General features: G+C 66.5%; 55 protein-coding genes and 2 tRNA genes (1 of these 57 cut by a window edge). 31 read left to right on the top strand and 26 right to left on the bottom strand.

The window, feature by feature from the left end:
• The 4 genes from MF607_RS15810 to MF607_RS15795 all read right to left on the bottom strand — a co-directional run.
• Positions 1 to 2,226: the 5' portion of a TonB-dependent receptor domain-containing protein gene (locus MF607_RS15810; protein ID WP_242120520.1), read on the bottom strand. 192 nt of this gene lie to the left of the window's left edge; only the first 2,226 of its 2,418 coding nucleotides appear in the window; its start codon is at positions 2,224 to 2,226; its stop codon lies beyond the left edge, outside the window.
• 790 nt (positions 2,227 to 3,016) lie between these two features.
• Complete coding sequence (locus MF607_RS15805; RefSeq protein ID WP_242120518.1) at positions 3,017 to 5,074, bottom strand: phosphocholine-specific phospholipase C; 2,058 nt, start codon at positions 5,072 to 5,074, stop codon at positions 3,017 to 3,019.
• A gap of 128 nt (positions 5,075 to 5,202) precedes the next feature.
• On the bottom strand, positions 5,203 to 7,581 hold the full coding sequence (locus tag MF607_RS15800) for a TonB-dependent receptor domain-containing protein (protein WP_242120515.1): 2,379 nt from the start codon (positions 7,579 to 7,581) through the stop codon (positions 5,203 to 5,205).
• Between the two features lie 136 nt (positions 7,582 to 7,717).
• Entirely contained in the window at positions 7,718 to 8,974 is a 1,257-nt protein-coding gene (locus MF607_RS15795) for a DUF5690 family protein (RefSeq protein WP_242120514.1), read from the bottom strand.
• A gap of 98 nt (positions 8,975 to 9,072) precedes the next feature.
• Here MF607_RS15795 and MF607_RS15790 point away from each other — a divergent pair, with 98 nt between their 5' ends.
• Positions 9,073 to 10,068, top strand: a complete 996-nt coding sequence (locus MF607_RS15790; protein ID WP_242120512.1) for a ligase-associated DNA damage response exonuclease — start codon at positions 9,073 to 9,075, stop codon at positions 10,066 to 10,068.
• Between the two features lie 89 nt (positions 10,069 to 10,157).
• On the opposite strand, the gene MF607_RS15785 is transcribed toward MF607_RS15790, so the two are convergent.
• The 3 genes from MF607_RS15785 to MF607_RS15775 all read right to left on the bottom strand — a co-directional run bounded on the left by MF607_RS15785 (position 10,158) and on the right by MF607_RS15775 (position 12,677).
• Entirely contained in the window at positions 10,158 to 11,483 is a 1,326-nt protein-coding gene (locus MF607_RS15785; RefSeq protein WP_242120509.1) for a Gfo/Idh/MocA family protein, read from the bottom strand.
• A gap of 88 nt (positions 11,484 to 11,571) precedes the next feature.
• Positions 11,572 to 12,108, bottom strand: a complete 537-nt coding sequence (locus MF607_RS15780) for a GAF domain-containing protein (RefSeq protein WP_242120506.1) — start codon at positions 12,106 to 12,108, stop codon at positions 11,572 to 11,574.
• Between the two features lie 296 nt (positions 12,109 to 12,404).
• Positions 12,405 to 12,677 (bottom strand): DUF1488 family protein, encoded by a 273-nt coding sequence (locus MF607_RS15775; protein WP_242120504.1) that lies wholly within the window; start codon positions 12,675 to 12,677, stop codon positions 12,405 to 12,407.
• 440 nt (positions 12,678 to 13,117) lie between these two features.
• Here MF607_RS15775 and MF607_RS15770 point away from each other — a divergent pair, with 440 nt between their 5' ends.
• The 3 genes from MF607_RS15770 to MF607_RS15765 all read left to right on the top strand — a co-directional run bounded on the left by MF607_RS15770 (position 13,118) and on the right by MF607_RS15765 (position 17,145).
• A complete protein-coding gene (locus MF607_RS15770; protein ID WP_347340892.1) occupies positions 13,118 to 14,251 on the top strand; it encodes a methyl-accepting chemotaxis protein in 1,134 nt (377 codons plus the stop codon).
• Positions 14,252 to 14,281: 30 nt separating this feature from the next.
• Entirely contained in the window at positions 14,282 to 14,470 is a 189-nt protein-coding gene (locus tag MF607_RS22945; RefSeq protein WP_347340891.1) for a hypothetical protein, read from the top strand.
• A gap of 638 nt (positions 14,471 to 15,108) precedes the next feature.
• Positions 15,109 to 17,145, top strand: a complete 2,037-nt coding sequence (locus tag MF607_RS15765) for a M10 family metallopeptidase C-terminal domain-containing protein (RefSeq protein WP_242120502.1) — start codon at positions 15,109 to 15,111, stop codon at positions 17,143 to 17,145.
• A 684-nt stretch (positions 17,146 to 17,829) separates the two neighbouring features.
• On the opposite strand, the gene MF607_RS15760 is transcribed toward MF607_RS15765, so the two are convergent.
• The 3 genes from MF607_RS15760 to MF607_RS15750 all read right to left on the bottom strand — a co-directional run bounded on the left by MF607_RS15760 (position 17,830) and on the right by MF607_RS15750 (position 21,192).
• A complete protein-coding gene (locus tag MF607_RS15760) occupies positions 17,830 to 19,581 on the bottom strand; it encodes a tannase/feruloyl esterase family alpha/beta hydrolase (RefSeq protein WP_242120500.1) in 1,752 nt (583 codons plus the stop codon).
• Entirely contained in the window at positions 19,578 to 20,117 is a 540-nt protein-coding gene (locus MF607_RS15755) for a DUF3237 family protein (protein WP_242120498.1), read from the bottom strand. The genes MF607_RS15760 and MF607_RS15755 overlap by 4 nt, the downstream gene beginning before the upstream one ends.
• A gap of 76 nt (positions 20,118 to 20,193) precedes the next feature.
• On the bottom strand, positions 20,194 to 21,192 hold the full coding sequence (locus MF607_RS15750) for an alpha/beta hydrolase (RefSeq protein ID WP_242120496.1): 999 nt from the start codon (positions 21,190 to 21,192) through the stop codon (positions 20,194 to 20,196).
• A gap of 196 nt (positions 21,193 to 21,388) precedes the next feature.
• Here MF607_RS15750 and MF607_RS15745 point away from each other — a divergent pair, with 196 nt between their 5' ends.
• From MF607_RS15745 to MF607_RS15735, 3 genes are read left to right on the top strand one after another with little or no spacing between them, the layout of a single operon-like run.
• Positions 21,389 to 22,447: an aromatic ring-hydroxylating oxygenase subunit alpha gene (locus tag MF607_RS15745; RefSeq protein ID WP_242120494.1), complete on the top strand. Its 1,059-nt coding sequence runs from the start codon at positions 21,389 to 21,391 to the stop codon at positions 22,445 to 22,447.
• A gap of 2 nt (positions 22,448 to 22,449) precedes the next feature.
• Positions 22,450 to 23,673 carry an NAD(P)/FAD-dependent oxidoreductase gene (locus MF607_RS15740; protein WP_242120735.1) on the top strand — a complete coding sequence of 408 codons (1,224 nt, stop codon included), beginning with the start codon at positions 22,450 to 22,452 and terminating at the stop codon, positions 23,671 to 23,673.
• Positions 23,673 to 23,981: a 2Fe-2S iron-sulfur cluster-binding protein gene (locus MF607_RS15735; RefSeq protein ID WP_242120733.1), complete on the top strand. Its 309-nt coding sequence runs from the start codon at positions 23,673 to 23,675 to the stop codon at positions 23,979 to 23,981. Before MF607_RS15740 ends, MF607_RS15735 begins: the two co-directional genes overlap by 1 nt.
• 274 nt (positions 23,982 to 24,255) lie before the next feature.
• Here MF607_RS15735 and MF607_RS15730 read toward each other — a convergent pair whose 3' ends face one another.
• Positions 24,256 to 24,708 carry a MarR family winged helix-turn-helix transcriptional regulator gene (locus tag MF607_RS15730; protein ID WP_242120492.1) on the bottom strand — a complete coding sequence of 151 codons (453 nt, stop codon included), beginning with the start codon at positions 24,706 to 24,708 and terminating at the stop codon, positions 24,256 to 24,258.
• Between the two features lie 81 nt (positions 24,709 to 24,789).
• Positions 24,790 to 25,671, bottom strand: a complete 882-nt coding sequence (locus MF607_RS15725; RefSeq protein WP_242120490.1) for a helix-turn-helix domain-containing protein — start codon at positions 25,669 to 25,671, stop codon at positions 24,790 to 24,792.
• Between the two features lie 124 nt (positions 25,672 to 25,795).
• Here MF607_RS15725 and pobA point away from each other — a divergent pair, with 124 nt between their 5' ends.
• The 8 genes from pobA to pcaF are packed head-to-tail and all read left to right on the top strand — an operon-like array spanning position 25,796 to position 33,199.
• On the top strand, positions 25,796 to 26,983 hold the full coding sequence (pobA, locus tag MF607_RS15720) for a 4-hydroxybenzoate 3-monooxygenase (RefSeq protein WP_242120489.1): 1,188 nt from the start codon (positions 25,796 to 25,798) through the stop codon (positions 26,981 to 26,983).
• The gene (locus MF607_RS15715) at positions 26,980 to 27,690 is read left to right on the top strand and encodes a CoA transferase subunit A (RefSeq protein ID WP_242120487.1); all 711 of its coding nucleotides are present in this window, start codon (positions 26,980 to 26,982) and stop codon (positions 27,688 to 27,690) included. The genes pobA and MF607_RS15715 overlap by 4 nt, the downstream gene beginning before the upstream one ends.
• The gene (locus MF607_RS15710) at positions 27,690 to 28,319 is read left to right on the top strand and encodes a 3-oxoacid CoA-transferase subunit B (RefSeq protein WP_242120731.1); all 630 of its coding nucleotides are present in this window, start codon (positions 27,690 to 27,692) and stop codon (positions 28,317 to 28,319) included. The genes MF607_RS15715 and MF607_RS15710 overlap by 1 nt, the downstream gene beginning before the upstream one ends.
• Positions 28,316 to 29,017, top strand: coding sequence for a protocatechuate 3,4-dioxygenase subunit beta (gene pcaH, locus MF607_RS15705; RefSeq protein ID WP_242120485.1), 702 nt, complete (start codon positions 28,316 to 28,318; stop codon positions 29,015 to 29,017). The genes MF607_RS15710 and pcaH overlap by 4 nt, the downstream gene beginning before the upstream one ends.
• Positions 29,007 to 29,672 (top strand): protocatechuate 3,4-dioxygenase subunit alpha, encoded by a 666-nt coding sequence (pcaG, locus tag MF607_RS15700; RefSeq protein WP_242120483.1) that lies wholly within the window; start codon positions 29,007 to 29,009, stop codon positions 29,670 to 29,672. The genes pcaH and pcaG overlap by 11 nt, the downstream gene beginning before the upstream one ends.
• Complete coding sequence (locus tag MF607_RS15695) at positions 29,669 to 30,811, top strand: lyase family protein (protein WP_242120481.1); 1,143 nt, start codon at positions 29,669 to 29,671, stop codon at positions 30,809 to 30,811. The genes pcaG and MF607_RS15695 overlap by 4 nt, the downstream gene beginning before the upstream one ends.
• A gap of 4 nt (positions 30,812 to 30,815) precedes the next feature.
• Entirely contained in the window at positions 30,816 to 31,994 is a 1,179-nt protein-coding gene (gene pcaDC / locus MF607_RS15690; protein WP_242120479.1) for a bifunctional 3-oxoadipate enol-lactonase/4-carboxymuconolactone decarboxylase PcaDC, read from the top strand.
• Positions 31,994 to 33,199, top strand: a complete 1,206-nt coding sequence (gene pcaF / locus MF607_RS15685) for a 3-oxoadipyl-CoA thiolase (protein ID WP_242120477.1) — start codon at positions 31,994 to 31,996, stop codon at positions 33,197 to 33,199. Before pcaDC ends, pcaF begins: the two co-directional genes overlap by 1 nt.
• Before the next feature lie 148 nt (positions 33,200 to 33,347).
• Here pcaF and MF607_RS15680 read toward each other — a convergent pair.
• From MF607_RS15680 to MF607_RS15670, 3 genes are all read right to left on the bottom strand, one after another.
• Positions 33,348 to 33,421, bottom strand: a tRNA-Gly gene (locus tag MF607_RS15680).
• 36 nt (positions 33,422 to 33,457) lie between these two features.
• A complete protein-coding gene (gene queA / locus MF607_RS15675) occupies positions 33,458 to 34,489 on the bottom strand; it encodes a tRNA preQ1(34) S-adenosylmethionine ribosyltransferase-isomerase QueA (RefSeq protein ID WP_242120475.1) in 1,032 nt (343 codons plus the stop codon).
• A gap of 23 nt (positions 34,490 to 34,512) precedes the next feature.
• Positions 34,513 to 35,208, bottom strand: a complete 696-nt coding sequence (locus MF607_RS15670; RefSeq protein WP_242120473.1) for a peptidylprolyl isomerase — start codon at positions 35,206 to 35,208, stop codon at positions 34,513 to 34,515.
• Between the two features lie 247 nt (positions 35,209 to 35,455).
• On the opposite strand from MF607_RS15670, the gene petA reads away from it, so the two are divergent.
• The 4 genes from petA to MF607_RS15650 are packed head-to-tail and all read left to right on the top strand — an operon-like array spanning position 35,456 to position 38,801.
• Positions 35,456 to 36,040, top strand: a complete 585-nt coding sequence (petA, locus tag MF607_RS15665) for a ubiquinol-cytochrome c reductase iron-sulfur subunit (RefSeq protein WP_242120471.1) — start codon at positions 35,456 to 35,458, stop codon at positions 36,038 to 36,040.
• 10 nt (positions 36,041 to 36,050) lie between these two features.
• Positions 36,051 to 37,376, top strand: a complete 1,326-nt coding sequence (locus MF607_RS15660; RefSeq protein ID WP_242120469.1) for a cytochrome b — start codon at positions 36,051 to 36,053, stop codon at positions 37,374 to 37,376.
• A 10-nt stretch (positions 37,377 to 37,386) separates the two neighbouring features.
• Positions 37,387 to 38,253 (top strand): cytochrome c1, encoded by an 867-nt coding sequence (locus MF607_RS15655; RefSeq protein ID WP_242120466.1) that lies wholly within the window; start codon positions 37,387 to 37,389, stop codon positions 38,251 to 38,253.
• Positions 38,253 to 38,801: an adenine phosphoribosyltransferase gene (locus MF607_RS15650; RefSeq protein ID WP_242120729.1), complete on the top strand. Its 549-nt coding sequence runs from the start codon at positions 38,253 to 38,255 to the stop codon at positions 38,799 to 38,801. The genes MF607_RS15655 and MF607_RS15650 overlap by 1 nt, the downstream gene beginning before the upstream one ends.
• A 44-nt stretch (positions 38,802 to 38,845) precedes the next feature.
• On the opposite strand, the gene hisF is transcribed toward MF607_RS15650, so the two are convergent.
• The 5 genes from hisF to hisB are packed head-to-tail and all read right to left on the bottom strand — an operon-like array spanning position 38,846 to position 41,819.
• On the bottom strand, positions 38,846 to 39,616 hold the full coding sequence (hisF, locus tag MF607_RS15645) for an imidazole glycerol phosphate synthase subunit HisF (RefSeq protein ID WP_242120464.1): 771 nt from the start codon (positions 39,614 to 39,616) through the stop codon (positions 38,846 to 38,848).
• Positions 39,613 to 40,341 (bottom strand): 1-(5-phosphoribosyl)-5-[(5-phosphoribosylamino)methylideneamino]imidazole-4-carboxamide isomerase, encoded by a 729-nt coding sequence (hisA, locus tag MF607_RS15640; RefSeq protein WP_242120462.1) that lies wholly within the window; start codon positions 40,339 to 40,341, stop codon positions 39,613 to 39,615. The genes hisF and hisA overlap by 4 nt, the downstream gene beginning before the upstream one ends.
• Positions 40,329 to 40,928, bottom strand: a complete 600-nt coding sequence (hisH, locus tag MF607_RS15635; protein WP_242120460.1) for an imidazole glycerol phosphate synthase subunit HisH — start codon at positions 40,926 to 40,928, stop codon at positions 40,329 to 40,331. The genes hisA and hisH overlap by 13 nt, the downstream gene beginning before the upstream one ends.
• Positions 40,925 to 41,230, bottom strand: coding sequence for a YciI family protein (locus MF607_RS15630; RefSeq protein WP_242120458.1), 306 nt, complete (start codon positions 41,228 to 41,230; stop codon positions 40,925 to 40,927). Before MF607_RS15630 ends, hisH begins: the two co-directional genes overlap by 4 nt.
• Before the next feature lies 1 nt (position 41,231).
• A complete protein-coding gene (hisB, locus tag MF607_RS15625) occupies positions 41,232 to 41,819 on the bottom strand; it encodes an imidazoleglycerol-phosphate dehydratase HisB (protein WP_242120455.1) in 588 nt (195 codons plus the stop codon).
• An 81-nt stretch (positions 41,820 to 41,900) separates the two neighbouring features.
• On the opposite strand from hisB, the gene MF607_RS15620 reads away from it, so the two are divergent.
• The 6 genes from MF607_RS15620 (at position 41,901) to gmk (ending at position 45,654) form a co-directional block, all read left to right on the top strand.
• Positions 41,901 to 42,383 (top strand): SspB family protein, encoded by a 483-nt coding sequence (locus MF607_RS15620; protein ID WP_242120453.1) that lies wholly within the window; start codon positions 41,901 to 41,903, stop codon positions 42,381 to 42,383.
• Positions 42,380 to 42,796, top strand: coding sequence for a GNAT family N-acetyltransferase (locus MF607_RS15615; protein WP_242120451.1), 417 nt, complete (start codon positions 42,380 to 42,382; stop codon positions 42,794 to 42,796). Before MF607_RS15620 ends, MF607_RS15615 begins: the two co-directional genes overlap by 4 nt.
• Positions 42,797 to 42,819: 23 nt before the next feature.
• Positions 42,820 to 44,205: a class II fumarate hydratase gene (fumC, locus tag MF607_RS15610; RefSeq protein WP_242120449.1), complete on the top strand. Its 1,386-nt coding sequence runs from the start codon at positions 42,820 to 42,822 to the stop codon at positions 44,203 to 44,205.
• A gap of 214 nt (positions 44,206 to 44,419) precedes the next feature.
• Positions 44,420 to 44,638, top strand: a complete 219-nt coding sequence (locus MF607_RS15605) for a hypothetical protein (RefSeq protein ID WP_242120447.1) — start codon at positions 44,420 to 44,422, stop codon at positions 44,636 to 44,638.
• The gene (locus tag MF607_RS15600) at positions 44,635 to 44,841 is read left to right on the top strand and encodes a hypothetical protein (RefSeq protein WP_110152741.1); all 207 of its coding nucleotides are present in this window, start codon (positions 44,635 to 44,637) and stop codon (positions 44,839 to 44,841) included. Before MF607_RS15605 ends, MF607_RS15600 begins: the two co-directional genes overlap by 4 nt.
• A 150-nt stretch (positions 44,842 to 44,991) precedes the next feature.
• Positions 44,992 to 45,654, top strand: a complete 663-nt coding sequence (gene gmk / locus MF607_RS15595; RefSeq protein ID WP_242120445.1) for a guanylate kinase — start codon at positions 44,992 to 44,994, stop codon at positions 45,652 to 45,654.
• A 63-nt stretch (positions 45,655 to 45,717) separates the two neighbouring features.
• Here gmk and MF607_RS15590 read toward each other — a convergent pair whose 3' ends face one another.
• The 4 genes from MF607_RS15590 to MF607_RS15575 form a co-directional block, all read right to left on the bottom strand.
• A complete protein-coding gene (locus MF607_RS15590; protein ID WP_242120444.1) occupies positions 45,718 to 46,932 on the bottom strand; it encodes an SDR family oxidoreductase in 1,215 nt (404 codons plus the stop codon).
• A 65-nt stretch (positions 46,933 to 46,997) separates the two neighbouring features.
• Positions 46,998 to 47,201 carry a DUF1289 domain-containing protein gene (locus tag MF607_RS15585; protein WP_242120441.1) on the bottom strand — a complete coding sequence of 68 codons (204 nt, stop codon included), beginning with the start codon at positions 47,199 to 47,201 and terminating at the stop codon, positions 46,998 to 47,000.
• 4 nt (positions 47,202 to 47,205) lie between these two features.
• Positions 47,206 to 48,591 carry a DEAD/DEAH box helicase gene (locus MF607_RS15580; RefSeq protein WP_242120440.1) on the bottom strand — a complete coding sequence of 462 codons (1,386 nt, stop codon included), beginning with the start codon at positions 48,589 to 48,591 and terminating at the stop codon, positions 47,206 to 47,208.
• A gap of 108 nt (positions 48,592 to 48,699) precedes the next feature.
• Positions 48,700 to 49,149 carry a hypothetical protein gene (locus MF607_RS15575; protein ID WP_242120437.1) on the bottom strand — a complete coding sequence of 150 codons (450 nt, stop codon included), beginning with the start codon at positions 49,147 to 49,149 and terminating at the stop codon, positions 48,700 to 48,702.
• A gap of 106 nt (positions 49,150 to 49,255) precedes the next feature.
• Between MF607_RS15575 and MF607_RS15570 the strand changes: the two genes are divergently transcribed.
• The 3 genes from MF607_RS15570 to MF607_RS15560 all read left to right on the top strand — a co-directional run bounded on the left by MF607_RS15570 (position 49,256) and on the right by MF607_RS15560 (position 52,096).
• Positions 49,256 to 50,698: an FAD-binding oxidoreductase gene (locus MF607_RS15570; protein ID WP_242120435.1), complete on the top strand. Its 1,443-nt coding sequence runs from the start codon at positions 49,256 to 49,258 to the stop codon at positions 50,696 to 50,698.
• Between the two features lie 79 nt (positions 50,699 to 50,777).
• The gene (locus MF607_RS15565; RefSeq protein ID WP_242120433.1) at positions 50,778 to 51,563 is read left to right on the top strand and encodes a SapC family protein; all 786 of its coding nucleotides are present in this window, start codon (positions 50,778 to 50,780) and stop codon (positions 51,561 to 51,563) included.
• Positions 51,563 to 52,096: a cytochrome b gene (locus MF607_RS15560; RefSeq protein WP_242120431.1), complete on the top strand. Its 534-nt coding sequence runs from the start codon at positions 51,563 to 51,565 to the stop codon at positions 52,094 to 52,096. The genes MF607_RS15565 and MF607_RS15560 overlap by 1 nt, the downstream gene beginning before the upstream one ends.
• Positions 52,097 to 52,280: 184 nt before the next feature.
• On the opposite strand, the gene MF607_RS15555 is transcribed toward MF607_RS15560, so the two are convergent.
• Positions 52,281 to 53,144, bottom strand: coding sequence for an N-formylglutamate amidohydrolase (locus MF607_RS15555; RefSeq protein WP_242120428.1), 864 nt, complete (start codon positions 53,142 to 53,144; stop codon positions 52,281 to 52,283).
• 101 nt (positions 53,145 to 53,245) lie between these two features.
• Here MF607_RS15555 and cpdR point away from each other — a divergent pair, with 101 nt between their 5' ends.
• The 3 genes from cpdR to MF607_RS15540 all read left to right on the top strand — a co-directional run bounded on the left by cpdR (position 53,246) and on the right by MF607_RS15540 (position 54,921).
• Entirely contained in the window at positions 53,246 to 53,623 is a 378-nt protein-coding gene (gene cpdR / locus MF607_RS15550; RefSeq protein ID WP_056455298.1) for a cell cycle two-component system response regulator CpdR, read from the top strand.
• Positions 53,624 to 53,698: 75 nt separating this feature from the next.
• A tRNA-Val gene (locus MF607_RS15545) sits at positions 53,699 to 53,773 on the top strand.
• 122 nt (positions 53,774 to 53,895) lie between these two features.
• Complete coding sequence (locus MF607_RS15540) at positions 53,896 to 54,921, top strand: tyrosine-type recombinase/integrase (RefSeq protein WP_242120425.1); 1,026 nt, start codon at positions 53,896 to 53,898, stop codon at positions 54,919 to 54,921.
• Positions 54,922 to 55,188: 267 nt separating this feature from the next.
• Here the strand turns inward: MF607_RS15540 and MF607_RS15535 are convergent, their stop codons facing one another.
• Entirely contained in the window at positions 55,189 to 55,824 is a 636-nt protein-coding gene (locus MF607_RS15535; RefSeq protein WP_242120727.1) for a DUF3987 domain-containing protein, read from the bottom strand.
• Between the last annotated feature and the right edge of the window lie 43 nt (positions 55,825 to 55,867).

The raw sequence follows: 55,867 nt of genomic DNA, 5'->3' as shown, positions 1-55,867 counted from the left end.
ACCCGGCATCTTGAGCTGGTTGACGTTCTGCGCATAGCTGCCCGTGGTGCCGATGAACACCGCGCCGACATTGACGCGACCGACGGTTACCTGCGGCGTCGCCTGGAAGATGAAGTTCGCCTGGCGACGCGGCCGGTTGCCGACGATCTCCGGTGTGGCGACATTGCCCGAGATGTTGGCATCGGTGTAGGTGGCGCCGGCGTTCAGCGAGAACGGCCCGTGCGCGAAACCGCCTTCGAACTCGATTCCCTTGGCGGTATATTCGCTGATGACGGTCCTGATCGCCTGGATCTCGAAATTGCTGTCGGTCACCTTGGCCCAGAACGCGGTCGCGTTCAGCGTCAGCGGACCCTGCCGGTACTTCACGCCGCCTTCGGCCTGCTTCACCGCATCGACCGCCGCGTCGGGCACGTTCAGTGCGCCGCTGACCGAATTGATGATCGGCGTGTACAACAGGCGATCGGCATTGGCGCGATTGCCGCGGCTGTAGCGGGCGAACACCGCCAGCGGCTCCGCGATGCGGAAGTTGATCCCGGCCGAATAGGACAGCGCGTCGAACTTGTAGTTGACGAAACCGGGTGCCGTCGTCGGCACCACCGACACCCGCGTTTCGGCCGCCGAGATGACGCCGTCGCCGTTCATGTCGCGCGAGACGTTGCCGACACGCCCGCCGCCCAGGTCGGCGCTGAAGAGCTGCCCCTGCGCCTTGCCGTAATCGTAGCGGATGCTGGCGCCGATCGAGACCCTGCCGATATGATAGTTGGCCGACGCGAACGGCGCGTTGGTATTGTAGGTCATGTCCGTAAAGCGACGCACCGCCCCCCCGAACAGCGCCAGATTATATGAATAATAGCCGTTCTGGGTGATCCGCTGTCCGGCCGGGCCGATCAGGTCGATCAGCGCGGCGCTGCCGTCACCGCGCACCTCGGAAATGGCCGTCGTGATGGCGAGATCGGTTTGGATCGACTGGCGCGAGACATAGAAGCCGACCGTCGTCGTCAACTCGGCGTCGCCGACCGGCCAAACGCGGCTGGCGCGAATGTCGTTGGTGACGTTGTCCAGCTGCGACACGAGGTTGAGCGGCGTCGCGATCGTCAGCAGGCCATTGCCGTTGAGCGCGGACGGATTGGCGATGACCTGGCCACTTTGCGGGCCGGTCGCATAGGCCGCCTGCGTGCCGGGACCGGCACCCAAGATGCTTATGACTGCCGGAGCAGGCAGATATTTGGTCAGGAGCGGCGCGGCCTGGCTACCCGACAGGTCCGCGTAGCGGAACTTCTCGGTCACGGTCCATCCCGCCACGTCCGCGCGCAATTCGACCCCGAACGTCTTCGCCATAGAATGGCGGCCGTCGGTCAACCGGCCGACCGTCGTGTTGTTGTTGCGGTCGACATAGACGTTGGTCGGGTTGAAGCGCGTCGAGATGGTGCCGTTGTTCGCATCGAACGAGGGCACTTCCGAATAGGACGGCGCATCGTTCGTCCCGGTGACGCGCATCGGGACGACGTCATATTCGGGCGTCCGATCGTCCAGATACTTGCCGTAGAAGCGGATATAGCCGCCGGAAAATTCCTTGGTCACGTTCAGCTTGACCTGCCCGCCCCTGAAGGCGTCATAGCTGGTCCGGCGCGGTCCTTCACCTTGGCGGAAGAAGCCGCCGACATGGAAGCGCAGCGTATCGCTGACATGCGCGCCATAATCGAAATCGGCGCGGTACAGGTTGTTGTCGAGGCCCGACGACAGCGCAATGGCACCGCCGTCGACCTCACCGGTCTTGGAAATGAAGTTGATGATGCCGCCCGGCGAATTGGACGCGAAGGTCGAAGCCGATCCGCCACGGATCACCTCCACCTGCGCGAGGTTCAGGTCCGCGCGGACGAAGGAATCGGCACCCCAGCCCAAGATGTCGCCGAACTCCAGGATCGGCAGGCCGTCTTCCTGCAACTGGATGAACTTGGCGCCAGTGGTCGCGATCGGCAGGCCGCGGATCGAGATGTTGGCAGCGCCATCGCCGCCGTCCGCCTCGGAGCGGATGCCGGGTACGTCGCGCAGCAGGTCGCCGATCGACGCGGCGCCGATCTTTGCGATATCGGCTTCGCGCAGGACGCTGGTCGACGTCGCGCTGTCCAACCGGTCGCGACCTTTCGCGACGCCCGTCGTGATGACATCGGCGGGACCGGCTTGGGCGGGATTGCGCGCGTCGTCTGGCTCTGCGGTTGCCGCCATCGCTGTTCCCGAAGCGGACGCCGCCAATACTGCCATCGTGTAAACAAAAATCGATCGCTTCATCCTGACACCACTTCCATTTGTCGATTTAAATCATCGAACTATCAGGTAGCGGCAAAAGTGTTGATGAACTGTGTAAAATTGATTGGTATAAATTTGTAGTTTTCTTTAATTTGTATTTGAATAACTTTCTCTTTTCACGTGAGATTTTCCGTCGGTCAGGGTTTTTGCCATGCTGGCGGGATAGCAGAGAACTGTGAGCGTAAGCCACTGAAGGCTTGAGCAGCCTGCCAGTGCCGGTGAAGACCGGTGGGTCGCAGGGGTTGTAGCCGTCGAATACCTTCGCATCGCGCGCCGATCTCGGGCGCTAACTTATCGATCGGGGGGGGCAGGGGTGTCGCGAGCAGCGTTGCGGCAACGCAGATCGTGGTCATTATGCTCATGGTCGCGTCAGTTCATCTGGCCGCGCAGGAAGGTAATCAGCTTCGGATCGCTTACCGTACGTTCGAGGACGGGCAGGATGACCCGCCACCGCTCAAGACGACGATGCCGTCACCGCTCGCACGATCGATCTCGGCGAAGGTGACGCGACACGGCTCGACAGGATGAACGAACGACGGGTTGAAGGATCCAAGGCGTTTCGGCCGAACGACCAGTTGTAGGGCGCATAGCTATCGTTGGGCCGCTCTCGAAACGACGATTTCTCAGCACTCTGGGTGCCCGTCTTCACCATATCGGGTGCGCCATTACTTGAGAATGTGGTCACGAAAGCGGCGGATGTCCGCCCGTGTCAGCCGTGTACGAAACCCTTAACGAACGGATCGCTGCTGCTCGCGCGTCCCGCGCGGTCGTGGCGTCCGGCGATGCGGCGGCACCAGCCGGGTGCCGCGCTGCTCGACAGCGTCACGTCATACCAGCCAAGCGCGCCATCGAGCGACCAGCGATGCCGTCCCGTCGGCAGAACCTCTTCCGACGCGCCGCCGCCCGGGGTCAGGCGGCGCACGCGCAGCCCCGGTGCTGTGCCGACGCGTAGCGCCAGCCCGGCATCGGACAGGCTCCACGCGATCGCCATCGCCGGATCGTCGCGCCGCCCGACGAAATGGCGGTGGAAGCCGTTCGGTCCCAGCACCCACAGGTCATAGCCACCATCGGCGGCATAGGGCCAATGGCCGTCAATCCGGTCGCCGGCGGCTACGCTGTAGCGGCGCGGTGGCTGGTCGAGCGCGTGGCGATCATAGACATGGAATACCGCGCCCGCGCCATCGGCGGTGAAGTGCAGGTGCAGGCCCGTGTCGTCGCCACGCTCGATCACCTCCAGCCGATAGGGCAGGGGGCGCGACCGGCGGATCCCGCTTTCCTGCCATGGCACGGTCGCGGGCGGTGCTTGCGGATCGACCTGCCCCTGGATCGCCGCCGCCCGCCGCGCATCGGCGGCGGGGTCGGGAAGGGTCGGGGTGGCGACATCGGTCGCGGCAAAGTCAAAAGCGGAAGTCAGGTCGCCACAGATCGCCCGCCGCCAGGGCGAGATATTCGGTTCGCGAATGCCGAAACGTGCCTCCAGAAACCGGATCACCGATGTATGGTCGAAGGTCTGCGAATTGACCCAGCCGCCCCGGCTCCATGGCGACACGACATAGAGCGGCACGCGCGGGCCGAGGCCATAGGGGCGACTGCGATATTCGGGCAGGTCGATCGCCGCATCGCCGCTGCTCGGCACGTCGTGATATTCGCCGGTCAGGTCGACGGTCGAGCCGCCGAACACCGTGCCGTCCGCTGCGCGTGATGGCGGGGCAGGCGGCGGCACGTGATCGAAGAATCCGTCATTCTCGTCGAACATCACCAGCAATACGGTGCGCGCCCAGACCTTCGGATCGGCGGTCAGCGCGTCGAGCACGCGGGCGGTATAGTCCGCGCCCTGCGCCGGGCTGGAGGGACCGGGATGTTCGGAACCGGCGGCGGTGGCGATGATGTAGGACACTTGCGGCAGGCGCCCGGCGAGGACGTCAGCCTTCAGCATGTCCGGTCCGCGCGTGGAGAGCGCGCGATCCTTCAATGCCGCATCACCGCGCCCGGCATGGGCGTCGCGGAACGCGGCAAAGCCGGCCAGCGGGTTGTCGGTGAAATTGTCGGCCATGTCCTGATAGATGCGCCAGTCGACGCCCGCCGCCTGCAACCGCTCGACCGTCGTCGTCCAGCGATAGGGATCGGCCGCGCCGCCATTTTCGACGAAATCGTCGTGCGAATTGCCGATCGCCGGGCCGCCATGCGTGCCTGCCGGATCGTTGGTGCCGCTCCACAGGAACAGGCGGTTGGTGTTGGTCCCGGTCTGCACCGCGCAGTGATAGGCGTCGCAGAGTGTGAACGCCTCCGCCAGCGCGAACTGGAAGGGGATGTCGTCGCGGCGGTAATGGCCCATGGCGCGCGGGTGCTTTGCCTCGGGCCAATGCGCCATACGGCCCTCGTCCCATGCGCGCTGGGCATCGGGCCAGCTGTGCGGCGTGCCCTCCATCCGCATCAGGTCGAACTGCCGCGCGGTGTCGAGGTGGAAGGGGGATAGGGTGCGGCGATCGCCGGTGCCGGTCCGGTCGGTCTGTCGCCAGACATTGCCGGCGGGGGTGGGGATGGGGAAGCGGTCGCCAAATCCGCGCACCCCCCGCAACGTCCCGAAATAATGGTCGAAGCCGCGATTTTCCTGACACAAGATGACGACGTGCTGCACGTCGGCGATGGTGCCGCTGCGCCGGTCGGGCGCGATCGCCGCCGCACGCGCGATCGATACGGGCAGCGCCGCCGCACCGGCCAGCGTGGCGCCGGTGGACAGGAGGATGCGGCGCGACAGGTCGACCATGGAATGTCCTTCTCGCTATCATTGTCATCCCAGCGCAGGCTGAAATCTCCCTCCCCAGGGGCGGCGCTCCCGGGGAGGGATGCCCCAGCCTGCGCTGGGGCGACGATCCTCAATGTACGGTCGTCAGGTCAGAAATCGAACGTCAGTGCAGCCGTGACCGTACGCGGCGTGCCGAGGAACGCCGAGCCACCATCGGCCCCGGCAAGGTAGCGGCGATCGGCGAGGTTGGTCGCCTGTACCGTCAGGGCCATGCCCTTCATCACTTCGTTCAACTGGCCCAGATCGATACCGGCATAGGCGTCGACGGAGGTGAAGCTGGGTGCGGTCGCATCGCCATCGCTGCCGATGAAGCGGTCGCCGACGAACTTCGCCGCGCCCCCGATCTTGAACACGCCGCGCGCATAGTCGGCCGCCGCGACCCACATGTTACGCGGGCTATTGATGACCTGCCGCCCCGGCGTCACGCCGATATCGGCGTCCTGCGCGGCATTGCCGGTGCCGATATAGGTCGCGTGGTTATAGGTATAGTTGCCCGACAGCGTCAGGCCCTGCGTCACGCGATAGGCGAGCGCCGCCTCGATCCCCCGGCTCTTGATGCCGCCGACGTTCAGATAGACGCTGTCCTGCTCCTCCAAATAATCGATGCCGGTGACAAGGTTGGCTGAGATCGACTGGATACGGTTGTTGAACTTGATGTCATATGCGGTCAGCGATGCCTTGACCCGCGGTGTCGAATAGCGTGCGCCGATTTCGATATTGTTGGCCGTTTCGGGGCGGATTCGGTCGATCACCTCGCGCGGTTCGCCAAGCGGCCCGTTGCCGATCGCGGCGAAATTCTGCGAATAGCCGGCGAACGCCTCCAGCCCGTCGATCGGCGCGTGATAGACGATGCCGGTCGAGATCAGCGGGCGGCTGTTCGAATGCAGTTCGGTCACGGCGCGGTCGTTCAACAATTCGGCGCGACGCTGGTCGAGGAAGAACTGCTTCACCCCGAAGCGCGCCGTCAGCGGGCCGAAGGTCACCGCGTCCTCGACATAATACATGATCTCGTCGAGGTCGTAATCGGTGCTGAACTGCTGGTAATAGGGCTTGCCGTCGAACGCCGGGCCGACCAGCGCATTGGTGATCTTGTGCCAGTCGCGCAGCTGGTTGGCGCGGCCGCGTTCCCACCACAGCCCGCCGCGCAGCGTGTTCTGGACGCCACCGAAATCATGCGCCCACGCCGCGTCGGCGGTCAGGCCGCCCCGGTCGTTCTCATAATGGGTGTGGCGATACGACATGACCGGTGTCGAATTCGCGGCATAGCAGGCCGGCGCATAGAGTGCCGGGATCGCCGCCGTACCGGTGCAGCCGGTGATGAACGTCGCCTTCGCTCCCGTCGGAGTCACGAAATAATAGCGGCCGAGATTGCCGCCGCCGATCTTCGTCGGCTGGCTGCCGGTGAACTCGCTCTCGGGATTGCCGGTGCCGTCGTCGCGGACATCGACCAGATAGGGCGGCGCGAAATCGCCGCGCCCGCGCATGCGGTGGTAATATCCGGTAACCGACAGCTTCACTTCGCCGAGATCGGTTTGCCCACGCAGATGGGTGAAGAAATTGCGGCGCAGCGCACGCGAGGTCGAGCGATAGCCCTGGTCGATATAGGGAATGCCGGTCCAGTCGTCGGTATAGGCATCGTGGTTCGGATCGTTGGCGAACATTTCAGGGCTGACCGACCCGAATTCGGCTTCGTCGGCATCGTCATAGCTGACCCAGCCGGTCAGCTTCACCCGGTCGATATTGCTGACCAGCTTGGCATCGACATGATCGCGGCGGGTTTCGCCCGATCCGCCGATCCAGTCCTTCACGCGGCTGGTCGAGGCGCTGACGAAAGCACGGGTGTCACCGGCGAACTGGCCGGTATCGACGCGGCCATAGAGTTTGCGCGCGCCGAAATCGCCGCCCGCCAGCGTGAAGCGATAGCGGGTGTCGCGCGCCGGATCGGTCGAGACATAGTCGAGCGTCGCGCCCAGCGCCTCGTTCGAGCGCGACGAAATGTCGGCGGTGCCCTGCGACACGATCACCGTCTTCAGGTTCAGCACGTCGAGATAGCGGTTGGCGCGCGATCCGCCGCCATAGCCCGAACCGCCATTGGGCAGCCCGTCGATCGTTGATCCGATCTGCTGGCCACCGCCACCGCCCGAACTGAAGCCGCGAATGCTGATCGAGGTCGCCCAGTCGGACGAGCCGAAGGCGTCGCCCTCCGCCACGAACACGCCGGGCAGTTCCTTGATGACGTCGTTGACGCTGGTCAGCGCCGATTGCCGGTCGAGCATCGGCTCGGTCACCTGCGTGTTGGCGAAGGTCGTGGCGCGGCCGGTCACGACGATCTCGCCGCCGCTGCGCGCGTCGTCCTGCGTGCCCCCCGACACTTCGGTCGTGATCGCATCGACCGGGGCCGTCTGCGCATAAGCGTGCGTCGTCCCCGCCGCGACCGCGAGGATCGCCGCACCCGTGATGAACTTCATGATGTCTCCCCGCGGTCCTGCCGCTTATGTCCCGGCCGTTCGTCCGGCCCCCGCCGCGCCTTTGGCCGATATTGATGACGCGTGTGTGACGGATGATGAAAATGACCGATGAGTCGTGGATATCAACGCGATATCATCATGATTCAGCCGTAAACCGCCGCAGGAACCACAGCCCCGACAACAACGCGCCCCCGCCCAGCACCAGCGCCGTCGCCAGCGTCGCCCCGGTGAAGAACCCCAGCCACGGCGCGCGATCGTCGGCCAGCTCGCGCAGGAGCAACAGGCCGACGCTGCCGGCATAGCCGAACGAATCGCCCAGATAGATCAGGAAGCCGGCATTGCCCGGCGTCTTGCCCAGCGCCATCATCCGGTCGAATAGCACCGCGCTGAACGGGGCATAGGCGCTGTAGATGCCGATCCCGATCCACACCGTCCACGCGACCGGTCCGATCATGCCGATCCGGAACAGCAACGTCGCCCCGCCCAGCGCCAGCGCGCCGAACAGGATCGCGCCATGGATCGCCAGCAGCGCGCGCAGATTGCTGCGGATCATCGCCAGCAACGCCATGCCGATCAGCACCACGATCGTCACCGGCACCTCGGTGATCGAAAACATCGCGGCGGGCGTGCCATTGCCCAGATCGCCCCAGATTTCGGCGGCGAAATTGTCGCGAAAGTCGCGCAGGCCCGTCAGCAGCGTGTAGCCGAGGATCAGGACGCCCAGTGGTACCGCATGGGCACGGACGTAGTCTCGTCGCGCGCGGCCATCCATCGCTACCCGCACGCCCCTGGCCGCGCGGTCGGCGGCATCGGGCGGCGGGGTCCGCGCCAGCACGACCAGCGCCGCGACCAGCACCGGCGCGACCAGCAACCCCGTCGCCGCCGGCATCCAGAAGGGCGACAGCCCGCGCTGCACCAGCAGCGCGCCCGCGGTCTTGGTCGCGCCCGACGACAGGATGAAGCTGGCGGTCAGCATCGCCGCCAGCATTTCCGACACCCGCCGCCCCTCCAGATAGCTGAACACCAGTCCCCAGATCATGCCGAGCGGCAATCCGTTGAGGAACAGGCACACCGGCCCGAAGCGCGGCGGCAGCACCGCGAAGCCCAGCAGCGCCGCCCATGCCGCACCGACCAGCGCAAGGATCAGTCGCGCCCGCTGGCCCGTCGCATGTTCGGCAACGACCTTCACCCCCAGCATCTTCGACAGGGCATAGCCGATCGCCTGCGCGACGATCAGCGTCGCCTTGTAATCCAGCCCCGGCCACCACGCGCTCTGATCGGCGAAACCGACCGCCATGATCGGCTTGCGAAAGGCGTACATCGCGAAATAGACGCAGAATGCGGCCATGCCCGCCGCGAACAGGCTGAAACGGGGTGGGGCGGGCGTCGGCAAGGGCTGGCAATCGTTACGAACGGCTTGTGCGCCTATCACCTTGATATGTCGGTTCGATGACCTTGGCAGGGTCGACCATGCGCCCCATCTGTCGAACTATGGCCCTTGCTCGCTGGATCACGCCGCACCCGACCGGCATCCATATTCCGGCGATCGACATGTGGATCGACCCGTCCGAACCGGTCGAACGCGCACTGGTGACGCACGGCCATGCCGATCACGCGCGCGGCGGGCACCACACGGTATGGGCCACGCCCGAGACGCTGGCGATCATGGACACGCGCTACGGCCCGCAGAACGGCGTGGCGGTCGCCTATGGCGAAAGCATCCGCATGGGCGAGGTCGACATCTCCTTCGTCCCCGCTGGCCATGTGCTGGGATCGGCGCAGATCGTGCTCGACCATGCCGGCGAGCGGGTGGTGGTATCGGGCGATTACAAGCGCCGTGCCGACCCGACCTGCGTTCCGTTCCAGCCGGTGCCGTGCGACGTGTTCGTGACCGAGGCGACGTTCGGCCTGCCCGTCTTCCGCCACCCTGAGACGCGCGACGAGATCGACAAGCTGCTCGCGGCGCTGCGCACCGAACCCGAACGCTGCGTGCTGGTCGGCGCCTATGCGTTGGGCAAGGCGCAGCGGGTGATCGCCGAGGCGCGGGCGATGGGCTTCGACGATCCGATCTACCTGCACGGCGCGATGCAGCGTTTGTGCGACCTCTATGTCGATCTGGGCGTCGACCTGGGCGAGTTACGACCCGTGGCGGGCGCGACCAAGGCGGAGTTGCAGGGCCGGATCATCGTCGCGCCGCCCTCGGCGCTCGGCGACCGCTGGTCGCGGCGGCTGCCCGATCCGATCACCGCGATGGCCAGCGGCTGGATGCGCGTCCGCCAGCGCGCCCGCCAGCGCGGCGTCGAACTGCCGCTGATCCTGTCCGACCATGCCGACTGGGACGAACTGACCCAAACCCTGACCGAGATCGCGCCGAAGGAAGTCTGGGTCACGCACGGCCGCGAGGACGCTCTGGTCCATTGGTGCATGACCCGCCAGATCAAGGCGCGCGCGCTCGATCTGGTCGGGTTCGAGGACGAGGACGATTAGCGTCTGATCCGGCAAAGCCGGATCAGGGCCGGTCCCGCTTCCACGCAACTCGATCAGAGTCTGACTTGCGGCCGACGCCCGCGCCGCCGTCAGGCGGGCAGGCGATAGGGCGCGCGATACCGCGGAGTGATGAGCGCATTGGCATCGGCATCGCCGGCGAATTGTCCCGCCGCCGCATCCCAATGCACCTTCCGTCCGGTCTTCCAGCCGATATTGCCCATCTGGCACACGATCGCGGTATTGGCGGCGGACTCGATCGGGCAGGCGGGGGTGCGCGTGCGATCCTTGACGCAGGCGACGAAGTCGGCGGTATGGCGCTCGATCCCGTTGTCGCTTGACTTGGTCACCGGCACCTCGCGCGTCAGCGGCTTGCCGTCGCTGATCTCCGGAAACACCTGCCATTGGCCGCGATCGACGACCAGCGTTCCCGTTTCGCCGACGAACGCCACGCCATGGTCGCGTCCGCCATAGGGGCCATGGCTGATGCCGACGGCATGTTCCCATTCGACCGAATAGTCGCCGAAATCGAAGATCGCGGTCTGGGTATCGGGCGTCTCCATCGCCGAATCCGGATAGCCATAGGCACCGCCGAGTGACGAAACCGATTTCGGCACCGACGCCTTCATCCCCAGCAGCGCGATGTCCATCAGATGGACGCCCCAGTCGGTCATCAGCCCGCCGGCATAGTCCCAATACCAGCGCCAGCTGAAGTGAAAGCGGTTGGGGTTGAAGGCGCGCGCCGGCGCCGGCCCCAGCCAGCGGTCGTAATCGACGCCCGCCGGTACCGCCTGATCGGGTTGCGGCGCGACCCGCTTCATCCATCCCATATAGGCCCATGCCTTGACCTTGCGCACCCGGCCGATGCCGCCGCCATGGACGAGGGCGATGGCGTCGGCCCAATGCTGGTTGCTGCGCTGCCACTGGCCGACCTGTACCACGCGGTTGTGGCGTTGCTTGGCGGCGACCATCGCCCGGCATTCGGCGATCGAATTGCCCAGCGGCTTTTCGCAATAGGCGTCCTTGCCCGCCGACATCGCATCGGTCAGTTGCAGCGCGTGCCAATGATCGGGGGTGGCGATGATGACCGCGTCGACCGACCGGTCGTCGAGCATCCGGCGATAATCGTCGTACAGCCGCGGCGCACGCCCCGTCGCCTTCTTCAGCTCCGCCCCGCGCTCGGCCAGCACCCGTGCATCGACGTCGCACAGCGCGACCGGGACCACGTCCGATCCCTTCAGCATCGCGCTCAGATTGGACCAGCCCATGCCCTTGCAGCCGATCAGGCCGACCTGAAGCTTGTCATTGGCCGCGGTCCGGCGCCGCTGGGCGAAGGCATCGCCCATTGGCAGGACGCCGGCGGTGGAGGCGGCGATGCCGCCGGCCAACAGGGTACGGCGGTCGAAGCGCGCGGTCATTGCCATCTCTCCCAACATGTTATCGTCGGGATCGTACCGGGAAACGACCGCGTCGCAACCCGGTAAGGCATCGTCGGGTCCTCTGGTTCTACGAACGGAGCAGTCGTTCGATCTCGCGCGCCCGGATCAGCAACATGGTCGGGTCGAACGCCTCGTGGCGCGGCGTCCGGTCGGCGATGCACAGCGCGCCCAATGCGAAGCCGTTGCGATCGAGCACCGGAACCCCGGCATAAAAGCGCACGAATGGCTGGCCGGTCACCGTGCGGAAGGTGGCGAAGCGCGGGTCGCGCGTGGCGTCGGGCACGATCAGCGGTTCGTCGGGGCGCTGGACTGCGACGGAGCAGAACGAGTCTTCCAGCGACGTTTCATAGACATCGGTCCCGATCGCGCCGAGCAGGATCTGCCGCCGACCGGTGACGATCGACAGGCCGGCCATCGCCGTCTTGTACTCCGCTGCGGTGAAGCCGACGATCGTCGCCAGTTCGGGGTCGCGCACCCGCCCCAATACGCCGCTGCGATCGATGGCCAGATCGCGCACGGCGCGGTCGCCGTCGCGATACAGCTTGTTGATGCCGGCATGCGGCCAATCCCGGAAGCTACCGAGCGCCGAAGGATGATATCCCATTCGCTTTCTGCCTCTGCCTGATACAAAATACACGGTACGTCGACCGGACAGGAACCGGTGCTGTCGACCAATGCTTAAGATGTGTGAAGACTGGTTAACAAACAGTAAAGCGACCGGCAATGGCATCGATTGTAGAAGCAGAAAGCAAAGTAAAATCGATATTTACAAGTAGAGGCAACGATCACATCATTAATGCGTGGTTCATATTGGGAACCGTCGACTGAAGCAGGAAAACGACAAGCCGATGGTGCGGCGCAATGGGTATTAAACGCGGCCGCTTCGCCCCGATCCGCGGGTTACAGCAGGTCCGCTTCGCCGATCGTCACCAGCGGCGCAGCCTGTCCGCGTGTCAGCGCCTTGCCGGCGGCATCGGCCAGCCGGTCGCGTTGCGCCTGCGCGACGGCCAGCGCCTCGTCGGCCACCGGCCGGCCGGCCATCGCTTCGAGCGCGCTGTACCGGACCGCGAACTCCTGCCGTTCGCCATCGACCGTCCCGGCGAACTCGACCTGATACGCCGACGGATTGTCGCTGAACGTCGTCGCGTCGATCATCAATCCGGTATCGGCCATGGTCGTGCTCCCGCTGTCGGCACGATCTGCCGGCCGCGATAAGCGCGGCAACGCCCTGTCCGGTTCCATTCGACGGCAGCATTCCGTGGCGACCGATCGCGAAACATCGTCCGCAGCGTACGCTCATACCAAAGTCTGATATTCCGGAAACAGGCCGAACCAGCGCCTTTCCGGGTGATTGCGGGACCTCTGCGACAGTCCGCTTCATCATATCCCCGCGAAGGCGGGGACCCAGGCCCACACCCGCAAAGCTTTGTTTTGCTTGGCTCCGTACTCCCCGACTGCACGAGGTACGGAAGGGTTCCGGGACAGGCGGAGGACGTTCCCAAAGGTCTCGTTAATCACCGGGATCGGCGGTTTCGCAGGCATATCGCATTAATGCTTCCTTCGCGAATGGCGCACACGGTGCCGGCCACTACGTCGTTCAGGAGAAGTATCCCGTGGTTCGCTGGTTCAAGGCCGACGCGCCCATCCGGGTCAAGTTCGTGGCGCTTGCGATCCTGAACGGATCGCTGGCGTCGCTTCCGCTCGCGGTGGCGTTGCTGTCGCCGTCCGCCGCCGGTTCGGCGATGCCCTATGTCGCGGCGGCGGTGGCGAGCGTGGTGTCGATCGTGCTGGTCTCGCTGGTCGCGCGCAAACTGATCTGCGACCCCTATGTCACGACGGTCGTGCGCATGGAGGCGCTGGCGGCGGGCGAGTTCGATGCGCCGATCGCGTTTTCCGACTATCGCGACTGTGTCGGCCGGATGGCGCGGGCGATGGCGACGTTCCGCGACAATGGCGTCCGCCTCGCCTCGGCGTCGGGTATGCAGCAGCAGGTGGTCGCGTCGCTTGGCGCGGGACTGACCCGTCTCGCCCGCAATGATCTGAGCCACCGCATCGACACCGCGTTTCCCGATGAGACCGAGCAGCTGCGGCACGACTATAACCGGGCGATGGGCGCCGTCGCCGACGCGTTGCAGGCGGTCGCGTCCGCCAGCGACAGCATCAACGAGGGCGCGCTCGACATCAGCCGCGCTTCCGACGCGCTGTCGCAACGGACCGAGCAGCAGGCGGCGAGCCTTGAGGAGACGGCGGCGGCGATGGACCAGATCACCAGCACCGTCCGCCAGACCGCCAGTGGCGCGGCGCAGGCCAAGCTGGTCGTCGACCAGGCACGCGAGGAGGCGAACCAGTCCGGCGCCGTGGTCGACCGCGCCGTCGATGCGATGGGGTCGATCGAACGCGCCTCGAACGAGATCAGCGACATTATCAGCGTGATCGACGGCATCGCCTTCCAGACCAACCTGCTGGCACTCAATGCCGGCGTGGAGGCGGCGCGGGCCGGCGATGCGGGCAAGGGGTTCGCGGTCGTCGCCAGCGAAGTCCGCGCGCTGGCGCAGCGTTCCGCCGATGCGGCGCACGACGTAAAGCTCCGCATCACCGCGTCGAGCGAGCAGGTCGGCACCGGCGTCGCGCTGGTCAACGAGACCGGCAACGCGCTGCGGCGGATCGTCGATCGCATCGGCGAGGTCAGCGCGCTGGTCCACCGCATCGCCGAATCGTCCGAACATCAGTCGATCGGGCTGCAATAGGTCAACACCGCCGTATGCGAGATGGACGCCGTGACCCAGCGCAACGCGGCGATGGTCGAACAGGCGACCGCCGCCGCGCGGACGCTCGCCGATCATGCCGATCAGCTTGCCGGACAGGTCGGCCGCTTCATCCTGCCGCGGGACGCCGGTCGCGCCGGGCCCGGCCGGACCGCCGGGGTCGTGGTCCATGGCGACTTCCGCAGCGACCGCGCCGCCTGATCCGAATTGCCGGGATTAAGCGCCGTACCGACCGGTCAACCGGCAACCGGAAAAGGATAAATCTGCGGTCGTCCTCACAAAAGGCCGAGTAATCGTCACGGCGCCCTCTCGGCTGTCGATGGCGAGGAGCGGGGCCGCTGGCATAGCCGGCCAATCGAGCGGCATGATGCGTCGGGCATCGGCACGACGCCGCCAACTATCTGGATAAGAAAGTCTCCTGTCACGATGACGGGCAGCGATCTTCCAGCAGCTTTCGCGATTGTCGCCGACCGTTCATCGTATCGCGAAAACGCTACGTCGCGTTGGCGGCACCATTACCGAACAATATAATAGTAATAAAACCGCGAATAAGTCCGCGTAAATGGCCTGTTCGCCAGCTTAGTCACTGATATTCATGGCAAAGGCTGACCCGCCCGAACACCGGCGGCACCGTACGGTTCCGTTCTTTGCATTACCGCAAATTTCGCCTTAACCATTCCCCATCGGCCACGAACCTCGCGGCCGGAACGACCAAAGCCTTGCTTTCGAGCATTCATCTTGGGAGTGCCCTGACCCCGCATCGCCCATTCGTCGCCCGATCTTGCGAAGACGCGATGCCGGCCCGTCATGCCCTCCCGTAGTCGATGGGGATTTGACGCATGCATCATCGTGAATATCTTGCCGACGGCGCCACGACGTTGACGTCGGCACTGCTGGTGCTCGAACCCGATATCGCCGACGATACCTCGACCACCGCGACGTTGACCGTGGGGGCACCTGCGACCGTATCGACGCTCGGCACGATCGGCGACCAGGACTTCTTCAAGGTGCAGCTGGTCGCCGGAAAGACCTACGAAATCGGCATGTTCGCCAAGGCCGGTGGCCCGACCGGCGTGCCGCTCGCCGACAGCTATCTCGAACTCTATGATGCGTCGGGCAACATTATTACCGCTGCCGATGGCGGGGCCAGCACGACGATCAACACCGTCAACAGCGGGTTCGACGCGATCCTGACCTATACCCCGACCAAAAGCGGGACCTATTTCGTCAACGCCCGCGCCTATGACAACACGCCTGCCGACGGCACCACCGGCGACCTGATCGGCGACTATTCGGTGTCGGTGAGCGACGTGACCGGACAGCCGCGCTACGTCCCTTATTACAGCACCGACAACCCGCTCTATGCGATCGACTGGGGCACGCAGGTCGACGGCACCGTCCGCAACCCCGATGGCAAGGAAACCGGCCATATCACCGGCAATCCGCAGGAGACCGCGGATGCCAAGGGTACCGGCATCACCGGTAAGAACGTCGTCACTATCTATTTCGCCAAGGCCGGCGACCTCTATGTCACCGAAGACCCGACCTCGCCCAGCCTGCCGCCCGCGACGGTCGCGGTCGGCGCCAAGGATTTCGAGCTCAAGGCGATTTGGACCGCGCTGAAGGAGTTCGAGAAGGTCGCCGACGTCGTCTATGTCGAGACGCAGAACCGCGAAGAGGCCGATTTCGAATATTTCACCTATCAGGGCACGCCCGGACCGGGTGTCTCGCTGCTGGGATCGATGAGCCCGCCGCAGGAGAAGGACGAGGGCACCGCGCTGTTCAACTCCGGCGACAATCGCTGGAATGCGAAGAATCTGGCGCAGGGCGGCTTCTCCTTCGTCACGCTGATCCACGAATTCGGCCATGGCCATGGTCTTGCCCATCCGCACGACAATGGCGGCCATTCGGGCGTGATGCGCGGCGTCCAGTCCGAAGGGGCGGGGGTCGCCGACTATACGACCGGCGATTTCTCGCTGAACCAAGGCGTCTTCACGATGATGTCGTACGAGGATGGCTGGCAGGATTCGCCCTATGGCAACGCGCCGACCGACGCGGGCTATGGCTATCTGGGCGGGTTGATGGCGTTCGACATCGCCGCGATCCAGGACAAATACGGCGTCAACGAAGATACCGCGACCGGCAACGACACCTATACGCTCAAGGACGTCAACGCCGCGGGCACCTATTATTCGTCGATCTGGGATGCCGGGGGCACCGACCAGATCGTCTATGACGGCGCGCGCGACGCGCTGATCGATCTGCGCGCGGCGACGCTGCGCTACGAAACCGGTGGCGGCGGGCGTGTGTCCTATGCCGAGGGCATCTATGGCGGCTTCACCATCGCCAATGGCGTCGTCATCGAAAATGCGCGCGGCGGATCGGGCAACGACAAGCTGTACGGCAACGCGGTCGCCAACACCCTGATCGGCAATGCCGGCAAGGATCTGTTGCAGGGCGGCGCGGGTAACGACCGGCTGGAGGGCGGCGCGGGCGACGACTGGCTCGACGGCGGTGCCGGCGCGGACACGCTGATCGGCGGCAAGGGCGGCTCCGACGTCTTCTTCTTCGGCAGCGATATCGGCGCGTCGCGCGACTCGATCCTCGACTTCGGCAGCGGCGACCTGCTGGTCACCACCCGCAAGATCACCGACGGCGACAATGACAATGTCATCCTCTTCGGCCGCAACAAGGTCCTCGACCTTGGCAACGGCGCCTCGGTCGCGATGAAGAACGAAGCCGGCAAGACGATCACCACGCTCTACTATAACGGTTCGTATAGCGAGGACGGCGTCGACTATTATCTCTACAGCTTGTCGAAGACGGCCGGCACGGCGGGCTTCGCCACCAAGCTCGCCGATTACGACCTCGCCTGACCTGTGCTCCGGGCCGCCACGCGCGGGCCGGAGTTACGCTGTCACTAGAGCGGTTTCCGACCGATCTGCGCCATCACGATTGCGTCAGGAAGGTTGCCGGCGAGGAGCGGCGCGAAGCAGGGGCTGGTCTGCCCCTGCAAGCGTCGCAAGGACGTCCGGCGGCCTTCCTGACGCAACCCCTTCGGGGCGGGCCGATTTTCGTCTGTGGCGGCGTCCCTCGTCAGTCACTGCGGCCATGCCCCGCTCCTTCCTCGCTCCTAGCCACAAACAAAAAATCGGCTCCGTCGTGACGGTGCAGATCGGTCGGAAACCGCTCTAGAACATAATGACATGAGGCCAATCCGTTCGTCCTGAGTAGCCATTGAGCCTGTCGAAATGGCGTAGCGAAGGACCCGTGCCACAGGTGCTTCGATACGGGTCTTCGACTTCGCTCAGCCCCTACTCGGCATGAACGGTTCTACTTATTGTCATCAGACTCTGGTGTGATCCATCGCAATCGAACCAGACGTCCTCCCGGCACAGGCTGGGATCTCCTGGTGATGGCACGAGACAAAAGCCGCACGAGGCCCTAGCCTCCGCGGGGGCGACGGTTCCGGTCAACTGGATCAGCCGCTGAAGGGTGATACCGACGCGACAGACTCAATGCCGGTTCAGGACGAACGGGTTTGGCTCGGTCATCGCGTTCTACGCCCTGCATTCGAACGCTGCCGCCCGCTCGGTATCGCCCGCCCCGGCGATCGGCCGGGCGACCAGCGGATAGGGGCAGAGCGGGCGGGTCCGGCCGGGCCATGGCGTCGTCGCTCCCGCCGTCGCCTCGATCCGGTCCGGGGCGCTGCCCGCTTCGACCCAGCGGACCAGCGCGGCGAAGCCGTCGAATTGGTCGGTCGCCGGCCCGCCCGCGCAATGCGCCATGCCGGGCACCGGAAACACGCGCACGAACGATGCCGCGCCCCCGTTGACGCGCCGGTCGACATCGTTCCACCACGCGATGGTGTCGTTGATCGAGAAGACCGGGTCCGACACGCCATGCGGCACGATCATCCGCCCGCCGCGCGCCCGGAACCGCGCCAGGTCGCTCGACCGCGCGGCGATATCGTCCCATGCCGAGCGCGGAAAGCCGGGCGCGGTCGCGTGGATCGCCGCCGGATCGCGATCGAAATCATAGCCGAGCTGATAGTCCATCCCCGCCTGCGGCGTCGGCCCCAAGGCACGCGGCGGCGTCGAGAAGATCGTCGCCAGCGCCGGTGCGCCCATTGCCGCATTGATCGCCGGAATGGCGGGGGTCGCCAGACCCAGTTTCCAGATCCGCCAGCCATTGTCGTTGAGCCCCGCATCCCATGGGAAGCTGGCATAAAGGGCGTTGCCCCGGCTGTCGCGCGGTCCGCCGAACCCCTTGACCAGCGCATCGATCTGACCGGGGGCAAGGCAGCTTTGCTGCTTCTGCCCGCTGCATTGCCGCGCGCGCAGTTCGCGCACCACCTCGGCCGTTCCGCACTGCGCGAAATTGCCGACCAGCCCGTCGGCCAGCCCGTCCTTCGCATCGCACGCCGCCAGCACCGCGCCGCGCGCCAGCGACAGGTCGCCGTCCGAAAACGCCTGCACCAGCCGCGCGATCGGCACGCTGCTCTCGCCCGGCGCGCGCACCAGCGCGGCATAGGTCTGCGTATCCCATGCCTCGGCGATCGCCGCCTTGGGCAGCGCGAAGCCGGGCGCGGCGGCGAGGATGCCGTCGAATGCTTCGGGATAGCGCTGGGCGAACGCCATGCCTTCCTGCCCGCCCTTCGAACAGCCGGCGAAATAGCTGTGCGCCGGATCGCCATGATAATAGCGGCGCAGGATCGCGCGCGCCGTGTCGTAGCTGGCCTTCAGCGACGCATGGCCATAATCCGCCCGCGCCTGCGCATCGAACCCGAACGATACCGCGCCGCCGCGCGCCGGATCGGCATTGGTCGCGTTCGAATGCCCCGAATCCTGGCTGATGACGGCATAGCCCTGCGCCAGCGCGACCGCGCCGCCGGTCGCGGGGCCGATCGCGTTGCCGATATCGCCATTGGTCCCGCCGCCGCCCTGGAACACGAACCGCCGGTTCCACGCATCGGGCAACCGCATCCGGAACCGGATCGCATAACGCTGTCCGTCCTGCCCGGTGCGTTCGTGCAGCACCCCGGTCACCTCGCAATGGGCTGGCAGGGGCGGAGTCTTCGCGCCCGGTCCGACGTCGATCGTCAGCCCGGCGGCGCGTTCCTCGGCGGTCAGGATGCGCAGCGTCGGGTCGCTCCATCCGCCCGCGTTCAGCAGCGCGGCACAGCCCTGCGCCTTGGCCAGCGTCGTCGTTGCAGCGGGCGTCGTCGGCGTGGCGCAACCGGCCAGCGCCGATCCGGCCAGTATCGCGCCCAGCGTGATCGTCCGTCGCATCGCCTTCGCCTCCATCGTCATGCCACCTGATAGACGGTGATGCGCACCGCCGCCCCGTCCGCCGGGTCGGCCGCCCCGACCGTGCCGAGGAAGATCGCCTCGTTCAGCCATTGATGCTTGCCCAGCGGCGCTTCGAATTCCGGCGTCGTACGGATATAGTTGCCGCGTATCAGCCCGCGATTGCGGATATGGATCAGCGTCCCGTCGCGCTCGCGCATCAGATAGCTCGCCTCCAGCACCGTCGTCCCGTCGGCGCGAACCAGCTGCCAGTCCATCCCCTCGGGAAGGATCGTGCCGGAAATGCGCGGGCCGCTGAACCGGCCGCCGGTGATCGGGATGCGAATGCGTTTGCCCAGCGGCGTCGCGCCGACCTCCTCGGTCTTGCCCAGCGTCACGATCGCTTCATAGGCAAAGGTCAGGCCGATGCTGGTCAGCCGCTCAGGTGCCGCCTGTGCCGATCCCGGCAGCGACGCCGCCCCGGCCAGTACCGCCGACGCGCCGAGCAAACCGCGCCGGGTCCACCGGTCGGCTTCCGAAACCCGCATCGTGTCGGCCATGCTGCATCCCTCCAACCGGTCATCGCCGGATTGCTATGATGCATGTCTAAATGGCTGATGATTGCAAGCCGGCAAATCACTCCGCCGGTGGTGTTGCCTTGGCGAAGGTGCGTTGCAGCCACCGGTCGAACATCTCGACCCAATGGCCGGCGGGCATCGTGGGCGTGCCGACACCGAAGCCGTGGCCGCCTTCGGTCAGGAAATGCGCCTCGACCGGGCGTCCGGCCGTGCGCAGCGCCGCCAGCATCAACAGGCTGTTGTCGGGCACCACCGCGCCATCGTCCATCGCGTGCAGCAGGAAGGTCGGCGGCGTCGCTCCGGTGACGTGCTGCGCCGGGGATCGCCGCGCGACCGCCGCCGCATCGGGGTTCGGACCCAGCAGCTTTTCGGCCGATTGCGCATGGGTAAAGGGCGGCGCGGCGGCGATCACCGGATAGATCAGCGCGGCGGCATCGGGTCGCGCGTCGATCCGGTCGGTCGCATCGCGCGGAGGGTAGACGGCCTGGGCGAAATCGGTCTCCAGCGTCGCCGCCAGATGCCCGCCCGCCGAAAAACCGACCACCGCGACCTTGTGCGGGTCCAGCCCGTCGCGGGTCGCGGCGGCGCGGACCATGCGCACCGCGCGCTGCGCATCCTGCAACGGCACATCGGCGCGATTGGCCCAGCCCTCGCCCGGCAGGCGATAGGTCAGGACATGGACGGTATAGCCGAGCGCGGTCAGCCGCCCGGCGATGTCGACGCCCTCATTGCCGATCGACAGAAAGGTATAGGCGCCGCCCGGAATCACCAGCACCGACGCCCCGTTCGCCCGCACGGGCTTGAACATCCGCAACCCCGGCCGATCCACATTGCGCAGGAACGTCGCGGGATCGTTCGCCGGCACCGCGCCCGCCTTGAACCCGCCGCCCGGCGGCGTGCCGGTCCATAACGGCACGAACGGCGCCGACGTCCATGCCGCGGGCGGGGCGGGGCGTTCAGCCACGGGTGCCGGTGGCGTCTGCGCCGATGCGCTCGGCGACAGCACCGCCAGCGCGACCAGCGACGCGGCGCGACGGGAAAAGGAACGGACGGTCATCGGGCAATTCCTGTCGAAAATTCATGCGTCTGCGCCGAACGCACGGCGAAGCGCGGCGATCTTGGCGGCGGTGAAGCGCTTCGCCAAGCCGGTTTCGGCGCATGAAATCCTCCCGGACGAACAAGGTGGTCGATCCCCCGACCTGCCTATGGCGTCCGGCTCGGCATGAATCTACGCTGATCGGCAGGAGAGTGTGATGACGACAGCAACGCAGGCCAGCTGGCCGCTCGATGCATGGTATGTCGCGGCAAGCGCGGACGAGATCGGCGACACACCGCTCGCCCGCCAGATCACCGGAGCGCGCATGGTGTTCTTCCGCCCGGCAAGCGGCGGCGTCGTCGCGCTGGAGGATTTCTGCCCGCATCGCGGCGCGCCGCTCTCGCTCGGCTTCGTGCGCGGCGAGACGCTGGTATGCGGCTATCACGGCCTTGCCGTCGATTGCCGCGGCCGCGCAGACAACATGCCGGGGCAGCAGGTCGGCAGGTTTCCCCCGGCCCGCGCCTTTCCGGTCATCGAACGTTATGGCTTCGTCTGGGTCTGGCCCGGCGATCCCGAACGCGCGTCGGCGGACAGGCTGCACCCGCTGCCCTGGGCCGAAAGCCCCGACTGGGCCTATGGCGGCGGGCTGTTCCATATCGGCTGCGATTACCGGCTGATGATCGACAATCTGATGGACCTGACCCACGAAACCTATGTCCATGCCGGCAGCATCGGCCAGAAGGAGATCGACGAAGCCCCGGTGAAGACCGAGGCGACCGGCGTTGAGGTCGTTACCAGCCGCCACATGGAAAACATCTCCGCGCCGCCCTTCTGGCGGATGGCGCTGCGCGGTGCCGGCCTGCCCGAGGATGCGCCGGTCGATCGCTGGCAGGTCTGCCGGTTCTCGCTGCCCAGCCATGTGATGATCGAGGTCGGCGTCGCGCTGGCCGGGCAGGGCGGCTATCATGCCGATCCGTTCAAGAAGGCATCGAGCATCGTCGTCGATTTCATCACGCCCGAGACCGAGACCTCGCACTGGTATTTCTGGGGCATGGCGCGGCAATTCGCGGTCGACGATGCCGCGCTGACCGACACGATCCGCGAAGGGCAGCGCACGATCTTTTCGGAGGATCTGGAGATGCTGGAGCGGCAACAGGACAATCTTTCGCGCTATCCCGACCGCAAGCTGCTGGAACTCAACATCGATGCTGGCGGGGTCCGCTCGCGCCTGATGATCGACCGTGCCATCGCCCGTGAACGGGCCGCGACCGCGTGACGCTGCCGCACTATGACGTGCTGATCGTCGGCGGCGGGCATGGCGGCGCACAGGCGGCGATCGCGCTGCGCCAGCGCAACTTCGCCGGGACCATCGCCATCGTCGGCGACGAACCCGACCCGCCCTATGAACGCCCGCCGCTGTCGAAGGAGTATCTCGCCCGCGACAAGCCGTTCGAGCGCATCCTGATCCGCCCGCTTGCCTTCTGGACCGAACGGCAGGTCGATCTGCTGCTCAGACGGCGCGTGGTCCGCGTCGAAGCCGACGCGCACCGGGTCGAAACGGCCGATGGCGCGACGATCGGCTATGGCGTGCTGATCTGGGCGACCGGCGGCGCGCCGCGCCGGCTGACCTGCAGCGGCCACGACCTGCCCGGCGTCCATGCCGTGCGCACCCGCGCCGATGCCGATGCGATCATGGCCGAACTGGACACGGTCCGCCGCGTCTGCATCATCGGCGGCGGCTATATCGGGCTGGAGGCGGCGGCGGTCCTGATCAAGGCCGGCAAGCAGGTGACGTTGCTAGAGGCGCAGGACCGGCTGCTCGCCCGCGTCGCCGGTGCGCCGCTGTCCGCCTTCTACGCGTCCGAGCATCGCGCCGCCGGGGTCGATCTGCGCCTGAACGTCACCGTCGATTGTATCGAACCGGCCGATCGCGGCCTGTCGGTGCGCACCGCCGATGGCGAGACTTTTGCCTGCGACATGGTGATCGTCGGCATCGGCATCGTGCCCGCGGTCGAGCCGCTGCTGGCGGCGGGGGCCGCCGGCGGCAACGGCGTCGATGTCGACGACCGATGCCGCACCTCGCTCCCTGAAATCTTTGCGATCGGCGATTGCGCCGCCCACCCCAGCGCTTATGCCGATGGCGCGCGCTTGCGTGTCGAAAGCGTGCAGAATGCCAACGATCAGGCGGCGACCGTCGCCACGCTCCTGACCGACGGCACCGCGCCACCCTATGCCGCGCTGCCATGGTTCTGGTCGAACCAATATGATTTGCGCCTGCAGACGGTCGGCCTGTCGATCGGCCATGACGATCTGGTCGTGCGTGGCGACCGGGCGGCGCGGTCCTTCTCGATCGTCTATCTGCGCGCCGGCCGGGTGATCGCCCTCGACTGCGTCAACGCGACCAAGGACTATGTGCAAGGCCGCAAGCTGGTCGAACGTGGCGCCATTCCACCACGCGATGCGCTGGCCGATGCGGCTACTCCTCTGAAGGAACTGGCATGATGCCGACCCTGACCGTCACCACCCGCAGCGGCGAAACCCGCAGCATCGCCGCCGATCCCGACGCCAGCGTCATGCGCGCGATCCGCGACGCCGGCATCGACGAGATGTTGGCATCGTGCGGCGGCTGTTGCTCGTGCGCGACCTGCCACGTCTTTGTCGATCAACCGCAGTTGGATAGCCTGCCGCCAATGAGTGTCGACGAGGACGATCTGCTCGACATATCCGAGCATCGCACCGCGTGCTCGCGGCTGTCGTGTCAACTTCCGTCGCTGGACGGCCTGCGCGTCACCATTGCTCCGGAGGACTGAGCGACGCCATGACCGCCGATGCCGCAGCCGCGACGCCCGATCCCCGGACCCTCCTCGCCTGTCTCGGCGCGATGATGGGGGGATTGCGCAGCTATGTCTGTGGCGCGTTCTTACCGGCCTCGGCATCGGCGGCATGCTCGCGGCGACCAATGCCGCGAGGGCGGCCGCATCCTTGCCGGTACGCCGACGATCCGCGAGATCGACCTCGATCCGGTGATCGTCCATCCGGTCGGGCAGGGGCTCGTCGCGCTCGAGGCGCTGATCCTGACCGACCTTAATCGGCAACGACCGCCCGCTGCTCGATCCGCTCCAGCAGGTCGAGCAGCATCGCCTTCTCCGCCTTTGAGAAGCTGGCAAGCAGCCGTTCCTCATGCGCCTCGATCCGGCGGATACAGTCGTCGAGCATCGCCGATCCGGCGGGCGACATCGCCAGCGTGAAGGCGCGGCGGTCGGCCGGATCGTTCTCGCGCACGATCAGGCCGCTTTCGATCAGTTCGTTGATGAGTGGCACCATATTGGCGCGCTTGATGCCGAGCAGCCGCCCGATGGTCCCCTGGTTGATCCCCGGATTGTCCGCCACCACCGACAGGATGCCCATCGGGATCTGGCGGATGCCGGTCCCCTCCAGCGTGATCGCGAAATCGGTCGCGAACACGGCCGAGGCACGGCGGAGCCGATAGCCGACCAGCTGGCCGAGGGTCCGGATATGGGGCGTGGCTTCGCTCATGCGCGGGCGAAGCCATGTTCCACCGGCCGCGTCAAACCGGAATCGCATGCGGTCGCGCTGGCGGCCCGGAATGACCCGCACCTATCGCGGTTCGCTTCCCGCAAGACGGAAACGGCGCGGCGAAACGCCGGCATGGCGGGTGAAGAAGCGCGTGAAGTAAGCCGGATCGGCAAAGCCGGCATTATAGCCGACCTCTGCCACCGATAAATGGGTGTAGAGCAGGGCACGTTTGGCATCGAGCATCGCCCGTTCGTCGAGCATCGCGGCGGGCGACATGCCGGCGATCCGGGTGCAGGCGACGCGGAGACGGCTTTCGCTGGTGCCAAGCGCTGCGGCATGGACCGCGATCGGCTCGCGCAGGCGGAAGCGTTCGTCGATCCGCGCGCGATACCGCGCCACCAATGCGCCATGCTGGCCGGGTGGCGGCTGCGCTTCGCCCGGAACAGGGCCGGCAGCGCGTCGCGCCTCGACCAGGAAGGTCAGCAGCGCGGCATCGACGGCGGCGCGGTGTCCGGGTGCCGACCAGCCCAGTTCGCGCATCAGCATCCCGGCCGCCCCGTGTAACGCGGCCAGCGCGTCGCTGCCGAGCGGCACGACCTGTACCCGTGCGAACACGCCCGACAGTCCCGGATACCGACCGTCGAGCAGTGCAAGGTGACGGACCGACAGCGTGACCACCGACCCGACCGATGCCGGGTCCCATGAAAAGCCATGGACGATCCCCGCCGGTATCAACAGCAGCGCCGGTGCCGCGACGTCGAACCGGGCGTCCTCCGCGCGCATCGTGCCGCCCCCCCGATCGAGCACGAACGCCTGCACCAGATCGGCATGGGCGTGCGGCAGGATCGTCCATTCACTCGGCCGCGACCGGTCGTCGAGCCGTTCGGCATGGACGAAGCTTTCCTCGACCGATCGATGCGGCTCACCGTAGAGATAAAAGCGCGGGATCGAAGCGGCAGCCATCGCCCGAGCCTATCCATTGTCGAGCGGATCGTCCAATTTTTCGGTTAGGGCGTCCATCGCCATGGCGTGGGCGGGGCGGCACCATCGGCGGCGAAGGGGCGGATACGCCCATGGGAGAGGACGGATGCGGCACCGCACGCAGGTGGCGATCATTGGCGCAGGGCCGGCGGGCATGTTCCTCGCGCATCTGCTTCGCGCCGAAGGCATCGCCGCGACCGTCCTCGAACGTCGCGACCGGGCGTATGTCGAGGGGCGGGTACGCGCCGGGGTGCTCGAACAGGGCACCGTCGACTTGATGCAGCGGCTCGGCATCGCTGGCCGGCTGGAGCGCGAGGGGTTGATCCATGGCGGGACCAACGTGTCGCTCGACGGGCGGATGTTCCGCATCGACATGGCGGCGCTGACCGGGGGCGCGACCGTCACCGTCTATGGCCAGCAGGAAGTGATGCGCGACCTGTTCGACGCCGGCGAGGCGCGCGGGATCGACATTCGGTGGAATGCGGCAGAGGTGACGCTGTCCGACCTCGACGGCGCCCGACCGGTGGTGACGTGGCGCGACGCTGCGGGGGCGCAGTGGCTCGACTGTGATTTCGTGGTCGGGTGCGACGGCTATCATGGGGTCAGCCGTGCGGCGATCCCGGCTGATGTGTTGCGGACGTTCGAACGCGTCTATCCGTTCGGCTGGCTGGGCGTGCTGGCCGACGTACCGCCTGCCGAGCATGAACTGGTCTACGCCAATCACGAACGCGGCTTCGCGCTCGCTTCGATGCGATCGGCGACGCGCAGCCGCTATTATATCCAGTGCGGTCTCGACGACGATATCGCCGACTGGTCCGACGACCGCTTCTGGGACGAACTCTGCGTGCGGCTGGGGCCGGAGACGGCAGCGAAGGTCACCCGGGGGCCGTCGTTCGAAAAGTCGATCGCCCCGCTACGCTCGTTCGTCGCCGAGCCGATGCGCTGGGGGCGGCTGTTCCTTGCCGGCGACGCCGCGCATATCGTGCCACCGACCGGTGCCAAGGGGATGAACCTCGCCGTGTCCGACGTGACGATGCTGGGCGAGGCGCTGACCGAACATTATCGCGATCACAGCGACGCCGGCATCGACGGCTATTCGGCGCGGGCGCTGGCGCGGGTGTGGAAGGCGGAGCGGTTTTCGTGGTGGTTCACCTCGGTCACCCACCGTTTTCCGACGATGGATGGCTTCGACCGACGCATCCAGATGGCGGAACTCGATTATCTGCGCGGCTCGCCGGCCGCGCAACTTACCCTGGCCGAGAATTATGTCGGCCTACCGTTGGAGGCGGTATGAAGCGCAAGATCTACGACAGCCCATCAGCGGCGCTGGATGGTTTGTTGTTCGACGGGATGACGATCATGTCGGGCGGGTTCGGGCTGTCGGGCAATCCCGAGAGCCTGATTCCCGAGATCCGGGCGAGCGGCGTGAAGCGGCTGACCGTCATCTCGAACAACGCCGGGGCCGATGGCTTCGGCCTGTGGATGCTGCTGGAAAGCCGGCAGGTCGCGAAGATGATCTCCAGCTATGTCGGCGAGAACAAGCTGTTCGAACAGCAATATCTGTCGGGCGAGCTGGAGCTGGAACTCAACCCGCAGGGGACGCTCGCCGAACGTATCCGGGCGGGTGGCGCGGGCATACCCGCCTTCTACACCAGGACCGGCGTCGGCACCGTGGTGGCCGAGGGCAAGCCGGTCGAGACGTTCGAGGGCGAGGAATATGTTCGCGAGACATGGCTGCGCGCCGACCTGTCGATCGTGAAGGCGTGGAAGGCCGATCCGGCCGGTAATCTGATGTTCCGCAAGACCGCGCGCAACTTCAATCCTAATATGGCGACGGCGGGCAAGGTCACGGTGGCGGAGGTCGAGGAGATCGTACCCGAAGGCAGCTTCGACCCCGACTGCATCCACACGCCCGGCATCTATGTCGATCGCATCGTCAAAAGCACGATCAACGAGAAGCGGATCGAGAAGCTGACGACCCGCAGCCGGGAGAATGGATGATGGCCTGGACCCGCGACGAAATGGCGGCGCGTGCCGCACGCGAATTGCAGGACGGTTTCTACGTCAATCTCGGCATTGGCATCCCGACCCTGGTCGCCAATTACGTGCCGGAAGGGATTGAGGTCACGCTCCAGTCGGAAAACGGCATGCTCGGCATCGGGCCGTTCCCCTATGCGGGCGAAGCGGACCCCGACCTTATCAACGCCGGCAAGCAGACGATTACCGCGCTGCCGACCTCCAGCTTCTTTTCCAGCGCCGACAGCTTCGCGATGATCCGGGGCGGCCATATCGACATGGCGATCCTCGGCGCGATGGAAGTCGCGGCGAATGGCGACCTCGCCAACTGGACGATTCCGGGCAAGATGGTGAAGGGCATGGGCGGGGCGATGGACCTCGTCGCCGGGGTACGCCGGGTGGTCGTGGTGATGGACCATGTGTCGAAGCATGGCGATCCGAAGATCCTGCCCGCCTGCACGCTGCCGTTGACCGGCAAGGCGTGCGTCGACCTGATCATCACCGACCTTGCCGTCATCGCCTGCGACAAGCCCGGGCTGCGGCTGATCGAATGCGCGCCCGGCGTCACCGCCGACGAAGTGCGGGCGAAGACCGGCGCGGAGCTGGCGGCATGAGCTACGCCCGCGAAGATGCCGGCGCGCCCCCGTCGCTATTCCCCGATTACGGATCGACCCGCACCCGTGCGCCGCTGCAGCCGCCGTTGCGCGTGCCGCAGACCCGGACCGAGACGACCGGCCCGGCGGGTTGGGACCGGCTGATGGGGCCGTCGCTCGCCGATCTGACGACCCAGCATGGCGGCGTGCCACAGGGGCAGCGGATCATCGTCACCGGCCGTGTGCTCGACGAAGATGGTCGCGCAGTGCCCGACACGGTCATGGAAATCTGGCAGGCCAATGCCGCCGGACGCTATATCCATGGCAAGGACCAGTGGGACGCGCCACACGATCCGAACTTCACCGGCGCAGGACGCGTCGTGACCGATGCCGAGGGACGCTATCGCTTCGTCACGGTCCGCCCGGGGGCCTATCCCTGGGGTAACCACCGCAATGCGTGGCGGCCGGCGCATATCCATCTGTCGCTGCTGGGACCCGCTTTCGCGACGCGGCTGGTGACGCAGCTCTATTTCCCCGACGATCCGCTGATCGAGATCGACCCGATCGCGAATGCGGTACCGATGCCCTACCGGCAGCGCATGGTGGCGCGGTTCGACATGGACGTGACCGAGCCGAATTGGGCGCTCGGCTATCGCTTCGACGTGGTGTTGAAAGGGCGCGAGCAGACGCCGTTCGAGGAGGACGACCATGACCATTGACGTCGCCGACCGACGCCCGGAACCGCGCGTCGACAATCAGGACCCGGCGCTGTTCGGGCAGACGCCCAGCCAGACCGTCGGCCCGTTCTTCCATTACGGCCTGCCATGGAAGGGCGGCGCCGATCTGGTCGGGCAATCCGACATGGGCGCGCGCCCCGAACTGTTTCCCGAGGCGCATTATGTACTGAACCAGTCGTCGCCGACCGGCACGCCCGTGGGAGCGGTGATCGAACTGACCGGCCGGGTGCTGGACGGGCAGGGCGCACCCGTTCCCGATGCGATGATCGAGATCTGGCAGGCCGATGCCGCCGGTCGTTATGCGGGCGAGCCGGGCAGCGACCCACATTTCGTCGGCTTCGGCCGGGCGGCGACCGCCGAGGATGGTAGTTACCGGTTCCGTACGATATTACCCGGCGCCATCGGAGCCGGTCATGCGCCGCATGTCGCGCTGTCGGTTTTCGGACGCGGCCTCATCAAACGGTTGGCGACGCGGCTGTATTTCGATGGGCAGGCGGGCAACGAAGCCGACCCGGTCCTGTCGGCGGTTCCGGTGGAACGCCGCGCGACGCTGATCGCGACCGCATCGGGCGACGGCGTCTGGACGCTCGACATCGCGTTGCAGGGAGAGCGGGAAACCGTGTTCTTCGACCTGTGAGCGACCTGTTGCGCATCCGGCCCGCCGCGACGGACGACATGATCGCGGTGTTCGACGATGCAGCGACGATCGCGCATGGCTGCGCCTTCGAGGTCGCGCTGGCACGGGCGCAGGCGGCGTGCGGCGTGATCGCGCCCGACCTTGCCGACGCGATCTCAGCAGGCGTCGACCCGGCGCGGATCGACCCCGCCGCATTGGCGGAGGAAGCGGCGCTCGCCGGTACGCTGGCGATCCCTTTGGTCGCGCGGTTGCGGGCGATGGTCGGCGGCGAGGCGGGGCAGGCGCTGCACCGGGGTGCGACCAGTCAGGATGTCGCCGACACGGTGCTGATGCTGCAGGCGCGGGAGGCGCATCGCCTGTTGGTCGTCGACGCCCGGCGCGTCGTCGATGCGCTGGCGATGCACGCGCGGGCGCATGCCGAGCGGCGGGCGATCGGGCGCACGCTGTTGCAGGACGCGATGCCGCTCGCCTTCGGCCTGCGGCTGGCCCACGCCGCGCGGGGGATTGGCGATGCGCTGGCGATGCTCGATACGGCGGTCGCCGCCCATGCGGTCATGCAACTGGGCGGCGCGGCGGGCACGCGCGCGGGGATGGATGGCAAGGGCGTGGCGGTCGCCGCGCACCTCGCCGACGCGCTCGGACTGGGGCGCTCGGCGCCATGGCATGCCCGGCGGACCGGTATCGCCGCGATCGGCGTGGCGCTCGGCATCCTGATCGGCGCACTCGGCAAGTTTGCGCGCGACGTTAGCTTGCTGGCGCAGAACGGGTTAGGCGAGGCGCGCGAGCCGTTGATCGCCGGGCGCGGCGGATCGTCGGCCATGGCGCACAAGCGCAATCCCACCGGTTGTCAGGTCGCACTATCGGCGGCGACGCGCGCGCCGGGCCTCGTCGCATCGCTGCTCGGTGGATTGCCGCATGAACTGGAGCGCGGTCTCGGCGGCTGGCAGGCGGAGGGCCCGGTGCTTGCCGATCTGTTCCTGCTCGCCAGCGGCAGCGCCGCCGTGCTGGCGGTCGTCGCGGAGGGGCTAGAAATCGACGCGGATGCCATCGCGCGCAACCTCGCGGCCGCCGGGGTCGGCGACGATATCGGCGAAAGCGCGGCGATCCTTGCCGAACTGCTCGATGGATTGGAGGACTGACGCCATGGCTATCACCCTTCGCGACGGCGTGCGTCTGCATTGGCGGATCGAGGGCGCAGCGGATCGTCCGGTGCTGGTGCTGCTCAATTCGATCGGCACCGACCTGTCGCTATGGGATCGCACCGTCCCGCTGTTGCTTCCGGCGTTCCGGTTGCTGCGCATCGACACGCGCGGTGCCGGCGGCTCGGACGCTCCCGATGGCGACTATAGCCTGAACATGCTCGCCGACGACGTCGCGGCGATCCTCGACGATGCGGGGGTCGCGCAGGCTGTGATAGCGGGGGTGTCGCTCGGCGGCATGGTCGCGATGCAGCTGGCACTCGACCATCCCGGGCGGGTGACCGCACTGGCGCTGATCTGCACCTCGGCGACGATGGATCCGACTGCCTGGGCCGCGCGGATCGACACCGTCCGCAGCGACGGTACGGCGGCCATTGCCGACATGGCGGTCGGACGCTTCCTGTCGGCCGGCTTCGCGAAACGCCACCCGGAGATTGCCGACACCCTGCGCGACGGCATCGCGCGCCAGGCCGATGCCGGCTATGCCGGGGCCGGTGCGGCGATCCGCGACATGGCGCTGTTCGACCGCCTCGCCGCCATCGCCGTGCCGACGCTGGTGGTGACCGCGACCCTCGACGTTTCGACTCCCTATGCCGGGCATGGCGAGCATCTGATGACAATCCCCGGTGCGCGTCACATCAGTGTCGACGGCGCGCATCTGCCGCCGATCGAGGCGCCTGCCGCACTGGCGACGGCACTGCGAGGCTTCCTGTGCGCCGATGCGGCTGCAGCACAGGCCGCCGACACGTTGTTCGACGCGGGTCTCGTCAACCGCCGCCGCGTGCTGGGCGATGCATGGGTCGACGCCAGCCTCGCGCAGCGCACGGACTTCACCGCCGATTTTCAGGCGATGATCACTCGCATCGCGTGGGGCGAGATCTGGGGGCGGCCGGGCCTCGACGACCGCACCCGGCGCCTGCTCGTCCTCGCCATCACCTGTGCGCTCGGCCGCTGGGAGGAATTCGCCCTCCACGTCCGCTCGGGGTTGTCGCAGGGCGGTTTCACCACCGACGAACTCAAGGAGGTGCTGATGCAGACCGCCATCTATGCCGGGGTCCCCGCCGCCAACACCGGTTTTGGTGAAGCCCGGAAGATCATTACCCGCATCGAACAGGAACCCTGATGCCCGACGCCTATATTTGCGACGCAATCCGTACGCCCATTGGCCGCCTCAACGGATCGCTGTCCTCCATCCGTGCCGACGACCTCGCCGCGATTCCGCTGCGTGCGCTGATGGAGCGGAATCCGGACGTCGACTGGGACGCCGTCGACGACGTGCTGCTCGGTTGCGCCAACCAGGCGGGCGAGGACAATCGCAACGTCGCGCGCATGGCGGTGCTGCTCGCCGGCCTGCCCGATACGGTGCCGGGCGGAACGATCAACCGGCTGTGCGGATCGGGACTGAATGCGGTCGGCAGCGCGGGCCAGGCGATCCGCAGCGGCGACGCCGGTCTGCTGATCGCGGGCGGGGTCGAGAGCATGACCCGTGCGCCGTTCGTGATGGGGAAGGCGAACAGCGCCTTCGACCGTAGCCAGAAGATCGAGGATACGACGCTCGGCTGGCGGTTCGTCAATCCGGCGATGCAGGCGGCGTACGGCGTCGACACCATGCCGCAGACGGCGGAAAACGTCGCCGACGACTGGCAGGTCAGCCGCGCGGACCAGGACGCCTTTGCGCTCGCCAGTCAGCAAAAGGCCGCCGCCGCCATCGCCAGCGGCCGCATGGCTGCAGAGATCGTGCCGGTTACCGTGCCCCAGAGGAAGGGCGATCCCATCGTCTTCGCGCAGGACGAACATCCGCGCGCGACCAGCCTCGACGCGCTGGCGAAGCTCAAGTCGGTGGTCCGCGCCGACGGCACGGTGACCGCGGGCAACGCATCGGGTCTGAACGACGGCGCCGCGGCGATGCTGATCGCGTCGGAAGCGGCGGCGGCCCGGCACGGCCTGACCCCGCGGGCGCGCATCCTCGGCATGGCGTCCGCCGGCATCGCGCCGCGCATCATGGGCGCGGGACCGATCGAGGCGGCGCGCAAGCTCACCCGCATCACCGGCATCGGTCTCGACCAGCTCGACGTCATCGAACTCAACGAGGCCTTCGCGTCGCAGGCGATCGCGACGCTGCGCGACCTGGGCATCGCCACCGACGATCCCCGCGTGAACCGCAACGGCGGCGCCATCGCGCTCGGCCATCCGCTCGGCATGTCGGGCGCGCGCATCGCCATGACGGCGGTAGAGGAACTCCACCGCACCGGCGGCCGCTATGCCATGGCCTTCATGTGCATCGGCGTCGGACAGGGTATCGCGCTGATGCTCGAACGGGCCGGATGACCCGACCGGTTGCCACGCTATTCGGACGCTGGCGATCAAGCAAGCGTCGGGTCGTCACGAAGGGAGGTGCGGCGACACGGTCGCTGATCGTGTACGATCCCGAAGCCATGAACCGAACCGACGAAACATCTTGAACTGCGGTTAGGCATGGAGCGGGTGAAGGGAATCGAACCCTCGTCGTAAGCTTGGGAAGCTTCTGCTCTACCATTGAGCTACACCCGCTCGGGCCCTCCGCAATTACCCTGCCGCGCCGCGCTGTCAAGTCGGCAGCAGCAGCGAGGCATCGCCATAGGAATAGAAGCGATATTCCTGTGCGACGGCGTGGGCGTAGGCCGCCTGCATCCGTTCGCGCCCCATCAAGGCCGATACCAGCATGAACAAGGTCGATTTGGGGAGGTGGAAGTTGGTCATCAGGCCGTCAATGCCACGGAAACGGTAACCGGGCGTGATGAAGATCGCGGTGTCGCCTTCGAACGGCTGGACCTGTCCGGCGGCGTCGCAGGCGCTTTCGATCAGTCGCAGGCTGGTGGTGCCGACCGCGATCACCCGGCCGCCGGCGGCGCGGACGGCGTTGAGGCGCCCGGCGGTCGCGGCGTCGATGCGGCCCCATTCGGCGTGCATCCGGTGGTCGTCGGTATCCTCCGCCTTGACCGGCAGGAAGGTGCCCGCGCCGACATGCAGCGTCAGCGTCGCATGGCTGATCCCGGCGGCTTCCAGCGCCGCCATCAGTTCGGGCGTGAAGTGCAGCGCGGCAGTGGGGGCGGCGACGGCGCCGGCTTCGCGCGCGAACAGCGTCTGGTAATCCTCGGCATCGCGCGCATCGGCACCGCCGCGCTTCGCGGCGATATAGGGCGGCAGCGGCATGCGCCCGGCGCGCTCCAGCAGCAGTTCGACCGGTTCGTCGCCGGCGAAGTCGAGCGCGAAGCTGCCATCCTCGCCTCGGTCGCCCGCGATCGCGGTCACGCCCGCGCCGAAATCGATCGTGTCGCCGTCGCGCAGCCGCCGGCCGTTACGGACGAAGGCACGCCAGCGCCGCGGTCCTTCGCGCTTGTGCAGCGTCGCGCCGATGGTCGCATCGCCGCGACGTCCCTCCAGTTGGGCGGGAATGACGCGGGTGTCGTTGAACACCAGCAGATCGCCCGGCCGCAGACAGGCGGGCAGGTCGCGCACGCCGCGATCGAGCGTGGCGTCGCCATCCAGCACCAGCATCCGCGCCGCATCGCGCGGGGTGGCGGGGCGCAGCGCGATCCGGTCGGTGGGCAGCTCGAAATCGAACAGGTCGACGTGCATCGGACGCGAACTATGGCCGGATGTTAGCGGGCGGGCTTGGGCTGGACCCGCTTCGGTGCAGCGGCAGCGGGCCTGGCGCGCGGCGCGGTGGCAGGCAGCGGTGCGACCGTTTCGGGCAGCGCAACCGGTGCTTCCGGCTGATAGGGCGGGGGATTGTCGCTGGCGACATAGGCGTGGACGATGCGCGACGGATTGGCCGGCGGCTCGCCCTTCTCGATCGCGTCGACATATTGCATGCCGTCGATCACCCGCCCGAACACGGTGTACTTCTTGTCGAGCGCAAGACGCGGGGCGAGCATGATGTAGAACTGGCTGTTCGCGCTGTTCTCGTCATTGGCGCGTGCCGCCGCCACCGCGCCGCGGACGTGCGGCAGATAGTTGAATTCCTTCTCGACGTTCGGCAGCTTCGACCCGCCGGTGCCGTCGCCATCGGGATCGCCGCCCTGCGCCATGAAGCCGTCGATCACCCGGTGGAAGGTCAGGCCGTCATAGAATTTCTCGCGCGTCAGCGTCTTGATCCGCGCCACCATCTTGGGCGCGACATCGGGACGCAGCCAGATCGTCACCCGCCCGCCGGTCGACAGGTCGAGAATCCACAGGTTGCGCGTGTCGGTGGTCGATGGCGGCGGGGCGCGTCCCGGCACGTCCATGACCTGCGCCATGGCAGGCAGCGCGAACAGCGAGGCGAGAAAGGCGAACAGAAGGGCGATACGACGCATGGAGTTCCCGAAACACGCGAGGGATATGGGGTCAGGCAGCGGCGCATAGACCATGTCGTCGCTTGCGCCAATCTGAACATCGATACGCCGCTATGGTGCGGTTTCGGCAAAAGGGATTGGCAAACGGTCGAACGCCCGGCTATCACCCCCTGCGACTGGACGGAGAACCGATCGGTCCGGCGTCGCTTCCACGAAGGCGACCGGAGAGGGGCAGGGCGCGAATGCGCCCGACGACAAGGGCTGTTGAATGGCGACTGACGACGATCAGCACGTACCCGCAGGCGGCGCGACCGCGCTGGACGGCGGGCCGGACAACCCCCGCAGGCGCGACTATCTGTCGATCGGCGCGGTGGCATTTGCCGGGGTCGGCGCGGGCGTGATCGCGCTGCCGCTCATCAACCAGATGTCGCCCGCCGCCGATACGCTGGCGCTGTCGACGACGGAGATCGACCTGTCGGCGATCGAGCCGGGACAGGCGATCAAGGCGACGTTCCGCAAACAGCCGCTGTTCGTTCGCAACCTGACGCCCAAGGAAATCGCCGAGGCCGATGCGGTGCCCTTAAGCGACCTGCGCGATCCGCAGACGCTGGAAGAGCGGACCAAGACCGGCAAGAACAACTGGCTGATCACGCTGGGCGTCTGCACCCATCTCGGCTGCGTGCCGCTGGGCGCCGGCGAGGGCGAGAACAAGGGCCCGTTCGGCGGCTATTTCTGCCCGTGCCATGGTTCGGCCTATGACACCGCCGGGCGCATCCGCTCGGGTCCGGCGCCGCAGAACCTGCACGTTCCCGAATACGCATTCACGTCCGACACCGTCGTGACCGTCGGCTGAGGAGAGAGTCATGAGCTTCCCCTGGGCCAAGCATTACGAACCGAAACAGCCGCTGATGCGCTGGCTGGACGAGAAGCTGCCGCTTCCCCGTCTGGTCTACAACGCGGTCGGCGCGGGCTATCCGGTGCCGCGTAACCTCAACTATTTCTGGAATTTCGGCGTGCTCGCCGGCGCGGCGCTGGCGGTGCAGATCATCACCGGCATCGTGCTGGCGATGCATTATGCCGCCAACGGCGCGGTCGCGTTCGATTCGGTCGAGCGCATCATGCGCGACGTGCCGTCGGGCTGGTTCCTGCGCTACGCCCACGCCAATGGCGCGTCGATGTTCTTCATCGTCGTCTACACGCATATCGCCCGCGGCATTTATTACGGGTCGTACAAGGCGCCACGCGAGATGGTGTGGCTGCTTGGCGTCGTCATCTTCCTGCTGATGATGGCGACCGCGTTCATGGGCTATGTGCTGCCATGGGGGCAGATGAGCTTCTGGGGGGCGCAGGTCATCACCGGCTTCTTCTCGGCGATCCCGGGGGTGGGCGAGACGATCCGCGTCTGGCTGCTCGGCGGCTATGCGCCGGACAATGCCGCGCTCAACCGCTTCTTCTCGCTTCACTATCTGCTGCCGTTCGTGATCGCGGGCGTCATCGTCCTGCATATCTGGGCGCTGCACATTCCGGGGTCGAACAACCCGACCGGCGTCGAGGTGAAGGGGCCGCAGGATACCGTGCCCTTCCACCCCTATTACACCGCCAAGGATGGGTTCGGGCTCGGCGTGTTCCTGATCGTGTTCGCGTCGCTGATCTTCTTCGCACCGAACCTCTTGGGCCACCCCGACAATTATATCCCGGCCAACCCGCTTTCCACGCCGGCGCATATCGTGCCCGAATGGTATTTTCTGCCCTTTTACGCGATCCTGAAGGCGTTCACCGTCGACTTCATCCTGCCCGCGAAGCTGTGGGGCGTGCTGGCGATGTTCGGCTCGATCCTGCTGCTGTTCTTCCTGCCATGGCTCGACAAGTCGCCGGTCAAGTCGGCCAATTTCCGTCCGACCTATCGCCTGTTCCTGATCGTGCTGCTGGTCGACGTGCTGGTGCTCGGCTATCTGGGCGGGGCGGAGGCGACGCCAATCACCGTGCTGCTCAGCCAGATCGCGGCGGGATATTATTTCGCCCATTTCCTGGTCGTGCTGCCGATCGTGTCGGCGATGGAGCGTCCGCGCCCGCTGCCCAATTCGATCACCGAAGCGGTGCTGAAGGGTGAAGGCGGCACCTCGCTCGCGCAGACCGCCGCCCATGGGTCCGTCCTTCCGGGGCATAACAGCCCGGCCGCGGCCGAGTAAGGGAATCACGATGCTCTCCTTCGCTTCCCGTTTTCTCGCCCGCAACCTCAACCTCGTCGTCGGCGCGGGCTTTCTCTTCGCGCTGCTGCTCGGTATTTTCTCGACCGTCGGTGGCATGCTGCACGACGAGCCGGTCCATTCCGCCGAGCACGAATTCCACCTGAAGCCGCGTGAGGCGGGGCTGCAATCGGCGGGTCTGTTCGGCACCTTCGACAACCAGCAGCTCCAGCGCGGTTTCCAGGTGTACAAGGAAGTCTGCTCGGCCTGCCATTCGTTGCGGCTGGTGTCGTTTCGCGATCTCGCCGCGCTCGGCTATGACGAAGGGCAGATCAAGACGATCGCCACCGACTGGCAGATCGAACAGCCGAGCGTGAACCCGGAAACGGGCGAACCGGCGACGCGCAAGAACCTGCCGTCCGACCGCTTCCCGCTGGTCTTCGCCAACGACGTCGCCGCGCGCGCCGCCAACAACAACGCGGTGCCGCCCGACCTGTCGCTGATGACCAAGGCGCGCGACGACGGCCCCGACTATGTCTATTCGCTGCTGACCGGCTACAGCGCGCAGCCTGCCGAATTGCTGCGCAAGTTCCCGGAGGCGAAGACGCCCGAGGGGCTGCACTTCAACCGGTATTTCGCGACGCTGAACCTCGCCATGGCGCCGCCGCTGACCGGGGATGATCAGGTCCAGTATCAGGACGGCACCCGTGCGACCGTCGACCAGATGGCGAAGGACGTCGCGGCGTTCCTCACCTGGACCGCCGAGCCGAACCTGCAGAAGCGGCACACCTGGGGCGTGGCGGCGGTGATCTTCCTGCTGATCTTCACCGGCCTCGCCTTCGGCGCCTATCGCAACATCTGGCGGGGCATGAAGCATTGATCGTTGCGGATGCCGCCGGGTCGGCGGAGATCGCCCGGCGCATCCGCACCATTCCGGACTTTCCCAAACCCGGCATCCAGTTTCGCGACATCACGACGCTGATCCTCGACCCCGAAGGGTTGCGGCTGGCAGTCGACGCGATGGTCGCCGCAGTCCGCGGGCCGATCGATCTGGTCGCGGGGATCGAGGCACGCGGCTTCGTCTTCGCGCCCGCCGTTGCGCTGGCGCTGGGTGCGGGCGTATTGCTGGTGCGCAAGGACGGCAAGCTGCCTGGCGCGACCATCGCTGAAGACTATGCGCTCGAATATGGCACCGACCGGATCGCGATCCACGCCGATGCCTGTGCGCCCGGCGCGCGGGTGCTGCTGGTCGACGACCTGATCGCGACCGGCGGTACGGCGCGGGCGGCGGTGCGGCTGTTGCGCAAGGCGGGGGCGGTGGTCGAACAGGCGGTGTTCGCGATCGACTTGCCGGACTTGGGCGGAGCCGAATCGCTGCGGTGCGAGGGGATCGGGGTGTCGGCGCTGGTGGCGTTTCCGGGGGAGTAGCGCGCACAGAACGCTTCATCAGTTCGCGCACACCCTGTCGCGGCCTACCCCCGCGCCGGAGACCGCACCGGCACCCCCGCCGCCGCCAGCGCGGCATGCGCATCCGCGACCGAAGCCTCGCCGAAATGGAAGATCGACGCCGCCAGCACCGCGCTCGCATGACCCTGGGTAATGCCCGCCACGAGATGGTCGAGCGTCCCAACCCCGCCCGACGCCACCACCGGCACCGACACCGCATCGGCAATGGTGCGGATCAGGTCGAGGTCATAGCCGTCGCGCGTCCCGTCGCGGTCCATCGACGTGACCAGCAACTCGCCCGCACCCAGTTCGGCGAGGCGAAGCGCATGTTCGACCGCATCGATGCCGGTCGCGCGCCGGCCGCCATGGGTGAAGACTTCCCAGCGCCCGTCGCTGCGCCGTGCGTCGACCGAGGCGGTGACGCACTGGCTGCCGAAGCGGTCGGCGATATCGGCGACCAGTTCGGGCCGGGCGACGGCGGCGGAATTGACCGCGACCTTGTCCGCCCCGGCTAACAGCAACGCGCGGGCATCGTCGGGCGAACGCACCCCGCCACCGACGGTCAGTGGCATGAAACATACCTCTGCCGTCCGCCGCACCACGTCGATGATCGTGTCGCGCCCCTCGTGACTCGCACCGATGTCGAGGAAGGTCAGCTCGTCCGCCCCCGCCGCATCATAGGCGCGCGCCTGCTCGACCGGATCGCCGGCGTCACGCAGTTCGACGAAGTTCACCCCCTTCACCACCCGCCCGGCATGGACGTCGAGACAGGGAATGACGCGCGCCCGCACGGTCATGCGGCGGCGACCCGGATCGCTTCCGCAAGGTCGAGGCGCCCGTCGTACAGCGCGCGGCCGGTAATGACGCCCTCGATGCCCGGCTGCCCCTTCAGCGCATGGATATCCTCGATCCCGGCGACCCCGCCGCTGGCGATGACCGGGATCGATACGGCGGCGGCCAGCGCGGCGGTCGCCTCGACATTGCAGCCCTTGAGCATCCCGTCGCGACCGACATCGGTGAACAGCAGCGCGGCGACGCCGGCATCCTCGAACCGGCGGGCGAGGTCGGTGACCGAGACGGTCGACACATCGGCCCAGCCGCGCGTCGCGACCATGCCGTCCCACGCATCGACCGCGACCACGACCTGCCCCGGACAGGCGGCGGCGGCCTCGCGTACGAAATCGGGATCTTCCAATGCGGCGGTGCCGATCACCACCCGCGCGACGCCCAGATCGATCCAGCGATCGACATTGGCGCGGTTGCGGATGCCGCCGCCAAGCTGCACCCGGCCCGGAAACGCCCGCAGGATCGCGGCGACCGCATCGCCATTGACCGACTGGCCGGCGAACGCGCCGTCGAGATCGACCACGTGCAGATGATCCGCCCCGGCATCGGCGAACAGCCGCGCCTGCTGCGCCGGATCGTCACCATAGACGGTGGCGCGGTCCATATCGCCCTCCGCCAGCCGGACGATCTGTCCGCCCTTCAGGTCGATGGCGGGGAAAACCGTTAGGGACGCCATTCGAGAAACCTCTCCAGCAGCGCGATGCCATAGCGCTGGCTCTTTTCGGGGTGGAACTGCACGCCCAGCAGATTGTCGCGGCCGATCGCCGCCGTCACCGGGCCGCCATGGTCGGTGGTGGCCAGAACATGGTCGCCCTCGAACGCATAGCTGTGCAGGAAATAGGCCTCGCCCGGCATCAGCAGCGGGTGTGCGCGGGCAGGGACGACGTCGTTCCAGCCCATATGCGGCACGGTGATGCCGGGTGACGCCGGCAGACGGCGGACGCTGCCGGCGATCCAGCCAAGCCCGGCATGGGTGCCGAACTCCTCACCGGTCGTGGCGAGCAACTGCATCCCCACACACACGCCAAGGAACGGTACGCCGCCGTCCAGCGCCCGCTCGCGCATCGCCTCGACCATGCCGGGAATTGCGCTGAGGCCGTTCATGCACGCCGCGAACGCACCGACGCCGGGCAGCACGATCCGGTCGGCCCGCCGCACCGCGTCCGGATCGGCGGTGATCGACAGGTCGGTCGCGCCCGCCGCCTTCAACGCATTGGCGACCGAATGGAGATTGCCCGCGCCGTAATCGATCAGTGCGATCAAAACAGATCGCCGATCTGGTCCGTGGCCAGCGTCATGGTGAAGGCGACGATCTCGACCGTCGCGACGCCGTTCATGACGAACGGATCGGTCTCCGCCACTGCGCGCACCGCGTCTTCCTCACCGCGGAACAGCAGCACGCCTCCGGTCGGGGGATTGCGGCGCCCGGCGAGCAGCATGACGCCCTCGTCCATCGCCGCCTTGATCCACGCGACATGCGCCTCGCGGTGTACGTCGACCTCGTCGAGCGGCTTCACATAGGTGAGCATCGCGAGGCTCATCGGCTGCATCGGACGGGCTACCATGTCACAACACTCCCTTGGTCGACGGGATGGCATCGCTCTTGCGCGGATCGATCTCGGTCGCGGTGCGCAGGGCGCGCGCGAGCCCCTTGAAGATGCTTTCGGCGATATGATGGTTGTTGGTGCCGTAGATCGTCTCGACATGCAGCGTGATGCCGGCGGCCTGTGCGAAGCTGTGGCAGAAATGGCCGAACATTTCGGTATCCATCGTGCCGAGTTGCGCCTGGGTGAACTGGACCTTCCACACCAGCCACGGCCGCCCCGAAATGTCCAAGGCGACACGGGTCAGCGTCTCGTCCATCGGCGACAGTGCGTCGCCATAGCGGCGGATGCCGCGCTTGTCGCCCAGCGCCTTGGCGAAGGCCTCGCCGATGGCGATGCCGGTATCCTCGACGGTGTGATGCGCGTCGATATGCAGGTCGCCGACCGTGCGGACGGTCACGTCGATCAGCGAATGGCGGCTCAACTGTTCGAGCATATGGTCGAAAAAGCCGACGCCGGTCGACACGTCATAAGTGCCGGTGCCGTCGAGATTGACCGTGACGTCGATCGACGTCTCGCTGGTCTTGCGGGCGATGGTGGCGGTGCGCATGCGGGGTTCCATAGCGCCTGTGGGCCGGCATGCAACGCAACGAATCTTGACGGGCGGGCAAACGCCGCTAACCCAAGGCCCATGACCCAGTCCGTCGCCGATAGCCTGATCCCGTATGACGAGATCGTCCAGGAAGCTTTGCGCGCCGTCGTCGGGCGCGTGCTCGGGCAGGTATCCGCCAGCGGCGGCCTGCCCGGCGAGCATCACTTCTACATCACCTTCAAGACTCAGGCCCCCGGCGTCGACATCCCCAAGCGGCTGATCGAACGGTTCCCGGACGAGATGACGATCGTCATCCAGCACCGTTTCTGGGACCTGACCGTTGACGAGGCGCGCTTCTCGGTCGGCTTGAGCTTCGGCGGCATTCCCTCGACGCTGGTCATTCCCTTTGCCGCGATCACCGGCTTTCACGATCCGGCGGTCAATTTCGAACTGCGCTTCCAGGCGAATGACGAGCCGGGCGACGAACCCGAACCGCATGATCCGCCCGAAAACGACGCACCGATCGCAACCAGCGAGGACGGGTCGAACGTCGTCGCGGTGGATTTCAAGCGCAAGAAGTGACGGTCGAGGTCGTCGCCAGCCCGGGCGAGGCCGAGCGCGAGGCGATCCTGCGCATCCTGTCCGCGCATAACGACGCGGCGGCCGGCCCGACCGAGCGGCGGCAGGTGGCGATCGTCGTCCGCGACGATGCAGGCGCGATCTGCGGTGGGTTGTGGGGCAAGATCGGCTATCGCTGGCTGTTCGTCGAATTTCTTGCGGTATCGCCCGAGCGTAAGGGGCAGGGGGTCGGCCGCGACCTGATGCAACGTGCCGAGGATCTGGCGCGCGAGGCGGGCTGTATCGGCATCTGGCTCGATACGTTCAGCTTTCAGGCGCGGGGTTTCTACGAAAAGCTGGGTTTCGGTCACTTCGGCACGATCGACGATTTCCCGCCGGGGCATGCGCGCTTCTTCCTGTCGAAGCGGATCGACTGAAGCCGCAGGGGGTTTGAATGCCCATGACCGATACCCGTACCGAAACCGACTCGATCGGCGCGATCGAGGTTCCAGCCGCCGCTTATTGGGGCGCGCAGACCGAACGATCGATCGAGAATTTCCCCTTTCCCCCGTCCGAACGGATGCCGATCGGCATCGTCCATGCACTCGCGATCGTGAAGCAAGCGGCGGCGCGGGTGAACCGCGCCCACGGTCTCGACGCCAAGCTCGCCGATGCGATCGAGGCGGCGGCGGGCGAGGTGATCGACGGCAAGCTCGACGATCAGTTCCCGCTGGTCATCTGGCAGACCGGCAGCGGTACCCAGTCGAACATGAACGCCAATGAGGTGATCGCCGGGCGCGCCAACGAAGCGCTGACCGGCACCCGGGGCGGCAAGTCCCCGGTGCATCCCAACGATCACGTCAACAAGGGCCAGTCGTCGAACGACAGTTTCCCGACCGCGCTGCACGTCGCTGCGGTCGTTGCGCTCAACCGCGACCTGATCCCCGCGCTCGACCGGCTGGCCGGGTCGCTGGAGACTAAGGCGCAGGCTTGGGCCGATATCGTCAAGATCGGGCGCACCCATTTGCAGGATGCGACGCCGCTGACGCTGGGGCAGGAATTTTCGGGCTATGTCGCGCAGTTGCGCGATGCCTGTCGCCGGCTGCGGGCGGCAGAGGGTGATCTGCTACGTCTTGCGCAGGGGGGCACGGCGGTCGGCACCGGCCTCAACGCCGCGCCCGGTTTCGCCGAGGCGGTCGCCGCCGAAATCGCGTCGATCACCGGCCACGCCTTCATCACCGCACCCAACAAGTTCGAGGCGCTGGCATCGAACGATCCGCTGGTGCAGCTGTCGGGCACGCTCAATACGCTGGCGGTCGCACTGACCAAGATCGCCAACGACATCCGCCTGCTGGGATCGGGGCCGCGCTCCGGGCTGGGCGAGATCGACCTGCCGGCGAACGAACCGGGCAGCTCGATCATGCCGGGCAAGGTCAATCCGACCCAGTGCGAGATGCTGACGATGGTCGCCGCGCAAGTGATGGGCAATCACCTGTCGGTCACGGTTGGGGGCATGCAGGGGCATCTGGAACTCAACGTCTTCAAGCCGTTGATCGGCGCGGCGGTGCTGCGCTCGATCGATCTGCTGGCGATCGGCATGGTCAGTTTCGCGGAACGCTGCGTCGACGGGATCGAACCGAACCGCGCGCGGATCGGCGAGCTGGTCGAACGCTCGCTGATGCTCGTCACTGCGCTCGCGCCCGAGATCGGCTACGACAATGCCGCGAAGATCGCCAAGCATGCCCATCATGAGGGGCTGACGCTGCGCGAGGCCGGCTTGGCGCTGGGGCTGGTCGACGAAGCGACGTTCGACCGGCTGGTCCGGCCGGAGACGATGGTCGGATAGGCGCGGTCGCTGTCCTACAGGGCCGGTCTGTGCGATGCCGCTGGCCAGGCGTCGTCGCCCTCGCTTTTTGACGCGGTGGTTCGCTCGTCACACGCACTGGTCGCAAGCTGCGCAAGTGTGAACTTTGGCGTCGGTGCAGGGTCGGCGGGGCTCGATTACAGGGAACATCCCGGCCCGTCCTGCGCTGTATATGTATAATGTAAGCGAGGAAGATATGGCCGCAACGACGATAGGTGCATTGGTCGGTGCTGCCATCGACAAGATGAATGGCGATGACGATTCGAGCATCGATGGCGCGATCAAGGGCGCAGTCATCGCGAATGTTCTGAAAGTCGTCGTGCCCATGGCGATAACCTACGCCGTCGGCTGGGCCGTCTTGCGCGGTGCCGGCGAATTGAAGGCGCAATTGTTCGAAACGGAGGACGCAGCATGATCGGACGGATTATTGGCGCACTGGTCGGGCGCGAAATGGATCGTCGCGACGGTCGCGGCGGGGCCAAGGGTGCTGCGATGGGCTGGCTGGCCGGCAGCGCGATGCGCCGCATGGGGCCGCTCGGCATGATTCTCGGCGGCGGCTATGTCGCCAAGAAGGCCTATGACCGCCGCAAGCTCGACAAGATGCGACGCGGCTATTGAGAGGTTCGCGGTCGCTGCCGATGGCGACGACTGCACCCGCCCGGCGTGCCGGGCCGGCACTGGATACCGGGTAACCGGATCACCGCAAGGGGCGATGGATTTCCGTCGCCCCTTGACGCCGTGCATCGCCCCGCGCGATGAGGCCCCGCCATGAGCCATCTGCCAGACCCCGACCTTCACGGCTTCAAACGCCGGGGAGTGTTGTTCGTCCTGTCCTCTCCCTCCGGTGCCGGCAAGTCGACGATCGCACGCAAGTTGCTGGCGGCCGAAAACGACCTGTCCATGTCGGTTTCCGCGACTACCCGCGCGGCGCGTGACGGGGAAGTCGACGGCAAGGATTATCACTTCGTCGATCTCGAGGAATTCCGGCGCATGGTGTCGGATCACGAATTCCTCGAATGGGCGCATGTCTTCGGCAACCGCTATGGAACACCACGCGCGCCGGTCGAGGCGATGCTGAGCGCGGGCAAGGACGTGCTGTTCGACATCGACTGGCAGGGCGCGCAGCAGCTGTTCCAGATCGCGGGCGGTGACGTCGTCCGCGTGTTCATCCTGCCGCCGTCGATGGCCGAATTGCGCCAACGACTGGTGTCGCGCAACACCGACAGCGTCGAAGTGATCGACGCCCGCATGGCGCGCGCCGCGGCTGAGGTCAGCCACTGGGACAGTTACGACTATGTCCTCGTCAACGACGATGTCGAGGATTGCTTCCGCAAGGTGCAGACGATCCTCGCCGCCGAACGCCTGCGCCGGTCGCGCCAGACCGGATTGATCGGCTTCATCCGCAAATTGCTGCGCGCACCCGGCGAATAGCGATTTGACACCCGCCACCCCGGTGCGAGGCCGGGGTGACGATGTGCTAGGCGTGTCGCGTCCTTACGGCTGGGCGACCTTGATCTCTGCCGCATTGGGAGCGACCGGCGCGCCCACCGGCCGCTCCGAAAAGACCGGCTCGCTGCCCGGGATCGTCCCCTCATCGGCAATCCCGGCGGCGTAGGAAGCGCTGGCATCGGTGCCATCGGCCTGATGGGCGCGGGGCGGGGGCAGCAGCTTTACCTCGTCGTCGCGACGACGCGGCGTCGATCCGCGCAGCGACAGCAACATGCCTGCCGCGACGCCGACGCTGCCGAGGATCGCCATCGTCGTCCACGGCCGCATCTGCACTTCGAGCGCAAGGCTCTGCTTGCGGACATGGATATCCTGGTTCGATCGCTCGCGCCCGTCCTTGCGCGGTTCGAACAGATTGTCCTTGGCACCGGGCGTCGCCGGGGTATCGATCGTCTGCGCCTCTTCCTTGAAGAACATTTCCATGAAGCGGTCGGCACTGCGCGGCAGCAGATTGCTCATCTTGGTCATCGCCATCCCGGTGCCGCCGATGGTCAGGTCGCGCTTCGGATGGGCGGCGGCGAAGCAGATCGCCTTGGCGACCAGTTCGGGATCATAGACGACCGGCGGCACCCGCGCGGGCTTGTCCATGCGGTTGCGGGCATGTTCGGGATAGGGGGTGTCGATCGCGGCGGGTTTGATGAGGGTCACCGACAGCGGCCGGCCCTCGGCCTCCATCTCCATGCGGAACGCCTCGGTGAAGCCTTGTACCGCATGCTTCATCGCGCTGTAGGCGCCTTGCACCGGCACCGTCCGGTCGGACAGGATCGATCCGAGATTGACGATCGCCCCGCCACCCCGCGCGGTTAACTCGCGCGCAGCGTACAGCGAGGCGGCGACGGTCGCGAAATAGCCGACGTCGAACACGCGGCGCTGTTCGTCGATGCCGGTATCCTCCAGCCGGGCATAAAGCGCGACGGCGGCATCGTTGACCCAGGTATCGAACCCGCCGAACGCCGAGCGTGCCTTCGCCCCGATCCGTTCGGGCGCATCGGCGGCGGTGATGTCGATCGCGAGGAAATCGGCCTTGCCCCCGCGCAGCCGGATCGAATCGACCGCCTCGCGCAGCGCATCCTCGTTGCGCGCGACCAGCAGAACCTTGGCCCCTTCGCGGGCGGCCCGGCGCGCGGTGGCGAGGCCGATGCCCGACGAGGCACCGGTGATGACGATCGTCTGTTCGGACAGCGGCTTGAGCGTGACGGCCATGAGGGGAACCTCCGAATGTCTGGATGGCGCGCTCAACGCACGGCAACCGTCCGGGGTCCGGTCATCTATTGTTCGAGGGCGGCCATACGCTGCGGCAGGATCGCCATCACCGCACGGCGGGCGTCGCCGTCGATCGCGGTCCAGCGCGCGATCTCGTCGCGCGTCCGCCCGCAACCAAGGCACAAGCCGGTGTCGGTATCGATCGAACAGACCAACACGCACGGGCTTTCGATCGCTTGCGGCGCGACCGATTCGAACACGTCGTCCACCCGATCAGACCGGGATGCGCACATTCAGGAAAGCGGGGAAGGGACCGTTCCAGCCGCCATCCTCGACCGCGTCCTGCTGGACATAGCGGGCCGGACGTTCGTCGCGGCGCTCGGGGGCGCGTTCCTCGCGGTCGCGACGCGGACGGCGTTCCTCACGCTCGGCACGCGGCGCACGCTCGCACGGTGCTTCCGGTTCGGCGGCGGGACGGGTGCGACGGCTACGGCGCGGCGCTTCCTCGACCGGTTCCGCCTCGACCGGCGCTTCCACCGGTTCGCCACCGATCTCGAGCACCGGAATCTTCTGCCCGGTCAGCTTTTCGATATTGGCGATATTCTCGGCATCGTCGGGCGTGACCAGCGTATAGGCGATGCCGGTCGCACCACCGCGCCCGGTGCGGCCGATGCGGTGGACATAATCGTCGGGATGCCACGGCGCGTCATAGTTGAAGACGTGACTGACGCCCTTCACATCCAGCCCGCGCGCCGCGACGTCCGAGGCGACGAGGATCGACACGTCGCCCTGCTTGAACCGCTCCAGTTCGGCGATGCGCGCCGACTGGTCCATGTCGCCATGAATCTCGGCCGAGCGGAAACGGGCACGCTGCAGGCTCTTGTTCAGCTCGCGCACCGTCGTCTTGCGGTTGCAGAAGATGATCGCGGTTCGCACGTCTTCCTGCGCCAGCAGCGTGCGCAGCACTTCGCGCTTCTTGGCGGCGGCGACCGGCACGACATGCTGGCTGATGTTCAGGTTGGTCGATGCCGGGCGCGACACCTCGATCGTCTTGGGATTGTCGAGGAACTTGTCGGCCAGCTTCTTGATCGGCGGCGGCATCGTCGCCGAGAACAACAACGTCTGGCGCTGCTTGGGTAGCTTGGTGCAGATTTCCTCGATATCGGGAATGAACCCCATGTCGAGCATCCGGTCGGCTTCGTCGATGACCAGCATCGAACAGCCGGTCAGCAGGATCTTGCCGCGCGTGAACAGGTCCATCAGCCGGCCCGGCGTCGCGATCAGCACGTCGACGCCCTTTTCCAGCGCCGCCAGCTGGTCGCCCATCGACACGCCGCCGATCAGCAGCGCCATCGACAGCTTGTGGTTGGCGCCGTACTTTTCGAAATTCTCGGCAACCTGCGCAGCGAGTTCGCGCGTCGGTTCGAGGATCAGCGACCGCGGCATCCGCGCCCGGCTGCGTCCCTGTGCCAATATGTCGATCATCGGCAGCACGAACGATGCGGTCTTGCCGGTACCGGTCTGGGCGATGGCGACCAGATCGCGCATCATCAGCACCGACGGGATCGCCGCCGCCTGAATGGGGGTCGGTTCGGTATAGCCCGAATCGTTGACGGAACGCAGCAGTTCGTCGGACAGGCCGAGATCGGCGAAGGTCATTGCGGTTCCATGGCTGGGGAACGCAACAGGCCCGCGCTCCGGTAAATCGGACCGCGCGTCGCGGAAAATGCCGGAAAAGTCAAGTTTGGCGTGGCGGTCGCCTGCAATTCAGCGCGCCGGCACCAGCGCGCGGAACTGTGCGATCCGGCACTGGCCGCCGGTGCGCGAACGAATGACGTCGCGCGATGCGCACATCCGCCCGTCGCTGCTCGGCTTGATATACATGCCCGAATAGAAATCGAGCGAGGGGCAGTCGTCGGCCAGACGCGCGCGCACCCGCCCGCCGCCGTTCAGCAACAGGTCGACGCTGTCGGTACGACTGATCGTCACCGCCGCGACATTCTGGACGGGCAGGCAGCGGTCGGTGCGCTTCTCGACCCACTGGATCGGCGGCAGCGCGCGCGGTGCGCTGAACGCGACGGGGGCGAAGGGCGCGCGGGGGACGCGGATGATCATCCGCTGGATGCGTACCTCGGTCCGCACCGTCGTCGTCGCTGCGGGGGTGTCGGCAACGCGACGCTGCGCGGCGCCGGGCAAGGCCAGCAGAAGCAACATCATGGTCGCTGCGGGAAGCGGCAGGGCGGTCACGCGAACAACATCTCCGATCGGAATTTAACCACAGATGAACTGGTCGCAAGGGGGTAGCGATGCTAACCGACCGACCATGATGCCGTCGCCCGTCGCCGCGATGGTCGCCGATACGCGCGGGGCGCTGGGCGACCGGATCGTCACCACCGATGCCGATCGGATCGCCCCGTGGCTGACCGACTGGCGCGGCCGCTATCACGGGCAAAGTGCCGCGCTGTTCGAACCTTCCGCTACGGAACAGGTCGCCCGGCTGGTCGCGCTCGCCCTGAAGCACGGCGTGCCTATCGTGCCGCAGGGCGGCAACACGTCGATGGTCGGCGGCGCGACGCCCCCCGCCGATGGGTCGGCGGCGCTGCTGTCGCTGCGGCGGATGGACCGGTTGCGGCGTATCGATCCGGGACAGGCGGTCGTCGAGGCCGGCGTCATCCTCCAGACCCTGCACGAAGCCGCCGCCGACACGGGGCAGCGTTTCCCGCTGACGCTGGGCGCGCGGGGCAGCGCGACGATCGGCGGGCTGGTGTCGACCAACGCCGGCGGCACGCAGGTGCTGCGCTGGGGCAATATGCGGCGGCTGGTGCTGGGCGTGGAGGCGGTGCTGCCCGATGGTTCGATCCATGACGGGCTGGCGGCGCTGCCGAAGGACAATCGCGGCTACGACCTGGCGCAATTGCTGGTCGGGGCGGAGGGGACGCTGGGCATCGTCACCGCCGCGACTCTGAAACTGGCGCCGGCGATTGCCGAGCGCGCGGTCGCATGGGCCGGCATCGCCGATCCGCAGGCCGGACTCGACCTGTTGCGGTCGATGCAGGCGGCGACCGACCGGATCGAGAGTTTCGAGATCATCCCCGCCGACACGCTGGCGCTGGCCGTCGCGCATGTGCCCGGCGCCCGCGCGCCGCTGGGCGGCGAGCATCGGTGGCAATTGTTGATCGAGGCGGTTGCGGCGCCGGGCGAGTCGCCGCCCGCGCCCCTGCTCGAAACGCTGCTCGCTCAAGGGTTCGCCGCCGGACTGATCGAGGATGCCGTGCTCGCCAGCAGCGAGGCGCAGGCTGAAGCTTTCTGGCGCCTGCGCGACTCGCTGTCGGCAGCGGAGAAATCGACCGGTCCGGCGGTCCAGCACGATATCTCTGTGCCCGTCGACGCCATGCCGCGTTTCATGGTCGAGGCGGCGGCGGCGGCGGAGGCGCGCTTTCCCGGCACCCATGCCACCGCCTTCGGCCATCTTGGCGACGGCAATGTCCATTTCCACGTCCGCGCGCCGGCCGGGGTGGATCCAGCGCGCTGGTATGCCGAGGATGCACCGGTCGTGACCCGCTTCGTCCATGACGCCGTCACTGCGGCGGGCGGGTCTATCTCGGCCGAACATGGCATCGGCCAGATGAAGCTCGGCGAACTCGAACGGCTGGGTCCGCCCGCGCGCCTTGCCGCGCTGCGCGGGATCAAGGCCGGGCTGGACCCGCTCGGCCTGTTCAATCCGGGCAAGCTCGTATCGCTTGCGCCCCGCGCGGCCAACCCATAGACGGTGGCACGAGGTACGCCCGGGGGGGCGGCCGTCCGGCCAAATAGTCGGGCAGAATTGAGTATCTGGAGACCCTGAAATGGCCAGCGCGCCGCAGAATCAATCGCTTCCGCTGTTCTATAATAATCTCGAGCCGCTTTCGAGCCAGACGCACGGCAATTGGAAGGTCCGTTCGTCGGACCGCGCCCCGTTCCTGACCGGGCAGCATGCGATTCCCGTTACCGTCGAGGAATTCCCGCTGGTGCAGCGCCGGATGCCGATCGTGTTCTCGGTCGGTGACGATCCCGTGCCGCTCGCGCTGATGGGCCTGAACGAAGGGGTCAACACCTTCCTCGATGACGAGGGCCGGCTGCTCGACCAGGAAACCTATATCCCGGCCTATATCCGTCGCTACCCCTACCTCCTCGCCCGGCTGCGTCCCGATTCGGACGAGCTGTCGCTGTGCTTCGATCCGACGTCGGACGTGATCGGCCCGTTCGAGGATGGCGAGCCGCTGTTCGACGGCGATCAGCCGAGCGAAGTCACGAAGCAGATCCTCGCCTTCAACGAACAGTTCGAGCAGGCCGGCCAGAAGACCGGCATGTTCATGAAGGAGATCAAGGATATGGGCCTGCTGATGGACGGCGAAGTGTCGATCCAGCAGGAAGGCAGCGACCAGCCCTTCGTCTATCGTGGCTTCCAGATGGTGTCGGAAGAGAAGCTGAACGAGCTGCGCGGCGACCAGCTGCGCAAGATGCAGCAGTCGGGCATGCTCCCGCTGATCTTCGCGCACCTCTTCTCGCTGTCGCTGATGCGGGACGTGTTCGCGCGCCAGATGCGCCAGGGTAAGGTGCAGGCACAGCCGGTCGCGGTGCCGACCTTCTGATGGCCGCGTCCCGGCCGTTCCATGCCCAGCGTTACGCGCGCGGTGCGATCTTCTTCCACTGGACGATCGCGCTGCTCGTGCTGGTCAATCTGTGGATCGGCTTGGTCGGCGGGTCGATGGGCGTCCACAAGGCGGTCGGCATTACCGTGCTGGTGCTGACCGCCGGACGCATCGTCTGGCGCATCGCCAACCCGCCGCCGCCGCTGCCCGCCCATATTGCGGGATGGGAGCGGTTGGCGGCGAAATGGACCCACCGCCTGTTCTACGTCCTGCTCGTCGTCCTTCCGCTCAGCGGCTGGGCGATGGTGTCGGGTGTCAAGCGCTACCCGCTCGACTGGTTCGGGCTGTTCCCGATCCCCTATCTGCCGATCCCGCCCGCGGTCGCCGGGGTCGGGCATGAGGCGCACGAGGTGCTCGGACTGTTGATGGCGGGACTGGTCGCGCTGCACATCGGCGCGGCGTTGCGGCACCAGTTCCTGCTGCGCGACGGCATCGTTTCGCGCATGCTGCCGGGCGGTCGTCGGACCCGCTGACGCGCGTTGCGATAAAGTCACGGTCAAATAGAAAAAGGGTCTTGAAGCCGTCCGCGCTGCTTCCTAAATACTGGTTACACGGTTCGATGTCCCCCCTTTCGTTGGACCGTGCGGCGCGTTTCACGCGCCTCCTCCCTGAACCTTGGCCACTCCGTGTTTTGCACGGGGTGGCTTTTTTCTTGGGCTATTCCGCTGCGATGCGGCGCGTGGCGTCCATCGCGAAATCGGTCATGCGATCGAGCACCGCCCGCACCAGCGCGACCGTGTCGTTCAATCCCCGGCCGGGCCGGTCGAGCGCCGCGTCGAGATAGAGGCTGCGGTCGATCTCCATCTGCAGCGCGTGGATGTTCGCGCGCGGCCGGGCATGTTCCGACAGGATGTGCCCGCCGGCATAGGGATGGTTGATCGCCAGCGGCAGGCCATGGTCGCGCACTACCGCCGCGACCATATCGGTCAGCCGCCCGCCGGCGGTCCGCCCATAGCGATCCCCTAGCACGATCCGTGCGGGATCGAGCCCTACCAGTGGCGGCATCGAATGCAGGTCGAGCAGAATCGCGACGCCGAACCGCGCCTGCGCCGCCGCCAGTGCCGCTGTCACCGCCGCGTGATAGGGCGCATGGTCCTCGGCGATCCGCTCGGCCACTTCCGCTCCGGTCAGCTTGCGTTGCCACATATTCTCGGCCCCGCCGCCCCGCCGCGGGATCAGGCCGATGCCGCTGCGGACCTTGTCCGATGGCGACAGGCCGGCGATGCGCGGCTCGGCCCCGCCATCGACCTGCGGATCGCGGTCGCGCAGCGGCGAGCGGTTGAGGTCGATCCAGCCGCGCGGGCGCATTGCGACCAGCATCGTCTCCTGGCCGTGCGCGCCCAGTGCGACCGCATCGATATGGCGATCCTCCAGCGCCGTCAGCCGCGCGACCGGCACCGTCAGCAGCGCCTGCATCGCCGGTGGATAGTCGCGTCCGGCATGCGGCACCGACACCACCACCGGCGACACCGGATCGGCCGGGCCGATGCGGCGGAAGGACGGGGAAGGGGCGGGGATCATGTCCCGTAGAGGATCACGGTCCGCCGCACTTGTCGAGCATATCGCTGGAAAATCTTAACCCGGCCGGGCATAATGTAGCGGCTCGGGTCGAAGGGGTTGGGATGTACAGGATTTTGCTGGCCGAAGACGACCAGGTGATGCGCGAGTATCTTACCCGCGCGCTGGAACGTGCCGGCTATGGGGTCAGCGCGGTCGATCGCGGCACGGCGGCGATCCCGCTGCTGCGGACCGAATCGTTCGACCTGTTGCTGACCGATATCGTCATGCCCGAAATGGACGGCATCGAACTGGCGCAGCGCGCCGGCGAGATGGTGCCCGACCTGCGCGTCATGTTCATCACCGGCTTCGCCGCGGTGACGCTGAAGGCCGGGCGACAGGTGCCGCATGCCCGCATCCTGTCCAAGCCGTTCCACCTGCGCGAGCTGGTGGCGGAGGTCGATCGGCTGTTCGCGGAAGAAAGAGTGCCGACCAGCAACTAAGCGCTTGTCAGGCGGCAATCGCGCCGCTAACAGCGCCACTCCGGTTTCGCTCTCTCCGGCAACAGATAGAGCGCCGGGCGCGTAGCTCAGTGGTAGAGCACTGTGTTGACATCGCAGGGGTCGCAAGTTCAATCCTTGCCGCGCCCACCATTTAAAAATGCCAGCATCCTACTCGGATTGCTGGCATTTTTTGTCTCTACCGCTGGTGAGACAAGCGCCTGAATCAGCCTCGGCCGTCGCTCGTGGAGCAATTTTGAAGCACGAGGTGAGAAGTGGCGACGATCACAAAGCGCGGACAGCGATGGTCGGTGCAAATCCGTCGAAAGGGCCATCCTGCGCAAAGTCAGACATTCGCGACTAAAAGCGATGCGAAGGCCTGGGCGGTCATGGAGGAAGCGCGGATCGAAGGTAACGAACCAGCGACGCCGAGGCGTCAGCTAGAATGCTTGACCCTTAGCATGCTTATTGACCGTTACCTTGATGAGGTCACGCCTACCAAGCTCAGCGAAGCGACCGAGCGGCAGCGTCTGAGAAAGCTTCAACGTGATCCAATTGGGAACGTCAGCTTGGCAGAGCTGTCCTCGGCTCACATTGCTTTGTATCGCGACCAGCGGCTGCGCCACGTCAAGGCCGGCACCGTCCGAAGAGAATTGGGGCTGATCCAGCATGCCTTAGATGTCGCACAGAAGGAATGGGGCTATCGACTCGCGTCGAATCCGGTGAAAGACGTGCGGCAACCTAGGCTGAACAACGCGCGTAACCGTCGGCTTGGTCCCGGCGAGTACGGGCGGTTGATGAAGGCTGTCTCGGAGTGCAAGAACCCACAGCTACCGCTTATCGTCCAATTCGCGATAGAGACCGCGATGCGTCGAGGCGAGATCATTAACATGCGATGGGAGAATATCGACCTCACCAAGCGCATGATTTATCTACCGCACACGAAAACAGGGCGACCGCGAACGGTTCCCCTCAGCGACGGAGCGATTTCAGTCCTTCAGGTGCAGATCGCGTCGGCTGGCCCCGTCTTTAATATCACCGCAAATGCTTTGAAACTGGCTTGGGGGCGGGCGGTGAGACGGTCGGGGCTATCCGATCTGCATTTTCATGATTTGCGGCACGAAGCGGTTTCGCGATTCTTTGAGTTGGGGCTATCTGTGCCGGAGGTGGCCATCATCTCTGGTCATCGTGACCCTAGAATGCTCTTCCGCTACACCCATCTCAGGCCAGATTCGTTAGCGCAAAAGCTGCGGGGCCGAACGTGGACCGAGCGATCGGGAGAAGTGATGCAGACAGCCTGAGCCACTGCTGGGCGTCTATTATACCCTATCCTCTGGGCGTTCTCTCTCACGACTCTTTTAAGAGGCGCCGAACCGCAGAGCCGCAGGCGCCTCGTTATGAACGACTGCGGCTTGGCGCGACTTGTGTAAAGCGACCCCATCGGCGAGGTAGCCACCCCATCAGGGTCGTCATAGGGGAGCCGGACATGTATCTGCATGCTTCAACATGCAGATACATGTGTCCCGAATTGCATTGAGACGCTGCGAACGCAAACACCCTGACACGGGCTAGGCGGCTCCTGCCAGCCTTCCGAGAGCCTTGGGATTGATATTGTAGACCACGCTTGGTCGCCCGCCCGTTTGCCGGGTGTGAACCGCCAGCCAGTCACATTCCACAAGCAGCTTCAGGCCATCCGAAAGACGTGACCCCTTGTGCAGGTTGGCCCACCCGCGGCCATAGATATCACGTTCCGTGAACCCGTCGCGGAGGTCGCCCTTCTCGATCCTCCTCCAAATTGTGCGAGCAGACTCTCCGCTATCGACCATTAGCGACCCATAGGCTCGCCTTGCGTGAGCCTCCAAGTATCTAGCCCACTGCAAGGCCATAGTGACAGCGGTGGCCGGCACGGGGCCTACTCCCCCGCTCGCAAGGTGGCAGATAAGCGCAAGCCGCGCCACCAGCCCGCGGTATTTGCTCAGGTGTTCCGTCAATGCGGACGGCAACTCGTCACTACGGATAGTCGGCTCTAACCAGCCGCGATAGCCGAGGAATGCCTCGATAGCCTCTGAATCGAACCGGAGGTAGGGAATGCCCGCGCCGTCATCGTGAGCGTCTCGGCATTGAGCTGCCCCCTTCTGAGTGGTCCATCGACTATGACAGTCTGGATCAAGGAAGGGACGACGAATGCCAGCGAAGAAGCACAAGCCGGAGGAGATCATCGGCAAGCTGCGTGAGGTGGAGATCATG

This window comes from Sphingomonas lacusdianchii, assembly GCF_022664395.1.
Taxonomy (GTDB): Bacteria; Pseudomonadota; Alphaproteobacteria; order Sphingomonadales; family Sphingomonadaceae; genus Sphingomonas; species Sphingomonas lacusdianchii.
Note: the sequence above shows the minus strand (reverse complement) of the source record. Positions and strands in the feature narration are given on the sequence as shown.

What these genes read in the sequence shown, in the direction of transcription:
- MF607_RS15805 (WP_242120518.1), bottom strand. Translation starts at nt 5,074, where the DNA reads ATGGTCGACCTGTCGCGCCGCATCCTCCTGTCCACCGGCGCCACGCTG.
- MF607_RS15800 (WP_242120515.1), bottom strand. Translation starts at nt 7,581, where the DNA reads ATGAAGTTCATCACGGGTGCGGCGATCCTCGCGGTCGCGGCGGGGACG.
- MF607_RS15790 (WP_242120512.1), top strand. Translation starts at nt 9,073, where the DNA reads ATGGCCCTTGCTCGCTGGATCACGCCGCACCCGACCGGCATCCATATT.
- MF607_RS15785 (WP_242120509.1), bottom strand. Translation starts at nt 11,483, where the DNA reads ATGACCGCGCGCTTCGACCGCCGTACCCTGTTGGCCGGCGGCATCGCC.
- MF607_RS15780 (WP_242120506.1), bottom strand. Translation starts at nt 12,108, where the DNA reads ATGGGATATCATCCTTCGGCGCTCGGTAGCTTCCGGGATTGGCCGCAT.
- MF607_RS15775 (WP_242120504.1), bottom strand. Translation starts at nt 12,677, where the DNA reads ATGGCCGATACCGGATTGATGATCGACGCGACGACGTTCAGCGACAAT.
- MF607_RS15765 (WP_242120502.1), top strand. Translation starts at nt 15,109, where the DNA reads ATGCATCATCGTGAATATCTTGCCGACGGCGCCACGACGTTGACGTCG.
- MF607_RS15760 (WP_242120500.1), bottom strand. Translation starts at nt 19,581, where the DNA reads ATGACGATGGAGGCGAAGGCGATGCGACGGACGATCACGCTGGGCGCG.
- MF607_RS15755 (WP_242120498.1), bottom strand. Translation starts at nt 20,117, where the DNA reads ATGGCCGACACGATGCGGGTTTCGGAAGCCGACCGGTGGACCCGGCGC.
- MF607_RS15750 (WP_242120496.1), bottom strand. Translation starts at nt 21,192, where the DNA reads ATGACCGTCCGTTCCTTTTCCCGTCGCGCCGCGTCGCTGGTCGCGCTG.
- MF607_RS15745 (WP_242120494.1), top strand. Translation starts at nt 21,389, where the DNA reads ATGACGACAGCAACGCAGGCCAGCTGGCCGCTCGATGCATGGTATGTC.
- MF607_RS15735 (WP_242120733.1), top strand. Translation starts at nt 23,673, where the DNA reads ATGCCGACCCTGACCGTCACCACCCGCAGCGGCGAAACCCGCAGCATC.
- MF607_RS15730 (WP_242120492.1), bottom strand. Translation starts at nt 24,708, where the DNA reads ATGAGCGAAGCCACGCCCCATATCCGGACCCTCGGCCAGCTGGTCGGC.
- MF607_RS15725 (WP_242120490.1), bottom strand. Translation starts at nt 25,671, where the DNA reads ATGGCTGCCGCTTCGATCCCGCGCTTTTATCTCTACGGTGAGCCGCAT.
- pobA (WP_242120489.1), top strand. Translation starts at nt 25,796, where the DNA reads ATGCGGCACCGCACGCAGGTGGCGATCATTGGCGCAGGGCCGGCGGGC.
- MF607_RS15715 (WP_242120487.1), top strand. Translation starts at nt 26,980, where the DNA reads ATGAAGCGCAAGATCTACGACAGCCCATCAGCGGCGCTGGATGGTTTG.
- MF607_RS15710 (WP_242120731.1), top strand. Translation starts at nt 27,690, where the DNA reads ATGGCCTGGACCCGCGACGAAATGGCGGCGCGTGCCGCACGCGAATTG.
- pcaH (WP_242120485.1), top strand. Translation starts at nt 28,316, where the DNA reads ATGAGCTACGCCCGCGAAGATGCCGGCGCGCCCCCGTCGCTATTCCCC.
- pcaG (WP_242120483.1), top strand. Translation starts at nt 29,007, where the DNA reads ATGACCATTGACGTCGCCGACCGACGCCCGGAACCGCGCGTCGACAAT.
- pcaDC (WP_242120479.1), top strand. Translation starts at nt 30,816, where the DNA reads ATGGCTATCACCCTTCGCGACGGCGTGCGTCTGCATTGGCGGATCGAG.
- pcaF (WP_242120477.1), top strand. Translation starts at nt 31,994, where the DNA reads ATGCCCGACGCCTATATTTGCGACGCAATCCGTACGCCCATTGGCCGC.
- queA (WP_242120475.1), bottom strand. Translation starts at nt 34,489, where the DNA reads ATGCACGTCGACCTGTTCGATTTCGAGCTGCCCACCGACCGGATCGCG.
- MF607_RS15670 (WP_242120473.1), bottom strand. Translation starts at nt 35,208, where the DNA reads ATGCGTCGTATCGCCCTTCTGTTCGCCTTTCTCGCCTCGCTGTTCGCG.
- petA (WP_242120471.1), top strand. Translation starts at nt 35,456, where the DNA reads ATGGCGACTGACGACGATCAGCACGTACCCGCAGGCGGCGCGACCGCG.
- MF607_RS15660 (WP_242120469.1), top strand. Translation starts at nt 36,051, where the DNA reads ATGAGCTTCCCCTGGGCCAAGCATTACGAACCGAAACAGCCGCTGATG.
- MF607_RS15655 (WP_242120466.1), top strand. Translation starts at nt 37,387, where the DNA reads ATGCTCTCCTTCGCTTCCCGTTTTCTCGCCCGCAACCTCAACCTCGTC.
- hisF (WP_242120464.1), bottom strand. Translation starts at nt 39,616, where the DNA reads ATGACCGTGCGGGCGCGCGTCATTCCCTGTCTCGACGTCCATGCCGGG.
- hisA (WP_242120462.1), bottom strand. Translation starts at nt 40,341, where the DNA reads ATGGCGTCCCTAACGGTTTTCCCCGCCATCGACCTGAAGGGCGGACAG.
- MF607_RS15630 (WP_242120458.1), bottom strand. Translation starts at nt 41,230, where the DNA reads ATGGTAGCCCGTCCGATGCAGCCGATGAGCCTCGCGATGCTCACCTAT.
- hisB (WP_242120455.1), bottom strand. Translation starts at nt 41,819, where the DNA reads ATGCGCACCGCCACCATCGCCCGCAAGACCAGCGAGACGTCGATCGAC.
- MF607_RS15620 (WP_242120453.1), top strand. Translation starts at nt 41,901, where the DNA reads ATGACCCAGTCCGTCGCCGATAGCCTGATCCCGTATGACGAGATCGTC.
- fumC (WP_242120449.1), top strand. Translation starts at nt 42,820, where the DNA reads ATGACCGATACCCGTACCGAAACCGACTCGATCGGCGCGATCGAGGTT.
- MF607_RS15605 (WP_242120447.1), top strand. Translation starts at nt 44,420, where the DNA reads ATGGCCGCAACGACGATAGGTGCATTGGTCGGTGCTGCCATCGACAAG.
- MF607_RS15600 (WP_110152741.1), top strand. Translation starts at nt 44,635, where the DNA reads ATGATCGGACGGATTATTGGCGCACTGGTCGGGCGCGAAATGGATCGT.
- gmk (WP_242120445.1), top strand. Translation starts at nt 44,992, where the DNA reads ATGAGCCATCTGCCAGACCCCGACCTTCACGGCTTCAAACGCCGGGGA.
- MF607_RS15590 (WP_242120444.1), bottom strand. Translation starts at nt 46,932, where the DNA reads ATGGCCGTCACGCTCAAGCCGCTGTCCGAACAGACGATCGTCATCACC.
- MF607_RS15580 (WP_242120440.1), bottom strand. Translation starts at nt 48,591, where the DNA reads ATGACCTTCGCCGATCTCGGCCTGTCCGACGAACTGCTGCGTTCCGTC.
- MF607_RS15575 (WP_242120437.1), bottom strand. Translation starts at nt 49,149, where the DNA reads ATGATGTTGCTTCTGCTGGCCTTGCCCGGCGCCGCGCAGCGTCGCGTT.
- MF607_RS15570 (WP_242120435.1), top strand. Translation starts at nt 49,256, where the DNA reads ATGATGCCGTCGCCCGTCGCCGCGATGGTCGCCGATACGCGCGGGGCG.
- MF607_RS15565 (WP_242120433.1), top strand. Translation starts at nt 50,778, where the DNA reads ATGGCCAGCGCGCCGCAGAATCAATCGCTTCCGCTGTTCTATAATAAT.
- MF607_RS15560 (WP_242120431.1), top strand. Translation starts at nt 51,563, where the DNA reads ATGGCCGCGTCCCGGCCGTTCCATGCCCAGCGTTACGCGCGCGGTGCG.
- MF607_RS15555 (WP_242120428.1), bottom strand. Translation starts at nt 53,144, where the DNA reads ATGATCCCCGCCCCTTCCCCGTCCTTCCGCCGCATCGGCCCGGCCGAT.
- cpdR (WP_056455298.1), top strand. Translation starts at nt 53,246, where the DNA reads ATGTACAGGATTTTGCTGGCCGAAGACGACCAGGTGATGCGCGAGTAT.